Below are 47,946 nucleotides of genomic sequence, written 5' to 3'. Positions count from 1 at the left end.
AAAGGAGATCGTGAGCTGGGTTTAGACCGTCGTGAGACAGGTCGGTTACTATCTGTCAGGGGTGTTCTGCGGTCTGAGGGCAGGCTGGCTTTAGTACGAGAGGAACAAGCCAGCGGCGCCACTGGTCGATCGGTTGTCTGGCAAGGCACCGCCGAGCAGCTACGCGCTAACGGGATAAGGGCTGAAAGCATCTAAGCCCGAAACCCAACCCGAAAAGAGACCGCTCCAAGGGCCCTCGTAAAAGACGAGATCGATAGAGTCGGGGTGTACGCACCAAGGCAACGAGGTGCTCAGCCCGCGACCACTAACCGCCCAAGCAGCCGTCCCGCTGATCTCAGGCGAATTCTGGATCTGTAAAGCGTCATACACAACGCGCCAAGGTGGCGGAGAGGCTACGCAAATGCCTGCAGAACCAAACCAGCGGATAGCATTACCACTCCGGTTCGAATCCGGACCTTGGCTTCCAAATGAGAGCGGCGGCCATAGCGGCGGGGAAACTCCTGAACCCATCCCGAACTCAGAAGATAAGCCCGCCCACGTCCTGCACTGTACTGAGGTGCGCGAGCCCTCGGGAAATGCAGGTCGCTGCCAACTCTCAATAATAACAACATCCTTCATGCTTGTTTTTGCTGTTATTTTCTCTTCGGCACTTTTCTTAATGCGGAAATGTTATCACCCATAAACCCAGATTTATTTTGATGTCCGGCTTTGTGAAATTCGACCCGCGCACAAGACTTGCGCATCTCGAGGAGCATCTGCGGCGCATCCACAGAAACCTCCCCCCGGAGGAGGCCAGAATACAGCTTCTGAGATGCAGGCTTGTTGCCTACAAACTGATCGCAGAGATAGGGGACCACGCATACGATAAACTGTACGTGGACAGGCTCATGTCTGAGATCTACGATAAGCTGAGCGAGCTCTCAGGCGTCCAGCTCACAGATCCATACATCAATCCATGCGAGTCACAGTATCAGATCGTGGAGGAGCTGAAGAGCTACAGGTACAGAGACCCGAATGAGCGCTTCATGAGGTTTGTGAGGGAGGAGTTCAGGGAGATATTCATTCCCACGCTTTTCCTTCTGACCTACCTCTGCAGGTCCGAGAAGAAATACACCTGGGAGGAGGTCAGGTCGCAGCTGGATGTGATCATGCATGATCTGGGCGTTGACGTTCCCTGGGATGAATGCGAGGAGGAGCTGAGAAGGTACGCAAGGAAGGTCTTTCCAGTTCTTGACATCGCAGTAGCAGTGTGATTGGGTACTCACACAATAATTTTCCTGTATGTGGACCAAACTCAATGTAATCTTTATATTATACATGATCTGAATAACACTGGCGATCTGCATGGATGCGGAGATCTCATCGATACTGGGCCTGGAGGTGTACACCGATCGCGGTGTGTTTGTTGGCAAGGTCGAGGATGCCGTTCTGGACGCTGAGGGCGGCACCCTGAGCGGCATCGCGGTCGGATCTCTCAACAGGGAGCTCTTCGATCTCAAGGGCAGAGGGATCATAGTGCCGTTCAGATGGATCACTGCAGTGGGAGATATAGTCATAATGAGGCATACGAAGAGGGTTGCTGCAAAGAAAGAAACCCCTCCCAGAGAGTAGCATGACTGTAAGCGGCTGCAGGAACGGGGCGATATTCTCAGAGCTTCGCGTTCGTTCCCCTTTTTTTGTCCGCGTGGACGGCCGCGGGTTCGGGAGGATGCTCCGGGATTTCAGCAAACCATACGACCTTGGATTTGCGCGATCGTTCGTCTCTGCTGCGAGGGCATTCATGGAGAGCTCCGGCCTGGCTCCGGTATTAGCGTACACATTCTCCGATGAGGTCAACCTTCTCTTCCTGGACGAGCCTTTCCGGGGCAGGCTCGAGAAGCTCGACTCTGTTACAGCATCATACATCGCATCATCGCTCTCCATATCCCTTGGCAGGGCTGTCTCGATGGACGCGAGGGTGATACCTGTCTGCAGGGAGGAGATCATCAGGTATCTCCAGGAATCCCAGGCCGAAGCCTGGCGGAACCACGTATTCTCCTACGGTTTCTACACTCTTGTTGATGAAGGGATGAGCCATTCTGGCGCGATGGAGTCGCTCCGCAACATGAGGGAGAGCGATATACACGAGATGCTCTTTCGGCGCGGCGTGAATCTCGCCAGGACCCCTGCCTGGGAGAGGAGAGGGGTTATGATATACAGATCGAGCTCAGGTGTTGTTGAGGATTGGGATCTCCCGCTCTTCACCACTGAGGATGGCCGCAGACTCGTGGAGGAGATACTGTCTGCAGCGGAGCGATGAACAAAAGCGAATCGCCTTCGGGAAATGTAGAACAAAGTGGGGTTTTCTCGGATATGTAAAATGCCACCCATTGTGGCCTCGAAAGCGGCCGTATCTGTTGGGCAAATCAGTAACCTGAGATCACGATCACTTTCTGTGGCTTTAAAGGGATTGAGTATTCGGTGAAATAGCGGGTTGGATTATGGAGAAGTGATCCAAAGAATAATAATTCGACCTTACTGCTGGATACGCTCAGCCCACTTACCGCACCAATTATCGAGATGACAAGCGCAGCTGAATATACCAATGCATGTAGCTAAATTCGACTTTAAGCATATGATGAAATCATACGTTATTCTTAAATAATAAGATATACAGTTTTAAGTCAATTAAATGATATCCAATAATAGTATAGTAATAACAATGGTGGTCGTGATGTACAGATCAATTGCCCTGATGGCATTGTTGGCTGTTCTTACCGGCATCCCGGCGCTTGCTTTCGATAATATACCAGGAGATCTGAATGGCGACAGGGTAGTCTCAGACGATGAGCTGAAGATCGCAGAGGAGTCATACGCTAAAGGCGAGATCTCATCAGATTCGCTGTCTGAGATAAGACATATCCATGAGAGATACCCTATGAGCGTTGTGGATTCTGCCGGCAGAAACGTAACCCTTTACAGACCCGTGAGGTCCATTGCCTGCACGGTATCCCACCAGCTTGAGACGCTGAGGTCGATCGGGGTGACGCGAGATTTGGTGGTTGCAGCACCTTCTGACATAGAGAAATACTCACTCTTCCAGGAGTATCATGACCTTCCAGAGATAGGCCACTTCTACGAGCCTGATCTCGAGAAGATAATCCAGATACATCCCGACCTTCTGCTCGTGCATCCGGGGCCCGGCCCCACCGGTCAGAACTACCTTCAGACGGTGCTTGACAGGCTCAACAACACAGGTATAACAATCTTCTGCCTGGCATGCAGCCGGCCTGACTCGTATCCAGAGGAGATCGAAAAGCTCGGCAGGCTCCTGGAGAGAGAGAATGAGTCCGCCAGGTTCCGTGCTTTCTACGAGGGCGTTCTGGGATCGGTGATCGGCAGGACGAAAGGAATACCTGAGGAGAACAGACCAAAAGTGTATGTGGAGTACGGGCCGTACAGGGTCTCAAACAACCCAATTCTCGATGCCATGCCGGTTGAGATGGCTGGTGGGAAGAGCATAGTCACTGGCACAACCGGAGGAGAGATCTCTCCAGAGACGGTGATCGCTGCAAATCCGGATGTCATCATAAGGCTTGTCTATGATGAGGATTACGACGGGAGGGATGCGAGCGACATTTCAAAGCTGAAGTCCACAAGGGATGAGATAATGGGGCGTCCTGAGCTGCAGAACGTCACTGCAGTCAGGAACGGGAGGGTCTTTGTCATGGCATCTCCATTCTGGACGTATCTCCCCTACAGTGGATGCAGGCATTTCATAGGCCTTGCGTATCTCGCAAAGATACTCCATCCTGATGTGTTCGCAGATATGGATCCCAGAGCGGTGCATCAGACATACCTCTCAGAGTTCCAGCACCTCGATTACGATCTGAGTAGACGTGGTGCCCTGATCTACCCAGAGCCGTAGGATCGGAGGGCTGTGATGAAGATCACATGCGTATCAACCGTCCACAGCTCTGCTCTGGTGTCTGCAGCCCGTAAGATCAAGGAGGTGTATGCAATCCCACTTGAGCTCAGGGTCTACTACCCTGAGCAGCTTGATTTCTGCGCTGATCCTGAGAGCTTCTCTGACGATCTCATGTCCTCTGATGCAGTGCTTGTCGACATAAGAGGAAGCGGCAGAGCTGAGGAGATCGTTTATGATACCCTGAAGAATGCGGAAAACATTGTTGTTAACCTGGTCAGTCCTGTTGGAAGATTGATGTCAATAACCAGGCTCGGATCTTTTCGCGGATCATCAGTGGCTGAAAGATTGAGGGCAGGAGAGGTGAGAGATCCTGAGGAGCTCTGGGGGAAGATCAAGAGAATCCAGGGCATAGTTGAGACCGCAGGCAGGGTCGCCCCGCTCGGACCTGTGAGGGATGCTGGCAACTACATAAAGATCGCAAAGTACTGGAGGTATGGTGGTCCTGAGAACCTCAAGAATCTTCTCATCCTGCTCCTCAGGGAGTACCTTGGATGCGATCTTCCGCGAGCTGCAGACCCAGTGCCATTTCCTGAGTATGGGATATATCACAGAGGAATATTCCTCGATTCGCAGGAGGCGCTTCTGCCGCATCTGGACCCGGAAAGGGCCAGCATAGGTGTTTTGTTCTATGGAAACATGCACTTCGATCAGTGTCTTCCCGTGCTCGAGGCTCTTAATGAAGTGCTTGGTGATGCGAACATCATACCTGTGTTTTCAGATGGCATCCACAACCTAAGGGCGATCCGGAGCTTCTTCCTGAGAGATGGTCCGGTAATAGATGCGATGATCAACCTCACATGGTTCCGCATCAACGGAGGTCCTCTGGGGGGTGATCCGGAGCTCACAAAAAAGCTTCTGAAGGAGCTAGACGTTCCCGTATTCGCGCCCGTATCGATGTACCAGAGCTGCATCGATGATTGGGAGCGATCTGAAGCAGGGCTGTCCCCGACAGAGTCGATAATGGCTGTGATATGGCCTGAGCTGGATGGATGTGTGGAGCCGATACCATGCTGCGGCATCCGCTCCTTCAAGGTCGATAACATGGAGGTCCGTGAGGTGGCTGCTATCGATGACCGCATCTCCAGAATAGCCTCCAGGATACGCAGCTGGATACGTCTCAGGAGAGAACAGAATGCGAGGAAGCGGATCGCACTGATAATTTACAACTACCCTCCCGGAGAGGAGAACCTCGGCAGAGCATCGTACCTCGATGTTTTCGCCAGCCTGAAGCGGTTGCTGCATGCAATGAGAGATGCGGGATACACTCTGAGCGTACCCGATAGAGAGCTTGACGCTCTTTTTTGTGGGATGGCAGCTGTGAACACAGGGAAATGGCTCCACGCAGAGACCGCTCTGAAAGGATGCCCATCCATGAGCCTTGAGGAATACTTGCAGGTTTTCAAATCTCTTCCGGAAGATCTGCAGAGGGATATCGTGGAGTTCTGGGGAGAGCCGCCGGGCGATGTGATGGTATCTCATGGCAGGATCCTCATACCAGGTCTGGATCTCGGCAACATCTTCATCGGGGTGCAGCCGTCGCGCCCGCCTCTCAGTAACAAAGATCTGCGGGAGGCGGCGCATGATAAAACAAAGCCACCTCATCACCAGTACATAGCATTCTACCACTGGCTCCAGAGGATATGGAGGGCTGATGCGGTCGTCCACGTGGGAACACATGGGCTCGCTGAGTTCATGAAGGGCAAAGAGCTTGCACTGAGCTCAAGGTGCTATCCCGATATGCTTATCGGAGATATGCCAAACCTCTACTTCTACCATGTCGTCAACACCTCTGAGGTCGTCATCGCCAAAAGAAGGCTGTATGCCACAACCATCAGCTACAACTCCCCTCCGTACACTGATGCCGACCTGTACGAGAGCTATGTGGATCTTGAAGGGCTCATAGATGAGCACAGCGAGGCAGTGACATATGATCCTGGCAGAGCGGAACGGCTCAGAGAACGCATCCTCGAGAGTGCAGGGCGGCTGAATATCAGAGCTAAGAGCATCGATGAGATACAGGATGTGCTGTACGAGATGAAGAGGAGGATCATACCCAAAGGCCTTCATGTCCTGGGGGAGCGCTACAGCGATGAGGATCTGAAGAATTTTCTGCAGATGCTTCTAAGATACGACAGAGATGGTGTCAGATCCCTGAACAGCATAGTTGCGGAAGCACTGGGGATGGATTACAGGGAGCTTCTGAAAAATCGGTCTCGTGAGATAAACGAGATTGACAGGATCTGCTCTGAGATCATAAACGCTGCAATGAAAGGTTCCGGGGAAAGATACCCAGTCGAGATCAGGGGACATCTGAACAGCGAGCTGAAAAAGACGCTCAGGTACGGTCTGGAGACGGTCAGGAGATACTCTGAGAACCACACGGAGATCGAGAACTTCCTCAGAGGGCTTGATTGCAGGTTCATCGAGCCATCGGTCGGCGGAGATATCATAAGATCCCCTCATGCTCTGCCCACAGGAAGAAATCTCGTCCAGTTCGATCCGACTCGGGTGCCGACACCTGATGCAATTAAGCGGGGAGAGGAGATCGCGGAGAACACCATCCAGGCCTGCATGGACAGGACTGGATCGTATCCCAACATGGTCGGGGTGATCCTCTGGGGATTTGAGACCACGAAGACGGGAGGGGAGACGATCGGGCAGATTCTGAGCTATCTGGGCGTGCGCCTGGAGCGTGATCCGGGATCGATGGCTTTCAGGCTAGTCCCGTTTACCCTGGATGAGCTCGGAAGGCCCAGGGTGGACTGTCTGGTCAACATCTGCGGCTTCTTCAGGGACATGTTTCCAAACGTGGTGCAGCTTCTCGACAGGGCGTTTGCTCTCGTGAGCTCGCTTGATGAGCCGCTGGATCTGAACTACGTGAGAAAGCACACGCTCGAGAACATGAGCATCCTGCTTCAAAAAGGGATCGATGAGAGGCAGGCACGTGTCCTTGCGAAGGGGAGGATATTCGGCCCGAGGGCTGGTGAATACGGAACAAGGATGCTTCCTCTCATCGAGGACTCTGTCTGGCGCACGGAGGAGGAACTCGCTGAGGTTTATGCGAGCTCGATGAGCCACATATACACAGAAGGAGTGCATGCTCAGCAGCATCCTGACCTCTACAGGAGCAACATATCCAGAGTAGATCTGGTATCTCAAATCAGGGATTCCCACGACTGGGAGTTTGTTGATCTTGACCATTACTTCGAGTTCTTCGGCGGGCTATCGAGCGCTATCAGATCTGTCAGAGGCAGGGAGCCGGTGATGCTCGTTTCAGACACCACCGGAGAGATCATAAGAACCGAAGATATCAGATCCGCTGTGGAGATGGGGGTGCGCACCAGGCTTCTGAATCCCAGATGGATCGATGGGATGCTCGCCCACAGGTTCCACGGGGCTCAGCAGATCGCAGACCGCATAGAGAACATGCTCGGCCTTGCCGCCACAACACACTCTGTCGAGAGCTGGATATGGTCATCGATCGCTGAACGGTACATCTTCGATGAGATCATGCGGAAAAGACTGCTCGAGAACAACCAGTATGCAGCTGTGAAGATCGGTGAGTGGCTGATGGAAGCCTACAGGAGAGGCTACTGGAATGCGAATGACGATGAGATGGAGAGATTGAGAAGGATCTGCCTTGAGATGGAAGGGGAAATAGAGGCTGGAAGTACCACCTCCTAACTCCGGGCTTCCAGTCACTACCTCAGCAGATGGAAAATCTGGACAGCACCCACATTTCGCTCTTATCCATCTGATGACTTGCCCAAAGAGACACCGCTCCTGCTCTGCGCTCCTTCCGGGGGAATGATTGCGTTCAGCAACCTCCAGGCATGACCCACAAGTTGTTGAATGCACAAGAGTGCCCACATCTTTGATATCCACAGCAAATGACCCCGCGGGCTTCATCAAACATACCCCAGGAACCTCAATCCCACGACCAGCATTATAATATTCCGTATAAGTTGATATAATATTGCACACCACATAAAATCATCTATGAAGTATGACACATCCAGTAGCTTTTAAATGGATTTACATGAAGTGGCGCAAAGAACTATAATATCCACGAGTTGCTGGAGATCTGGATTGAAGCGGGTTCCTTGGGCGTGTTGGTTCTTTTTCCGCCAGTCTCTGCGATTCCGCTAATTTAACTGGATGAGACTAAAAAGTTTCTGACGGGAGTGCTGTGTTGAATAGTTGAGACCTAAAGGCCCGATAGCTATCGATTTTTACTATAATTGTAATTTATATGAATTGGGTCTCTGCTATCGGGTCCTCAAATATTATTCAACACAGCAGACGTGAGATTGGTGCACTCACCATGAGCGCGCTCATGGTGAGTAGCTGTCGTAGATGTAGATGTCCCTGTCTCCGCTGCGGCTGTCCTCCCATACTATCTTCCTGCTCCCTATCCGCGGCCTTGTCTGGTCTCCCGGAGCTGTGCATATCGGGATCTCCTTACCTGTGGATAGATCGAACGCGTAGATGTCCCAGTTGCCGTTCCTGTTGTCCTGCCAGACGATCACGCCGCTCTCGATATCCGGATTTGTCTGATCGCCCGGATCAGATGTTATGCGGATCTCCTTGCTCGTATTCGTGTCGAAGGCGTATATGTCCCAGTTGCCGTTCCTGTTGTCCTGGTACACCACGATGTATCCATCAGTCACAGGATTGATCTGATCTGCTGGATCTGTTGTCACAGGAATCTTCTGCTGCCCCTTCCAGATGTAGACGTTCCAGTTCCCGTCCTTGTTGTCCTGGTAGACTGCGATATCTCCAGCGGTTCTCGGGTTCGTTCCGCTCGGGGGTATCGCCTCAACAGGCTCCGTGCCTCCGTATACCAGCTTCTTGTAGAGCCTCCAGCCGGCGAAGGAGAGGTCCTGCCAGACGAGGTACCTGTCTCCGATCGATATTGGGGATGGGGTGAAGAACTCAGCACCCGTGAGCTGTGATCTGTTCGCTGTTATCACATCGAATGTTCTGACCGCCCAGTTGTCGTGCTGCGGGTTCTGGCCGACCCATGCGATCACAGTGCCCCTTATATCAGGATACATGTCGTAGAGCGGGCCTCCAGCCAGAGGGATCTCAACGTTTCTGAAGAGGTCATATACATAGATGTCAGGATTGCCTGTGCGGTTGTCCATCCAGACAACGAAGTTTCCGCTCACCGCTGGCATGCTCTGCTCACCTGGAGCCCTGCACACAACACTTATCTGCCCCCCAAGACTCTCGTATCTCGGCTTGCCCCTCGGCGCGTCCATCCACACCAGCTTCTGATCCATGTCCGGCTTCATCTGTCCTGGCCCTGATGCGATCAGATCGTCCTTCCATGTCGTCACATCCAGCCTCCGCAGGGATCCATCCTCATCGACGTATGCTATGTACTTTCCTGAAACAGCGGGAGATGTCTGCATTCCAGGCCTTGGATATCTCTTGCTCCACTTCTTATCGTAGATGTAATACGCGATGTCGCCGGTGGACCGATCCTCCCAGACGATCGTATTTCCAGATACGTCTGGGAAGACCTGATCCCCATCGCCCGTTAGCTTCGTCTCATTGCCGGTCCTCAGATCGTACACATATATGTCCCAGTTGCCGCTTCTGTCATCCTGCCAGACGATCAGGCTCCCTGAGATCTTCGGGTACATCTGGTTGCCCTGCTTGCGCAGAGGTTCTGTGATGCCGCTGGAGATGTTGTGGAGCACAACATCCCAGTCCCCGGAAGAGTTGTCCATCCAGACGATTTCATCCCCGTATATATCGGCCCACACCTGATCGCCAGGTCCGGTCGCAACTTCTGTGACCTCTCCTGTTGTCAGGTTGATCATGTAGACATCAGAGCTGCCTGACCGGTAATCTGACCAGACAACATTCTGGCCCGAGGCCCTCGGGTACAGCTGATCGCCATCCGCCCTCACTATCGGGATCTCGGATCTCGTGAAGAAATCGAAGCCGTATATGTCCCAGTCGCCACGCCTGTTATCAGACCAGACCATCAGACTGCCATTTGTTGATGGAAAATCTGTGCTCAGCCACAGAAGCGGCTCCCAGAGCGGAGATCTGGCCCTTATCTGCGGCCTTCCAGAGCTGTCGTCCATCCACACGATGTACTTATCGCTCAGTATCCTGCTTGACGCTATGGGCTTCACCCTGTATGGATCGCCCTTCCCGTCGCTAGGCGTCTGATACATCGGTAGAGTGGATACCGGCACCTCTATTCCCTTCTCAAGGTCGTAAAGGTAGATGTCTGCTGCTCCTCCCCTCTCATCGAGCCATGCGACGTATCTGCCATAAACACAGGGAGCTCCCTGGTTGTAGCCGTTTGTGCATATCGGGGTCTCTTTTCCTGTTGTCAGGTTGTATGAGTATATATCCCAGTTCCGGATGCTCGCATTGGGTGCGTTCCTTCCATCAGCCCATACTATCGTATCCCCGTGAATCCAGGGCTGTACCTGGTTCGCGAGATTTGTGCATATCGGGGTCTCCTTTCCGGTCGTCAGATTGTACATGTAGATGTCCCATTTCCCTGATCGTCTATCAGCCCACACGATCCTGTCGCCTGAGATCACTGGCGACATCAGCTGGGCCTGCTGCTGTGTCGTTATCTGCCTCTCTGATCCCTGAAGTATGTCGTAGACGTAGATCTGGTCGCTCCCGGTCCTGTTGTCCATCCACACCACATACCTGCCATCGATCATCGAGTATCTCTGGTCAGATGGGTCCCTGGAGAGCTGCCGCTCCTTCCCGGCCTTGAGATCGTACAGGAAAACATCAAGGTTGCCGTTTCTCATGTCCGTGTATATCACATAATCTTCAGAGATGTCAATGCTGCTGTGGTCGATCTCATCGCTGGTGATCCTGACCTCCTCTCCTGTCGTCAGATTCATCATGTAAACCTGGTAGTGCCCTGTTCTGTCATCCGTCCACACGACTCTGTCGTTGAAGATAGATGGATTTGTGTGATTGAAGTTGTCCTGGGTCACGGGCAGATCCGGCAGTATCGTCCTGTCCCACATGTAGATATCAGGATCCTGTAAACCCTGCCTGTAGTCGGTCCACACCACACCCCTCTCGCCGATTGCCGGCTCCATCACTATTGGACCTCTGATGAGAACTGTCTCCTCGCCGGTGTCTATGTTGTAGAGCACTATCTCGGTCCCATTGTTCTGCCATGTGATGTTTCTTCCCCAGACAGATGGCGCTGTCTGGATGCCAGGCCTCGACAGGACTGCCTCCTTCCCTGATGATAGATCAAAGAAAGCGATATCCATCTCGCCGGATCTGTTATCCGCCCACGCGATGATGTCTCCATCTATCGCTGGAAGCGTCTGGTCGCCGGCTGCGGTGCAGATCGCTCTCTCAGATCCGCTCTTGATGTCATACATGTAGATGTCGAAGTTCCCGTTCCTCTCGTCTGCCCAGACCACGCGGCTCCCGCTCACCTTCGGAGTGATCTGGTCCCTCTGAGCTGATGTCACCCGCTCCTGCTGGTTCGTCGAGAGGTCCTTGAGGTATATGTTCCAGTCGCCATCCCTGTCGTCGCTCCACACAACCACATCGCCGTCGATATCAGGATCTGTCTGGTTGCCGTTATCACCACAGACAATCTGCTCGACCCGATTCTTCACGTCGTAGAGGTATATGTCGGCGTTGCCGCTTCGCATATCCTGCCAGACTATTCTGTAGCCCGATACAGCGGGGTTGATCTGAATGAACGGATCGATGCAGACCCACCGCTCAGCGCCTATCTCAAGATCGTACATGAAGATATCGAAGTTCCCGCTCCTGCCGTCTGCCCACACCACTATGTGTCCGTCGATATCAGGCTGCTCCTGCTCGGATCCCGTATAGACAGCAATCGGGCGATCCTTCCCGGGATCTGCGCCGGATGCCGTGAACACGGTGATGAAAATGATGAGAGCTATCGTTCTGACGATCATCTTTCATTCCTCATTCCACAGGCGATCAGTAATTTTCAGTACACCTACATGAACCTATCTCGACATCTGTCGTTAATCGTTCGGGTATCTGTACCCACATCAGACTTAAATAAGTCCCGCACAGACTCCTGGCCGTGGTAATTCATGTCACTGGAGATCGAGAAGATACATGCGAGAGAGATACTGGACTCTCGCGGCAATCCCACTGTGGAGGTTGATGTCTGGACATGCTGCGGATTCGGGAGAGCAGCTGTCCCGTCAGGAGCATCAACAGGCACATATGAGGCGCTGGAGCTGAGGGATGGTGGCGACAGGTACGATGGGAAGGGCGTGCTGAAGGCTGTCAGGAACGTCAATGAGGTCATCGGCCCCAAGCTCATCGGGATGGATGTGATAGATCAGAGGGGCGTCGATCAGATCATGATAGAGATGGATGGGACGCCGAACAAGTCGAATCTGGGCGCTAATGCGATACTGGGGGTCTCTCTGGCTGTGGCCAAGGCTGCTGCAAGCTCTCTCGGCATGCCGCTGTACAGGTACCTGGGTGGCGTCTCAGCCACCAGGCTGCCGGTGCCGTCCTTGAACGTGCTCAATGGAGGAAAGCACGCAGGAAATGATCTGTCCATACAGGAGTTCATGATAGAGCCATGGGGCGCGGATAGCTTCAGCGAGGCGCTCAGAATGGCGGCCGAGACGTACCACGCCCTGGGGAGGATACTCAGGGGGAAATACGGCAATGTCGCGACCAATGTGGGATTCGAGGGCGGCTACGCGCCTCCCATATCAAAGACCAGAGATGCGCTCGATGCGATAATGGCCGCTCTGGACGTCACAGGATACACAGAGGAGATCAAGCTCGGGCTGGATTCTGCAGCCTCCAGCTTTTACCTGGACGGCGGTTATTCCGTGGATGATAACAGGCTCTCGCCAGGGGAGCTGATCGACTTCTATGTGGAGCTGGTGAAGACGTATCCGATTGTGCTCATAGAGGATCCTTTCGAGGAGAACGCCTTCGAGGAGTTCGCAGAGCTGACAAAAAAGCTTCCAGACACGATAATAGTGGGTGACGACCTCTATGTGACGAATATGGCTAGGATCGAGAAGGGTATAAGGATGAGGTCCACGAACGCGCTCCTGCTCAAGCTGAACCAGATCGGCACGGTCTCTGAGGCGTTTGATGCAGCAACGCTCGCCTACAGGAACAGCTTCAAGGTGATGGTAAGCCACAGATCTGCTGAGACGGAGGACAGCGCCCTCGCGGATGTATCTGTGGCGATAGGCGCTGAGCTCATAAAGACAGGGGCTCCGGCGAGGAGCGAGCGGAACGCGAAGTACAACCAGCTTCTGAGAATCCAGGAGGCGCTCGGCAGCTCTGCCAGCTACGCCGGCAGGAGGAGATGGAGTTGAGATTGCGATTGTGATAGCGCCTGCTTAGAAGATTTTTATACCTCTTTTTCTTAAAATGCCAACGTGAAATAATGACAGAGAGCTGTGTCTTTTGCAGAATCGTCCGTGGAGATGAGCCGGCCCACATCGTAGATGAGGACGAGCTCTCCATGGCGATACTGGACATCAACCCGCTCGCCAGAGGGCACTGTCTTGTGATACCGAAGCGCCATGTCCCGTGGTGGCATGATCTCGACGAGCAGGAGGTCTCAAGCCTCTTCAGGCTCGCACGGTCGGTGTCCGGGAGGATCAAAAGGGCCTTCGGACCGGACTTCGTGGCCATGTATGCCAGGGGCAGGAGGATACCGCACACGCACATATTTCTTGTCCCAACATACAAGGGCGATCCTGTCGACAGGTTCTTCAACGCCCTTGAGGGATTCCAGGAGTCGTCGGCAATCCTTGCATCGCTGAGGAATGAGCTGAAGGAGACAGCAGAGATCCTGAGAAACGTGTGATCGGGAAGCCCGCCCTTCATGGTGGGCAGGAAGTCATCATGGAGATCTGGTGCGGAAGCATATCTGAGAGGAGGGCTTACAGCAAAGAAGAGAGCTTGGAGCGTCTTCTATCCCCAGAGAAGGCATCCCCAGAGCCGCAGATCGATATACGAGCCGCTGCGATTGAGCTGGGCTTTGCAAGTGACGGGATTGATTACAACCGTCGTCTGAGGGACATCGCGATCGATCTCGTCAAGCGGCAGCTAGAGGGCATGTGCACACCACAATCAGATCTAATGCAAATGGTTGAGTCTCTGGACGATCTGAACGTGGCGATAAACCTTATCGAGGAGCGGCTTTACGAGTGGTCCCTCTTTTACGGCATGAGGTGCAGGGGTGAGGAGCTGGCGAGGGCTCTCTCTGGAAGGGAGGGGATCGGCCTCGTGGCGAGATCACTCCTGGAGCTGACCAGGGCCAGAGAAGATCTTGAAGAGCTTCTTGAGACAAGAGCGAGGGAACTCGCGCCGAACCTCTCCGCGATCCTGGGGCCGGTGCTGGCTGCCAGGCTGATCTCGAGGGCTGGCGGCCTTGAGAGACTAGCAATGCTTCCCGCATCCACAATACAGGTCATCGGCGCTGAGAGAGCCCTCTTCCGGCACCTCCGAGGTAAGGCACCATCGCCAAAGCACGGGCTCATATTCCGGCATCCACTGATCCAGTCATCCCCGAAAAGGCTGCGTGGCAGGATTGCGAGAGCACTCGCCTCGAAGCTAGCCATTGCAGCGAGGATTGACCTTTACTCCGGCACCATCGATCCAGAGCTCGCAGAGGCGCTGAACAAGCGGGTGAGCCAGATAAGAGACAGGGCCATGCTGAGTCGGAGAGAGGACAAGTAATATAAAGCATCATGTGAGAAATAGAAGGGAAATGTACACACAGGCAGACAGGAAGATACTGATCAAGACGATCCAGACGATGAACCAGCACCTTCCTCCAAAGAGAAAGACGCTGGCGGAACTCCTGGAGGAGGAGAAGCCGGGGATAAAGGGCAAGGACAACACATTCTATGTGATGGACAGGCCCGAGCTCGAGCTCATCTCCAAATCGATCCCCAGATTCATGTGGTCGCGAATCAGGCTTCCAATTCTCATAGAGATGTCCCCGGAGCTGGGAAGCGGATCCGCAAGGATCCAGGGCGAGGCTGAGATAGAGGCGGTCTCCAAGATACTCAACCTCAAGCGCGGGGATATCGGCAGCAGGAGCATGGTCATATACCTCCCGGACGTGAGGGAGCTGAGGCGGAAGCTGCCCACAACAACGCAGTACGCGTTCGTGACATCTCTGAGAGAGGATTCGCTCTGAGCCAGGATCCAACATGTTTTTTATACTCATTACGCGAATACCCTAATAAGAGGTGACATATGGCTGAGTCTTTCGAGGAGGCCCTCAGGCTCTTCAAGGAGAGCATGGCTCGTGGTGGCTACAAGGAGGCTGCCAGGATCAAGGAGCAGTACTCTCTGCCGAACGATATGCTCCAGGATGCTGTAGAGGCGGCCTTCAGGAAGAACATAGAGCTTGGCGAGTACTCTGTGGCAGCAGAGCTCGGCAAGACGTACGGCCTCGACCCCAGGATCGTCAAGGAGGCTGCAGCGAGATCGTTCCAGAGGAAGATGGACAGCGAGCAGTACAAGGCCGCTGCGAAATGCGCAAAGGAGTTCGATCTGCCGAAGAGCATGGTGCAGGATGCTGCATCCAGGGCGTTCAGAAAGAGCATGGACTTCGGACTGCTGAAGAACGCTGCCAAGATCGCAGAGGAGTTCGATCTCCCGATAACGCTCAGGATGGAGGCTGCGCAGGCAGCTTTCGATATGTACGTGAGCTCGGGGATGTACTCCAAGGCGATAAAGCTCGCCAGGAAGTACGGCCTGCCTGAAGATGTGATACGCGCGGTGGAGAGGAGACGTTAGCCTGACAGATGGAGAGATCTGTTCTCACAGTGGGCGGCTCTGACTCAGGTGGAGGAGCCGGCATCCAGGCCGATCTGAAGACATTTGCAGCGCTGGGAGTCCATGGTTTAAGTGTCATAGCCGCTGTGACCGCCCAGAACACCCTGGGCGTTCGCGGGGTATTTCCTGTACCAGCAGAGATGATCGCCTCCCAGCTGGATGCGGTCGCTGAGGACTTCGATATATCCTGGGCTAAGACAGGGATGCTCTTCTCGCCTGAAGCGATACACGTTGTCGCGGAGAGGCTGCGTGCGCTGCACTGTTCTGTGGTCGTGGATCCTGTAATTGCAGCGGAGGCAGGAGGATCGCTCATCGAAGATTATGCTATTCCTGCACTCATAGAGGAGCTTATACCGGTGGCGTCTGTGGTCACGCCGAACATCTTCGAGGCGGAGGCGATCACAGGCGTGAGGATCTGTGATCTTGAGAGCGCGCGAGAGGCCGCGCGGAGGATCGTGGAGCTGGGCGCCAGGGCTGTTGTGGTGACCGGCGGTCACCTGGAGTGCAGAGCTGCAGGGCTGCAGGCGGATGAGTGTGTGGATCTTCTCGTCACAGAGGACGAATCCGCATGCATATCCGGCAGGAGGAGATCGGGCGGCAACCACGGTGTTGGCTGCACATATTCAGCTGCACTGACAGCATACCTCTCAATGGGAATGGGTCTGCAGGAGGCTGCAAGGCAGGCACATGAGTTCGCAGCCCAGTCCATCGAGAGGAGCATGCCTGTCGGACACGGCGCTGCGCCCGTGGACCAGGCCGCATTCCTGAGGGAGGATGCGGAGAGGTTCCGCGTCATCTCCTCTTTGGATCAGGCGGTATCCATGCTAAAAGAGGAGATGACGTTCGTAGGGCTCATACCTGAGGTCGGATCGAACATCGGAATGGCAATACCTGGAGCCCGCTCAGAGGGTGATGTCGCAGCTGTTGAGGGCAGGATCGTGAGAGCCGGCAGGCGGGCTCACGTCTCTGGATGCATCAGGTTCGGCGCAAGCAGGCACATCGCGCGGGTCGTGCTGGCAGCAATGCGCTTCGATCCCTCGATCAGAGCGGCCATGAATATCAGGCTGGGCGAGGATGTTCTCTCAGAGGCTTCGCGCATGGGTCTCAGGATATCGAGCTTCGACAGGGGCGAGGAGCCGCCTGGCGAGAGCACGATGAGCTGGGGGACGGCAAGGGCGATAGAGCGGCTGGGCGCAGTGCCTGATATCATCTGGGATGCTGGAGGGGTGGGAAAGGAGCCGATGGTACGCATCCTTGGCAGAGATGCCGTCTCTGTGGCCACCGTGGCGATCATGCTCTCGAGAGCGGTCGGAAAACGATAGGAAGATATAAATCGATGCCTCATACTAGGAGAAGACCGCTGTCTGGAGTGAGTTGGATGGGATGCGTAAAGCCGAGCTATATCAAAAACTTTGCGAAAAAACTCATGAGCACATACGAGGGCGAGTTCACCACCGATTTTGAGCAGAACAAGGAGAAGGTCACAGCCTACACGAACGTGCAGAACAAGGCGATAAGGAACAGAATAGCTGGATACATCACCAGGCTGCTGGAGCAGAGGGCGACCCTGAGATCAGAGGTTGAGTCCAATGTTTAGAGGGGTATTTCCCGCGATCATAACCCCCTTCAAGGACGATGGATCTCTGGACGAGGATGGCCTGCGAAGAAACGTCGAGATTCTCTCAAAGACCGGCATCTCCGGCATAGTTCCGTGCGGCACCACCGGCGAATCAGCAACTCTGAGCCACGAGGAGCACAAGAGGGTGGTCGAGATAGTGGTCGACTGCTCCAAGGTGCCGGTAGTGGCGGGGACAGGATCCAACAACACATCAGAGGCGATAGACCTGACAAGGCATGCTGCCGATGCCGGGGCAGATGCTGCTCTTCTCATAACACCCTACTACAACCGTCCGAACGAGCGGGGTCTGGTAGAGCATTTCAAGAAGGTAGCGGAATCCGCTGACATCCCCATAGTTCTTTACAACGTTCCTAAAAGAACAGGTGTCGAGCTCCGCCCCGAGGTTGTGGCCAGGCTCGCTGAGATCAGCAATATCGTTGCTGTAAAAGAGGCGAGCGGGAGCCTGACGCAGGTCTCGAGGATAATAGAGCTAACATCGGGCAAGAACTTCTCGGTGCTCTCAGGAGACGACGATCTCACGCTGCCGATGCTGGCGCTTGGGGCAACCGGTGTTGTCTCTGTGGTCGCAAATGTAGCCCCGCGCGCCACCGTGGAGATGGTCGAGGCCTTCCTGAAAGGAGATATCGCAAAGGCGCGTGAGCTTCACTACAGGCTTGCGCCCCTTGTGCGTGCGATGTTCCTGGAGACGAATCCGATACCGGTGAAGACCGCATACCGCATGATGGGAATGGCAGCAGGCCCTCTTAGGCTTCCGCTGGCTCCGATGTCTGAGGAGAACGAGAGAAAGCTGAGGGATGTGCTCACAAAGATGTCAGACCTGACGGGCGATATGAGATGACGGATGTTGCATTGACCGGGGCGAAGGGGAGGATGGGATCTCTCATAATCGATGAGATCAGGAACTCTCCGGATCTGAAGCTCGTGGCTGCGATCGATATCGTGGGGATCGGAGAGCCTGTGCTCGGAGATGTTCGTGTTTCCGCTGCAGGGGACGTCCGCAGGGTTCTCAGGGAGTCGCATCCCGATGTGCTGATCGACTTCACGGTGCCGTCTGCAGCTCTGGATAACATCCACGCAGCTGCTGATAACGGAGTGGCTCTTGTCGTCGGCACGACAGGTTTCTCTGAGGAGCAGTTCTCCATAATAGAGGATACGATAAAGAGCGCAGGCATCGCTGCTGTCATCTCGCCCAACTTCAGCCTTGGAGTCAACATATTCTGGAAGCTTGTGGAGATGGCAGCCAGATCGCTCAGCGATTACGATGTGGAGGTCATAGAGGCGCACCACCGCAGGAAGAAGGACGCCCCCAGCGGGACTGCGATGAGAACCGCTGAGATACTGAGAAGATGTCTCGGGATAGAGGATATCCGGTACGGCAGAGAGGGGATGTGTGAAAGGGGGCGGGAGATCGGGGTGCATGCTGTCAGGGCTGGAGATATTGTGGGAGACCACACCGTGCTCTTCGCCGGTCCGGGAGAGAGGATAGAGATCAAACACCAGGCGCACAGCAGGTCGGCCTTTGCCGCAGGCGCCCTGAGGGCTGCAAGATGGGTTGTAAGGGCACCGCCTGGAATCCACAGCATGGAAGAGGTGCTGGCTTCAAGTTGATACTCTTCAGAGAACCGGACCTTCTGCTGGATGATACGAAGCTATCGCCGGTATCGAGAGCGCAGAACCGCGTGGGCATCTGCACAGCCTGCGATGGCGATCTGCTGAGCCTGGGGTACTACAGACAGGCAGGCAGATGGATGGTCGCGGCCAGGTGCAGTGCCTGCTCCAGAACTCTGCTCATGGTTTACGGCGATGACTGGTCGTGGATAGAGGACATGCCGCTTGTGGTGGATGAAGCAGAGGAGCGTGCGCCTGCGAGAGCTTCTCTGAGGGTTTCAGAGGTGCCCCAGGAGCGCCTGGAGGTGGTCTTCACCCCAGCTGAGATAAGAGATATGATCGCATTCCAGGAGGGGAGACCCTACGTGCGCCAGAACCTGTACAGAGCGAGGGCAAAGCTCGACAGGTTCGAGCGCCTCTTTGGGGTCAGGATAGAGCTGTGAGGTCGACCAACGCACAATCTCTCATCGCCCAGCAGACTGTGTCTGATGCCAGACCCTGCCATGGAATTTAACGAGGCGCTCCGGTTGCTGTGCCCACCACGACATCAAACAGGAGTCCTCCGGCCACAGATCCCTCCACCTCGCTCGGAGCTGCACATCTCTGTTTCTCGATGTCTCTACCGGGCCCTTCTGAGAACGATCTCAGCGCCCTCTTTTACCTCCGGGAAGATCTCAAGACCCTCAGAGATTCTGCCGATGTGATTCACCGGAGAGTAAGGCTGTGTCCTGCCGAAGAAGATGCATATCGCACGACCTGGCACCCAGTAGGAGAGATCGCCAGGGCTCGAAGATGGAGATGCATTCTCATCATCGCATTCAACAGTCGTCTCGAAGTAGACCTCCTCGCCCCAGAGCATCGCCCTTCCCTCGATCGGCAGCGCATTCCAAACAGCCTCGGCAGTTCTCGGATTCCTCCCATCAAGCTCCGCGATGGCTTTGCCCAAACCCTGTATGTCGATCTCGATTCTCCTCAACCATATCACCCTTTGATGCGTGCTATCTCACGAGACCACAGGCAGCGTGAAGCAGAAGGCGGTCCAGCTGCAGCCATCCGATTCTATCCATATCCTCCCGCCATGGACCTCGATGATTCTCTTGACGATCGTCAACCCAACCCCGGTGCCATCGCTCTTCGGATCGACCTTGTAGAAGAGATCGAAGACCTTCTCCCTCTGGTTCTCCGGTATTCCTATTCCGTTATCTTTGACGCAGAAGGTGCCATCTCTGTGGAATATCTCGATCATGGGCCTCTTATCTTTCCCTGCGTACTTCATGCTGTTGTCGATCAGATTGACCAGAGCCTCGACGAGCCTCTCGCGATCGACACGGACCATCGGCATCCCCTCTGCCGCCCTTATCTCGGCGCCTCTATTTTTGATCTGTTCAGCGTGCTGGTCGACCGCATCGTTTACCAAAAGCTCGAACGGCACATCCTCAGGCGGGTTGATCACCCGGCCTATCCTGGTGAGCTCAAGGATGTCGCTCAGGAGCATGTCCATCCTCTCAACAGATCGGATGATGGTCCTCAGGCTCTCCCTCGTCTTTTCCAAATCCCCTTTCACGAGATCGAGCTCTGCAAGACCCGCAAGCCCGCTTATTGTGATCAGCGGCCTCCGGAGATCGTGGGACACCGTGTACACAAACCGCTCCATCTCCGCGTTCCTCTTCTCCAGCTCTGCCGTCCGCTCCATAACAAGCTGCTCAAGCGAATCCTTGAACCTCCTCAGCTCCTCCTCTGCCTGCCTCCTCTCTGTGATATCGATGAGTGTGCCAATCAATGCCATCTCCCCGCCGAGCTCCAGTGTGCCGGATGCATACTCCACCCATCTGACATCTCCGTTTTTCGTGATTATCCTGAACTCGTATCTCGGTGGCGTCGGCTCTCCGCGGAGCTTCCGCGAGTACATCTTCTTTAGCCATGCTGCATCCTCGGGATGGACCACCATCCATACAGGCGCACCTATCAGCTCGTCCCTGCTGTAGCCACTCATCTCCTCTCCGGCTCTGTTGACATACACAAACCGCTCGTCTCTCATGATCGCTATGCCTGCAGCGGTGCTCTCTGCCAGCACCCTGAACCTGTGCTCGCTCTCCCTCAGCGCATCATCCATGTTCTTCTCAGCTGTGATGTCCTCACCCAGAGACTGGTACTCGATAACCTCGCCATTCTGGCCGAATATCGCTCTGTCGGTCCATCGCTGCCATCGTATCTCTTCTCCTCTCTTAACGCGGTGCGTATACGTCACATACGGCCTCTCCCGGGTCAGGCCTCTGAACCTCTCGAGAACCGCCTCTCTCTCGTCCTCAGGTATCATCTCAAGGAACGATCTGCCAACGATATCCTCTCTTCTGAATCCAAAGTAATTGCAGTAGTTCTCGTTGACAAATGTGAGAACACCATCATGATCAAATCTGCATACGAGAAATGGCATGTCCTCCACGATCGATCTGTACCGCGCCTCGCTCAGCCTCAGAGCGTTCAAACGCTTCACATTCTCTGTGATGTCACGTATCACCTCTATGGCTCCCTCGATCCTGCCTTCTGAATCGTATATTGGCGCGGCCTTGAGCCACAGATGCGAACCCTCTGGCCCGAACGTGGGTATGAAAACCTCCGCGGTGAGCACGTCGCCCTCTCGCTGCAGGTTTCTGTACTCCCTGGAGATGGATTCGTCGTATCCATGGAGCACAAGGTCTGCAAGCACCGGCCTTCTGTAACCATAGAACGGAATCGCACACTCGTAATTACCCTTTCCGAGCATCTCTTCCTTTCTCACGCCGGTGAGTGCCTCCAGTGCCCTGTTCCAGATGATCACCCTCCCATCCATGTCCATGCCGAAGGCGGGATCCGGCATGAACTCCAGGATATCCATGAGCCTGCGCTCGGAGCTTTTAAGCTGTCTCAGAACCGAGTAGTAATCGGTGAGGTCCGTTACCACCACTATGCCACCGACCGGCCGGTTATCAGCAATTCTCGGAGCGCCCGTGATGAGCACCGGCACGATCGAGCCATCCATTCGCAGCAACCTCGCCTCATAGCTGGTTGTGAGACCCTCGAGCCTTTTCGCCCTGCTCTCAATAAGCCTCGGAATGTCACCGGGATGCAGGAACTCCTCAAAAGATCTACCCACTATCTCGCTCACTGGAACTCCAAGCATGTGGGCAAGGGCCGGGTTCGCATATTCGATTATCCACCGTCCATCCACAATCCTCGACGCAGCAACACCCTGGCCGAGCGAGTTCAGTATCTGGAAGGCCAGTTCGCGATCGATCTCTTGATCTGACATGCTCAGCGGGGCTGATGTGCCTGTCATATTATAAAGTTTTGATGTGTTCAGGCATTTTTGAGAAGAGATAACATGCATGAAAGACAGATCCTGCGGAGGTGAGCATACGCAGACATACATGCTTCGCTCTTATGTATTCAGCAACTTGAAGTACATGCATACTGGTTGTTGAATGCACTCATTCGCTCGGAAGGAACGCACAGCTTGACTGGTGCCTCTTCGGGCAAGTTATCAGATGGCTAAGAGCGACATGCTTTACGACCCTTGAAGGGGATACGCGAAAGCCCATTCACTCCCCCAAATCAACACGGCTGAACCGAGACATTTACATTCCCGGATCTCCAGTGTGTAGCGAATCATCAGCGGGTGGGCAGGCTCTCGCAGGTGGCTGCAACGAGCTGCTGCCTCAGGTCGGCAGAGCGCACCGGCTCGCGGAGTCCCGTCCGAGCTCTAATGCGGTCGCATAAACGTCCTGCCATCTGCATGCTGATGAGCGTATGGCGTGATCGAGATGGATCTCTACGTTGTGCCCTGCGCAGCATTTGGCTTCCTGCTTGGAGTGATCAGCGGCCTGATACCGGGGCTTCATGTCAACACCTTCGCCGCGATACTCCTTGGGGCATCGCCTGCGATGATGAAGCTGGGCCTCAGCCCCTACCACGTGGCTGTGATCATCCTGGCTGCCAGCATATCCCAGACGTTCCTGGATGCCATACCGACCGTATTCGTCGGCGCTCCTGATTCTGATACCGTGCTTGCAGTGCTGCCAGGCCACAGGCTCATGCTCAGAGGCAGGGGCATAGAGGCTGTGCGTTTATCTGCTATGGGCTCAGCCGGATCCGTCCTGGTCGCACTGTCGCTAGTACCACTTCTCTCCTGGCTTTTCAGCAGCTACTACGATCTCCTGATGGAGCATATCGGGCTCATCCTTCTGGGCATAGCTGGAATGATGATAATGAAAGAGCGCGACATCGATCCAGGTCTTTATAAGACCATGAAGAGACGGGCGCTCGCGCTCTCGGTCTTCCTGACGAGCGGCCTCCTGGGGATCTTTGCTTTTGAAAACCAGGATCATCTCTCATCTCCCCTGGGACTTGATCCGGATGTGCTTCTCCCCCTGCTCAGTGGAATCTTCGGCGCATCCTCCCTGATCCTCAGCATATTCTCGTCAACCGAGATGGCAGAGCAGCGGGACACGGGGTTCGATCTTCCAGCGGCGCCTCTCGTGAGATCCATTATTATGGGAGGGGCTGCAGGCTCGCTGATCGCCTGGATCCCCGGAGTCTCACCCGCAGTGGCGACGATGCTCACAAGGCTCGTAAGGGGCATCGAGGATGAGGATCAGTCTGCCAGAGAGTTTCTTGTATCCGTATCAGGTGTCAACACCTCATGCGCAGTGCTCTCACTGGTGGCCCTGGTGGTGATAGGCAGGCCGAGAAGCGGAGCTGCTGCAGCAATAAATGAGCTCATCGATCTCGATGCAGGCCAGCTCTATGCCATGATGGTAATAGCGACAGCCATAGCGCTCGTATCATACATGACAACAGTATGGCTCGCCTGCATCGCTGGAACGCTCCTCTCAAAGATCGATTACAGGAACCTCTCGATCTTTGTTCTCGGATCGCTTGCCCTGACAGCATTCATATTCACAGGAGCGTTCGGGATCTTCATATTCCTCATCTCCACACTGATCGGCCTCGTCCCACACCTTGCAGGCATAAGAAAAACGCATGCTATGGGCGTTCTGATGCTGCCACTTATAATCTACTACCTCTCAGGATGACCTGATGCATCCTGATGCTTCGATGCTAAAAACAACTGAATTACCGAGAACATGCTCAATACGTTGAGCTAAATTGCCCTCTCGACGGATCTCTGGATGAACGACTCTGCCATAGCAGCTTCACTTGATCAGTAAATCAAGCACGCTCAACATATTGAGCAAACGCTCTTATCCATCTGATAACTTGGCCCAAAGAGGCACCAGTCACGCTATGCGTTCCTTCCGAGGGTATGAGTGCATTCAGCAACCAGTATGCATGTACTTCAAGTTGCTGAATACATAAGAGCGTGAGCAAATACATTACCGAGATGCAAATCAGCCAGATGTCATGGTTCACTGCCAACAATTATACAAAATGCTGGTCAGATAATATTATTAAAATTCATAAAATTATATCCGCATCATCCATCTAAAACCAGACGGCAAACGCCTTTATGCTGGATACGGGCCAGTCCTCCGCCCCGAATGTGCCACCCCAGCTCCTCTTGAAGATCTGCTTTGTCAGCGGCTCTATCAGTGTCATCTCTATTCCGCCCTCCTCTTCGACCTCCTCAGCGCGCCCCTTCACGCCGGCATCTGATGGAGAGCCCGTGCCGATGCACCAGAGGTTCCCCGCGCCCTCAGCGATGTCATCGAGCATCAGATCCGCCCGCATTATCTCATCCCCAAGCCTGCGGGAGGGAAGAGCGTACGATACATCCTCAAGAGTCACAACCCCCACGATATCCATCGATCTCGGCGAGGAGAGCCTGATGAGAGAGCATGCGCATCTCGGGTTGTACTCCCTGAACATGTACCAGAGCCTCCTCGCACTGATATCTCCGGATGGGTCTGAGCCCTGTGGCTCCGGCCTGAAAGCGCCAAGCACAGCTCTGACAGACCTCATTGGTATAGGAGTATAACTATAATCGTTTGGATATATTGAGCTGCGAGCACCAGTTGCATTGAACACTGCCTTTATCAGCATCTGATAGCTCAGCACTAGATCATCCATGGGCAGAAGTTATTCTTTCCAAATATAAAAATTTTTTCTGCATGATGCTGTGTTGAATGATGTTTGAGAACCTGATGGCAGAAACCCAATTCATACAAATTACAATTATAGTAAAAATCGATAGCGATCGATCTTTTAGTTCTCAATTATTCACCACAGCACTGCATGGGAGTGAGAGGATGATCTCCCTCATGAGTCGAACCGTGCTGAGATCGCGGATCGATCGATGAATAAGGCACATGCCGATACTAATCATAATATACTATGATGATCAATCTGATGCACAGGAGATGCCATGGCACGCTGTTCTTTGTGTGGAGCGACCTCGAGCCTGATTTCCGAGGAGTTGCGGGTTTGCCTGCGCTGCATCAGATCCCGGCCGGAGGATTCTCTCGAGCTGGCGATGATGGCGCACAGGAGATGCAGGGCTGCGTATGGGCTCCCGGAAGAGATCCCCTGCGATCCGGATGGAGTTCTGTGCAGCATATGTGCAAATGAATGCAGAATACCTCCTGGAGGCATGGGCTACTGTGGTCTGCGGATGAATGTTGATGGAGAGCTGCGGGGCGTCACTCCCACACAGGGAAAGCTATCATGGTACCACGATCCGCTCCCGACAAACTGCGTCGGAGACTGGGTCTGCGCGGGCGGGACGGGCGCCGGGTATCCGAAGTACGCACATTCAAATGGCCCAGAGATCGGATACAAGAACCTGGCAGTATTCTTCCACGCATGCACGTTCAACTGCCTCTACTGCCAGAACTGGCAGTTCAGATACGAGACGCTCCGCCCATGGACGACTGATGTACGAGAGCTGGTGGAGAGTGTGGATGAACGAACCTCATGCATCTGCTACTTTGGCGGCGATCCGGCACCGCAGCTGCCGTTCGCTCTGAGAGCATCCAGAATGGCTCTGGACTCGAGAGGTGATATCCTGCGGATCTGCTGGGAGACGAACGGATCGATGAATCGCCATCTTCTCGAAGAGATGCTCGAACTCTCTCTCATCAGTGGCGGATGCATCAAGTTCGACCTCAAGGCGATGGATGATAACCTTCACAGGGCTCTTACAGGGGTCTCAAACAGGAGAACCCTGGAGAACATATCCGCCGCGGCGGAGATGATGGACAGGAGAGGGGTGCCGCCGCTCGTGATCGCGAGCACGCTTCTGGTTCCGGGATACATCGACGAGGAGGAGGTGAGAGCGATAGCGGAGTTCCTGGCATCCCTCAATCCAGGAATCCCGTACTCGCTGCTCGCGTTCCATCCGCAGTTCCACATGAGAGACATGCCGTTCACGCCGAGGTCACTGGCCATGCGGTGCCTGGACACCGCCAGAATAGCGGGGCTTGAAAGGGTGCGCGTAGGGAACATTCACATCCTCGCGCCCGGATGATGCCAGCCATTTCCTCAGGGCTGATCGGAGAAAAGTGTGTTATTTTGGTAACAGCCCACGAAGAAACAGGACCGCACAAAACTATGCTGCAGATGAGGGAACCTCTTCGACCTCGCAGCTTCCGATCTTCTCCGCAAGCTTTGCCAGGACCTCCTTACGCATTCCCCCAACGAACTTGATCGAGCCGACGACCAGGTGACCCCCACCGCTCACGCCTCCATTCGGGATCTCCTCCATCAGCTCTTTGACAATCTGCGGTATGTTCATCTTCACCCCCCTGCTCCTCAGGACCGCGAAGTCTGGACCGTATCCTATGGTGACGACCGGCTTCCCATCATACTTTTTACACATCCTGTCGTGGATCTCCCCAGACGTCTTTCCTGGCGGGGGGAATGTGAATTTGTGTGCATAGTTCTCGACGTCTATGACATTCATTATCGCCCCGTTCGGCAGCTTCGTGCTCTTCACGTTGCCCATGCTTGCCCTGAGCTGATCCTCGATTGCAGCGTTCGCCTGATCGCAGAGCAGATCCACGATCCTGCGGTGCCTGTCCAGCCTCCCCAGGCAGAGGATATCGTTTATCAGGCCGCGCCCCTCATTGAACCTGAGCCAGAAAGCCTCATAATCGAGAGCAAGAGCGATCTTCTTGAGATCCTCCACCCTGAACCTGTCTTCAACGAGCTTGATGTACTTCTCCGCCTCCGGAGCCTCGCTTCGGTCGCCCACTGCAGAGACAGCGGCAAGGTGCTTGATCTTGTTCTCCACATCGGGATTGATCATGCGGGCGATCTCCACCCCCAGCATTCCTGTTGTGATGCCGAAATCACCGCCGGCATGCGCCGGGTTCACGTGGGCGATGAGATACTGATCGACGACATCGTTCGGATGGTGATGATCGACCACGATCATCTCAAGGCCGTAGACCTGGGCGTGCTTCATCGCAGGCACGTCCTCCTCTGTGGATCCATTGTCCATGAGAACTATGAGCGGCATCTTCTGCCCGTACCTGGACTGGTCCTCCAGCGCGTAGCTGAGATCCTTCGTGACATCCTCAAGCTCGTAGAAAGGCGCCTTAGAGGGAGCACGCCTGTAGCTGTAGTACTCTGCATCTGGCCCGCAGACCTCTTTCATCAGAGGGAGTATCGCGGTCTCTATCGCAACCGCAGCTGAGATGCCATCAGCATCGGCATGGTGTCTTATGACTATGGGCTTCGATTTGAATATCGCCCTGCGGATCTCCTTGGCGACCGCCCTCATCCTGGGCCTGAGCCTCTCTAGCACCTCGCTCTCTATGAGCAGTGGCGGGTCAAACGGCTCAGCTCTTCTGTCTATCGCCCGCTCGATCTCCTCCCGTACATTCGTCGCCTCCCCGCCGAAAAGCTGCTTCATCGAGCGGATCTCTATCTGCATCTGGCCGTTCCTCATCGTCGGCTCGCCGATGACCTTGACGACCATATCCCCCTGTATCTCTGGATATGCTCTGACACCTGCCCGCTCGAATGCAGCGCATGATACCGTGCCGCTGTCATCTGCGATTGTGAATATCGTGGGGCCGGCTGTCTGCTTTACCTGGATCACCTCGCCCTTGATGCACACGATTTTTCCGAGGTGTTTCTGCAGATCAGAGGTCTTTGTGAGCGGCAGATCCTTCTCCACAGTAACCACATGGTACTCCTTCAGCTCGACGGGCTCGAGCTCTATGTTGCCGTTAGGAGCGATGTTCTTCACCCGTACGAACAGCTTCTCACCGACCTCAGGCCTGAACCTGAGATACCTGTTGTGCGCAAGGCCGCGCATGTTTTCGTTCAGGTCCACAAAGGCGCCGAAGCTCGCCAGCCCGGACACGCTCCCCTCGTATATGCTGCCGACCACGAGATCTGCTGTATCGCACGCCTTATCCAGGATGTATACGAGAGGGGTGCGTGAGCATCTCTCACATAGATCCGCCTTCGAGTTCAGCCTGGCTCCGCACACAATACATCTGTACTCCCTGCCGAGGCCGCCGCATGCCTCACATGCCTCTGTTATGGGTATCCTGCCTGTCCCGTTGCAGACCGCGCATCTCGCTGATCCCTCCTGGAGCAGGCTTGCTATGTCAGAATCCCTCGCCTCGGTCAGTGTTATCGACTCCGTCTTGCCGGTCCCGTCGCAGTTGGGGCAGGTACGTTCGCCGACGATCATGAAGCCCTGCCCTCTGCATCTCTCGCAGATTTTCATCGCCAAAGTGAAGATTTCTCCAAGATTTATCAATTTTGGGATTGTCTTTGAATTCCGGATATTGCAGACCGAAAGACATCCGTGGCTGGCGCAGGGCTGGGGAGAACTCCAGTCCTCAGACCGGAGTTGTCGACGCGAAGGGACTCACCGCCACGCGCTCCTCCCGGTCGAGCATCAGTATTATCCCTGATCCCATAAGGCACATCATGCTTGTGAAGACGAAGGTTGCAGTGAACCCGAGCATGCTGGCTATGGCCGCACCGACCGCTGCTGTGAACGCTGTCCCGAGCCCTGTTGATGTGGAGTAGAGAGACCACTCAAACCCCTCGTTGCCCTTCTCAACATTTGCGCTCCACAGGGCTATCCACGCCGGATATGCAAGACCGCTTCCGATGCCGTTGATGATCTCCGCAACATACACCTGGTATATGCTGTCAATGAATATGTACATGACAGGCACACATGCCACAATTGATGTGCCTATGAGAAGCCATCTGCTCTTGTTCTTCACTCTGTCGATGTACATTCCGAAAGGCAGCTGGACCAGTGATTTTGTGACCAGGAAGAGCGTGCTCGCTATTCCCGCGGACAGAACGCTGCCACCCGCAACTCCATCGTTTATGAATATCGCCAGTATGGGCTGTATCAGCCCGAGCCCTGTGAGCACGAGGATATCCGATAGCATCAGCAGCTTTGTAGTGCGATTCACAGCCAGTCACCTCCTTGTATTTAATTAATATTATTAATATGAAATTCGATAATTGCATGCAAAGCTGAGTGGGGAGCTCAAAGAAGGGCGCCGCTATATCCTCGGACGTATTCTGGTGTACACATTCACCATTACAGTTGAGGCTAGCGACATAATTGATCGTTTGTCTTTTCGAAGTAATAGTATATATACTTTTCTATCAGCGTGCCCCACTGCTGCTAATAATCTGCAGGATAACTGAATCATTTACATTCAAATGGTTGCTGCTGTCAATGTAAAAAATAAACATTTGGTCTGTACACATCTGACACTCTCAGAGCTCCAGCCGGAGGCACAATCTATCGCAGAGGACATATCATTTCTGGCGGGTGCGCTGGCGGTTGCCAGAAGCACCGCGTACCAGCTGATCCATCCGCTTTCTCCTCCCCGCGATCCTGTAAGCGACGGTTATCCGCAGTGGGTCTGCTCCCTTCCGGGCCTGAACCGGTGCCTGCAGTTAGGGCCAGCGAGCCCGCCCTCCGGCTGACCCCCTGGCCGATGCCGTCCCTACAGAACGGAGAATCATTGTACGCAGATGGGCCGAATACACGGCGCATAAAGTCGCCCACCAGCTTCGTCCCCCGCATATCGGCGATTTCGGGTTACAGGTGACGCCGAACCACCCGGACTAACCCGCCACAATCTATTAAGATATTGGGAGCAATAAAGCTATCGCAGAGGTATGCAGAATGGATGAGCTGATGGGATTCGTTCTGGGAAACAGCCAGAGGGAGCGCGTGATACAGGTTCTTGGATCGAAGGGCCCGATGAGCGCCGAGAAGATCGCAAAGATCGAGAGGATAACGCCGCCTGCTATAAAAAAGGTGCTTCAGGATCTGGGCGAGAGGGGACTGATCGAGGAGTCTGATGGCACTTGGCGCCTTACAGAGAAGGGTGTTGAACTCGAAAGGGAGCTCAGGAGAAGATCATAGCGGAGGCTGTGACATGGATGTGATCGAGGCCATAAGAAAGAGGAGGAGCATAAGGAAGTATCAGGAGAGGCCTGTGGAGGAGGAGAAGCTCAACCGCATACTTGAGGCCGGAAGGCTTGCCCCATCTGCAAAGAACCTCCAGGACTGGAAGTTCATAGTTGTGAGGGATCCGGAGAGGCGGAGGAGGCTTGCTGAAGCCGCCAAGAACCAGTGGTTCATCGCGGAGGCACCTGTGGTCATAGCAGCCTGCGGGACTGAGACAAGGTACGTGATGACATGCGGCCAGCACACCTACACCATAGACGTGTCAATCGCACTCGACCACATGACGCTTGAGGCAACAGAGCTCGGCCTCGGGACGTGCTGGATCGGCGCGTTCTACGAGGACAGGGTCAAGAAGATCCTGGAGGTGCCAGAGAACGTCCGCGTCGTCGCGCTCCTTCCTCTTGGATACCCTGCGGAGGACCCGGCGCCAAGGCCGAGAAAGCCCATCGAGGAGATCGTCTGCTACGAGAGATGGTGCTGATTCAGGCGAGATGTGCGATCTTCTCGAGGAACCTCCAGATCAGAATGAGCTGGGCCATCTCGGCCGCATTGACGTGGCAAGCCTGATCCTCATGTATCCCTTCTGCCACAGAGGGCAGATCTCTGCCTAAAAAGTTGCAGAGCTTCCTCTCCAGATCTCTGATCATGGTAAGGGGAAACTCACCATCGAGGGTCATGACCCCCACCTTCTTCCCGTAGTAGTCGTCCCTCTGGAACTCTATCGAGAACTCGCGCTCTGTGAGCCGCATTATCCTGCTCAGGTCTATCGTCAGATCGACCTCGTCCAAGGGCTGATCGAGAATCTGCTGTATGATCCTCACCGAGTACCTCTCACTGCCAGAGCCCCTCGCAATCTCTGTCCATTCCGGAGGGATCCTAGAGTCCTGGATCTTTATCACCATCTCAGCATAGACCTTCTGGACATCCACGTAGAGCTTGTAGTCTGGCTCTCTCTCCAGGATCTCCCTCATAACATCCTCTGGAGCGTAGCCCCGCTCCCCCACATCCCTCCGGAGCTTCCATCTCCTCTTCACAGCCCTGCTGGGATCGACGAAGATCTTGAAGTCCGAGAGATCCCTGAGCTCTTGTGTGTAGAACGGATGGAGGCCCTCGACAATGATCACAGGTGAGGGCTCGAATACGACCGGTCCCCTTATCTCTCCGGTTGCGTGATCATAAACGGGCTTTTCTATCGCAAGCCCCCTCCGGAGCATCTCCAGATGCTCGGCCAGCAGATCGAGCCTGTTCGCCTCCGGTCTCAGCGGCGTTATCCCCAGAGCCTTTCGCTGCCTGCGATCAAGACTGTGATAGTCATCCATGGAGAATGTGCCGACCATATCCTCGCCAAGCATCCGACGGATGCCCCTGGTGAACGTCGTCTTGCCGGATCCACTATCTCCGGCGACCGCAACAACAAACACCCTTCCAGATTCGCGGATCTTCTCAAGAAGTCTCATGGATTCAGGTTCTTCCGGATATACAATAAAATAGCGCCCAGCACGCTTTATCTTACAGACGATCCTAATAGGCGGAGCTCTCGCGCTTCATCATCAGGAGATCTGCGAAGTCCTTCCTGCTATCGATCTTCTCTATCTCCTTCCGGCCTATGACTGCGGTCCTCTCTATCCTATCTATCCTCGTCTCGCCATCGACTATGAGCGCAGAGTGTGTGAGTGTGACGGATGACAGGCTGCTCATGAGCCTCGCACGCTTGATCATGCTTGTGGTGAGTCTGCTCACACCCGTGAGTACCACCATCTCATCATCTCTCGTTATTGCGTTGAAGGGGGCCTGAGATATAGGAAATACACGAAGCCCGAGCTCCACAAGTCTGCGTAGAATGCTGTCCTTCACCTCTGCGTTGGCCTCCTCCACGAAACGCTGCCTGAAGATATCCACGGCCTGGATCAGCTCCTCATCGAAGATCTCCTCGAGCTTCAGCGCTATATCTATCGATGTATCCATCGACTCGCTCTCGTACTTGCTCACAGTGCGCCTCGAAACGCCGAGCTCTGCTGCCAGCTCGCCGATCGATATCCCGCGCTCCATCCTCAGCTTCCGGAGCATCTCCCCATCGATTTTAACATAAAGACCGCCATGTGCCGCGTAGACGAGAGGGGGGATGCCTCCCAGCAGGTAGTCTGCAAGCGTCGGCAGGCTCACCGTCGGAACCCCATACCTGAAGTAGACCGCACCCCGCTCGAGCATCTGATCTCTGGTCTTCTCACCCACAATCAGCGGCTGCCCTAGCAGATGGCCTGCAAGTCTGGTGATCTCGCGGGCTGTGCGCTCGTTCAGCCCGTCGATGTTCGAGAGTATCTTGAGCAGCAGGAGCAGCTCCTCTCGCCTGGCTGCAAGATCAAAGCTCCTTGGCCTGATGTCGCACATGGACGAGACCAGGAAGCCCGCCTCTCTCAGCACGTTTATCACGCCGCGAGTCAGAAGCTCCTTCTCCATCGCTGTATTAAATCCGAAGAGCAGCTATTTAAATCTTGAGCCGGCCTGTCCTGTGCCCACAGTACGGCTTTTAAACGCATTCAGAGGAGACAGCCCAATCCGGTCACTCATAAAATTGAAATAACTTGTTCCCTTCCGGTTATCAGCATGACAGATAAAGCTGAGGTTGCTCTTGCTTATTCCGGCGGGCTTGACACATCTGTTTGCATTCCGCTTCTGCGTGAGCGTTACGGCATGAGGCGCGTTGTCACGGTTCTTGTTGATGTGGGCCAGCCCCCAGAGGACATCGAACGCGGAAACAGGCGGGCTGAGAAGCTGAGCGACGAACACTATGTCATAGACGCAAAGGATGAGTTCGTCAGAGACTACATTTTCCCGCTCATCAAGGCCAATGGCTCCTACGAGGGATATGTCCTCGGAACCGCCATAGCGAGGCCTCTGATAGCCAGGAAGGTCGTCGATGTTGCAAGAAAGCTGGGAATAAACGCACTGGCACACGGATGCACAGGAAGGGGTAACGACCAGCTCAGGTTCGAGGCAGTCTTCAGGGCCACCGGAATGAGGGTCATTGCGCCCATGAGGGACCTGGACCTCTCAAGGGAGTGGGAGATCGACTATGCGAGGGAGCACGGCATAGACGTCCAGGCATCGAAAGATCGCCCATGGTCCATCGACGAGAACCTGTGGTCGAGATCCATCGAGGGAGGGATGCTCGAGGACCCGCTCTTCGAGCCGCCCGAGGAGATCTACGCCTGGACCAGAACACCAGACGGAAGCGTGCCGCCGGAGATTGTAGAGATCGAGTTCGAGCGCGGCGTGCCTGTGGCGCTCAATGGCGAGCGGCTCGGCGGGGTCGAGCTGATCAGGCGGTTGAATCTCATTGCAGGAAGGCATGGAATAGGACGCACAGACATGATAGAGGATCGCGTGCTGGGGCTCAAGGCCAGAGAGAACTACGAGCATCCTGCTGCGACCGTTCTCCTGAGGGCCCACAGGGATCTTGAGCAGCTTGTGCTCTCCCGAGCAGAGCTCAGGTTCAAGGCCGGCGTCGATGAGGCATGGGCCGAGATGGCCTACATGGGACTGGTGGACGATCCGCTTTTCGCAGACCTGAATGCGTTCATCGACCAGGCCAGCTCCAGGGTCAATGGAGTCGTTCGCATGAAGCTATTCTGTGGCAATGCGATGCCTGTGGGCAGGAGATCCCCCGACGCGCTCTACTCCCAGGAGATGGTATCGTTCGACTCACAGATGCTGAGCCAGCGGGATGCCGAGGGCTTCGCAAAGTATCACGGCTTCCAGGCCAGGCTGCTCAGGAAGAGATCTGGCTGAGTTCTTGTCAAGAAGCACAGGGCAAGCAGCAGGCTGCTGAGTGTGAAATCGCCTCAGCAGCCTGTGAAGCTGCTGCAGCTTCAGGTCACTGTGCTGAGGAAAATATGCCCGCCCAAAAAACATAAAGATACAGAGTGCCACGTTTTCGTATGGGTCATCTTAAATCCGCACCGGCAATCTCCGTGCAGTGTTCCTGTCGGCACCCAGCATCTTTCATAGTTTTGGGACAGTTTCTCAGAGATCTATCTCCTCGATATCATCGTTCTCCAGATCTATGAGGCTGCTTATGCGCTTCGATCCCGTTTGTTTCCTTCTGCCTGGCTGTGGCCTGGTGTATGCATCAGGCTCGCGTGATCCGGTTCCGGCATCTGCATCGTAAGCTGCCTTTCCGCTAACCTGGAGATCCTGAATCTCCTCCAAGCCGCTGGGGGTCCCCGTATCCGCACGCACCTCAGGCACAGCACTCGCCCCGGCGGGCGTGCTCTCTTCAACTTCCTGCTCATTTCTGATGGCCCGCAGGGCTGTGAGTACCATCTGCCTGTACTCCTCAATGTTCGTGGAGTAATGACCCATGGCCTTCCTGCAATCCTCGACCGTCGTTGCCTCCGGATGGTACATGGTTCCGGGCTGGAAGTCTGTGCTCTGAGGCACATCTATGCTGCGCATGAGCTCCAGCCTTTCGAGTGTCCTGCGCGCCGCTTCTATGATCCACTTGTTACGGGTATCGAGATCCACCTTCTGTATAGCCTCCGCCCTTATCGACGTTATCTTCTTCCCATCCTCAGTCTCATAAACAGATGGCTTGCCGACGACCGCAACGAATGCCGGGATCTCGATCTCAGCAAGCGCTCTGGATGCCTCGGGCTGGTACTGTCCAGCGTATATCAGAATGCTGCCTGTCGGGTCCGCCAGCCTCCCACGCCAGTATTCGACCTCCTCGCCGATGTCGTCCCTCTCTATCAGCGTCCCGACAACAAAAACCCGGTTGCATCTGGCGCCTGTTGGTGTCAGGAGATACTGTGGAGCATACTGCGAGTCATCTCCCTCCCGGAAGGAGAGATCCGACCTTTTAAGTTCAGCCAGAAACACCCTCCTTGCGACCTCTCTGGAGTACATCATAGTCCCTCCGCCCTGCTCACAAGCTGGGACATCTCTTCCTCACTGAAAGCCATCTCCTTTATGCTGTCCACCAGAAGGTACCTGTCCCTCACCGGCCCGGTGACCTCGAAGTACTTTCCTATCAGCTTCTCCTCGATGAGCGCTAGGACAACCTCATGATCAAGCGCCTCCATGGCCATCTCCTTCGCCTGCTCCATTGTGAGGCCGATGAGCTCCTCAACACGCTCGCGGTTTATCAGGATGTCCTGGACCATGAGCCCGTCATCTATTGCAGCCTTGACCCTGAGATCGTAAACACCCTCGACCTTTCCGTGCTCTGCGCATATGCCCTTCGAGAGGGGGCGCCTACATGTAGGGCATCTCTTGATGAGACCGGAGCCCTTCTGTATATCGACTATGGCGCCTGAGATCCTTCTGTTCAGCGATACCTCGATCGGCTCTTCGGTCTCCTCTATGACAGTGCTTCTGTTTATCTTGACGCTGAACCTGCCCTGGAACTCGTCTGTAACAAGATTCCTAAGAAGATAGCTCCTTCCCTCGACGAGATCGGGCTGCCCGGACTTCGCCCACTTGACAAACCTCACGACTCCGGTCTCATCTCCGAGAAGACCCTGCTGCTGGATAGAGTCGCTTGAGGGCTCCCAGAGCTGGACGACCTTGGCCCTGAGGTTGATCCACTGCCCCGGCCCGCTGATGTCCACGACCCTGTAATCTGCAGAGCTCTGTGGAAGCACAGCAGATTCTATATCCCTCTCGAGCTCTGTGATCTCAGTGTTTCTGTTTATCTTGACGCTGAACCTGCCCTGGAACTCGTCTGTAACAAGATTCCTAAGAAGATAGCTCCTTCCCTCGACGAGATCGGGCTGCCCAGACTTCGCCCACTTGACAAACCGTATGTTTCCCGTATCGTCACCAAGGATCCCTGCCTGGGATATCGCCGGACTGGGGGAATCAAACAGGCTCAGGACCTTCGCCTCCAGGTCCACCCACCTTCCAGGCTCGCGGATCTGGTTTATCTTCACCTGCTCGCTCTTTCTGGAGGGGAGCGCGATGCCCTTCTCCTTCAGGTAGTAGTTGAGAACACTTCTCTGCGCCTCCCGGGGAGGGACCTGAAACTTATCGACAAGAAGGCGGTATCTCTTCTCCACATCCCCGGTGCTGACATCGATCCCAAGCTCGCTGAGCCTGGATACGATCTGTTCAATATCTTTCATTCAACCAGCCTCTGGTTTTCTTTGAGAGGTGGTATGAAATGAGACCGCATCATAAATAAACTCATGCCATCCACGGCGAAAGTAATATCCAGATAGGGCGTAAAGCGTTTTGCAGATGACAAAAAGTCATGAGCGTAAAGCAATGCGGAAAGATTATAACGTCATACCACCACTCACTCTAAGATGCCCAGATGCAGGAGGCTACTGGCGATAGCTCTGATGCTGATGGTTCTCGGTATCGCAGAGTCGCAGCCGATGATTCGTATAGGATCCAAGACTGATCCCGAGGCTCATCTCTTCACCTACGATCAGAAGTTCAGGGAGAGCACGCGCTTTATGAACTACAATCTGAGCATGGTCGGTGAGAAGGAGTTCGAGGACTGCAGCAGGCTTTCATCGCGCATGGATCTCAGGATGTTTCCCAGCTGGACCGAGCTGGTCATAAACGCGAACTTCAGCGGCATAGGCAGGATGGGCTATGTTGTGTACGATGAGGAGCGCGAGCAGCCAAGGGAGGAGCAGTCGACGATCACCCACATGTTCATAGGAAACTTCAGCATGGACGAGCGGCTGCTGGTTGCGAAGAACCACGCTGTTGAGTCCGGATACCTGCCTCCTGTGTAGATCTGAGAGAGCGTGGTGAACACCGGAGGTAATCATGAACCACACGCCCGCATTCAAGCGCTCCGGTTCCTATTAAGCTGCTCCCCAACGATTCTGTCAATTATCGAGAGAAACTCATCCCTGCTCTGTGGTGGTATCGTTGCGCCGGCTGCGATGGTGTGGCCTCCTCCGACGCCGCCAACCTCACCGGCTGATGCAGATACCGCACGCGAGAGATCCAGGCCCGCTCTCACAAGATCCTGCGTCCCCCGCGCCGAGACCTTGAGCATGCCATCAGGAGCAGATGCAAATGCCAGAATGGGCTTTGATCTGTCTGCCATCTGAAATACCATCCCAGCCACGATTCCCACTATGGTATCGAGTATATCCTCACCCGCATCGAAGTACTGTATGTTCGATAGCTGTATCAGACCGCGCTCCTTCACCAGCTTTATGCCGTTCAGAAGGTTCTGCCTGTGCTGGCTCAGAAGAAGCCTAGCATCCTCCAGCGCCCCATCCCTGTCGCCAAGGCAGACATCCAGGCCGGTCCGCGAGTGGCCGTACCTCGCTGTTGCGTTCAGGAGCGTGGAGAACTCGCTCGCATCCCTGAGCTCCGTGCCCTCCCTCTCCCTTGTGAGCGTGTAGACCTCTCCGACGAGACGCTCAAGCCTGAAGCCTGGAATTCCAGAACGCAGACCATGACGGATCAGTGCAGACACAATTCTGGCGCGCTCATCCTGGTCCAGATCTATCCACCTTCTCCATCGCTCTCCTCCGAGCCGTATGCCGATCTCTTTTAGGAAGGAGATGCACGCCTCCTCATCTCCTGAGAGCCCTGGAATGTACGGATCTGTTGAATACTCAAGCATCTTGAAGACAGGACGTGTCTGTTTGCCGAAGAGTTTGATATCAGGGCCGAAGGAGAGTACGCCCGCCCTCGATCCGGTCTCTATTATCCTGCGGTTGAGGCCAACGAGCCTGCCCGATGAAAGGTCCTGGAGATCGCCGACAGCGCCGACGACCGCGAGCGCAGAGAGGTCCTCATTCTTCCCAAGGGCATTCGCGAGAAGGAATGCAGTCCCGCTGCCGCTTATCTGGGTCGCGCCATCCCCACCAACCAGATGCGGATTGATGTGGACTATCCCCCCGCAGCGTTCAGTGCTGCCGGGGCGGTGGTGGTCCGCGATAACAGCTTTGATGCCGAGAGCTGAGATCTCCCGGATCATGCCGCTTCCCAGGTCTGTAAATACCACCAGATCTGAGCCCACATCTGCGATGCTCTCAAGTTCGTTTTTGGTAAGCTGCTTGAAGAAGAGTGGCGTGTGATCTATGCCCCTTCTTGAGAGGGCTGTGCATATCACTCCAGCTGCTGTCAGACCATCAGCATCGATATGCGATACAACCAGGACATCACCTGATCTGGAGATTGCCTCCGCACCATACTCAGCCAGCTTCTTCAGAGATGCACAGATGTTCTCTATGTTCACCGACCCCTTTCGAGAGATGATCACACAACTTTTAAGCCTTCTGCGAGAGGGGGAGCCGTGCTCCTGAATGAGCGTGCGTATCAGACTCGAATTGTATACCTGCACAACTGATGTCAGCAGCGGAACATGCTCAATACGTTGAGGTAAATTGCCCTATGGGAGATTTCTGGATGAACGATTATTGCTCCATAACAAAATGTTTTAACCATTGCGTTGATCTATCCAGACTATGGGTAGAAAGAGAGTTCATGAAGTGAGTTTGAAAGAAGGCGAACGAGATGAGCTTGAGAGTTTCATCAGGAAGGGTAAAGCCTCAGCGAGGAGTCTGACGCGTGCGAGGATACTGCTTCTTGCGGATGAGGGCAGGAGTGACAAAGAGATAGTAGATGTGCTGAAGGTTTGCAGGGGTACGGTGCGTAATACACGTGACAGGTACTGGAAGGGTGGTCTTGATTGCGCGCTGAATGAGCAGCCGCGGAGTGGAGCACCACCCAAGATAGATGGGCGGGTTGAAGCTGAGCTGACGCTTCTTGCGTGCTCCGATCCACCAGACGGCAGATCGAGATGGACTGTCATGCTTCTCAGAGATAAGCTTGTTGAGATGGGCGTTGTGGATTCGATATCTCATATGACAGTGTACAGGACATTGAAAAAAAAGAGCTCAAGCCGTGGCTCGAGAAGAGGTGGTGTATAGGTAACATCACGGGCGACTTCATATGGCATATGGAGGACGTGCTGGATGTTTACGAGCAGCCCTATGACCCGAAGCGTCCTGTGATCTGTTTTGACGAAAGACCATGTCAGCTGTTAGGCGATACGATAGTCCCGATACCCATGAAGCCAGGCAGCCCGAGGAAGGAACATTACGAGTACGAGCGCAACGGCACTTGCTGCGTATTCATGGCGTTTGAACCTCTTGCTGGCAGAAGGATTGTCTCTGTCAGGGAACGTCGAACAAAGATCGATTATGCAGAGTTCATGGTGGATCTCGCGAATCAGTATCCGGATGCAGAGAAGATCATCGTCGTCCAGGACAACCTCAATACTCACACCATGGGCTCATTCTATGATGCAATGCCTCCAGATGACGCTTTCAAGCTCGCAAAACAGTTTGAGTTCCATTACACTCCAAAAAAGGGTAGCTGGCTCAACATGGCTGAGATAGAGCTCTCGGCATTATCAAAACAGTGCCTCGACCGGAGAATACCTGACATCAACAAACTGAGAGACGAAATCAATATCTGGCAACAGGAACGAAATGCAATCCGCGCAACTGTACGGTGGAAGTTCAGCAAAGATAACGCCAGAGCAAAACTCAAACGACACTACAATACAGTTGAAAATTAATGTTACTGAGCACAATGACCGATGATAGCGACTTCACTTCACCAGTAACTCAAGTACGCTCAAGATATTGAGCAAATACATCTACACCGAGTCTCACTATGCCGAGCGACTTTACATTCTCTTGTAATCCGGGGACTCCTTGAATCGTGTGATCCAGTAATGCACACTTGAGTTACCCACACCAAGAACCGCTGCCGTTCTCCTAACTCTGGATGAGACCACGCAGGTCGCTATCGCGAAAAGCTTAACTTCTAAAGGTACCTTATTTCTGCTGAAGAGAGGTTAGCTGGATAACGCAGAAATCAGAGTGCTTGATGTCATCTGGCATCACCCCTCTAAATTTCAGCGAACCAATTTTATGATCAGTTCTGGTTTTTATCTTATTCAGACAGGTCCTTCGATACGGCCGTTAATAATATATATTATCAACTGAAAGCATATACTAAATCATGCAAAGATTTGCATGATTATGAAGCTGAGCGTGGGAAAATGCATAAAAAGCTGTTTTTGTCGATTTGCCTGTGTATGCTTCTTTTGTTATCAACTGCTTTCGGGGCAGATGTTAAGGTAACGCAGGCAAAAGAGGTAATAAAGCCGTCTGACACTGCTATATTTCAGGCACAGAAACCGGATCTTGTGGTGAAGTCTGTAAGGGTAACAAGCGATCCAGTGATATTCTACGGTGGTAAAATAGTGCTTATACCGCTGGAGATAACCATTGCCAATCTTGGTGCCGCTACCAACCAGGATTTCAATGTGGGAGCTGAGGGATGGGCTCTGGATGGAAACGTATACGGCTTTGATTTCGCAGCGCCCGGAACCGAGACCATGCCAGAGCGTGGAGGAGTCCTGGTTCATGGCATGCAAAGCGGCACAAGAGTCAGTGCAGAAAGAAGCTACACAGGGTTGTTGTTGCTCGGGCCCAATCCAATCAACGCGTCTCCACAGCCCGGGACGCGCTGGAGGATTAAGGCCATGGTGGACTACAATCTGGATCCAGATGCTTTCGGTTACGAGTGGGGCGTGAACGAGGCAAATGAGACAAACAATGAAATGGAGATAATCTATCCCCCCACGCCCTCGATCGCTACTGTGACGCAAGGTGGAATGTCTGTTATCGGCATGCTGAATAAAACATAATGAAATTTTAATTTTTATTTGAAATATACTTCTTTTCTATTGACATGTACGAACATGGCTCAAGTTTCTCCACATCCAAAGGCTGTGAGCCCAGACTTCTGGCTTCAGCCCTTAGTCCGAACAGGTCCCTCTGAGACACCACCAGATTTTAATAGCAAATCCTACGGATATACATTGGATTTTATGGAGGTACCTGCAAAAAGATGAGCTCAGAGATGTGCACGGTCTGCGGTCTTCCCAAGGAGCTCTGCATATGTGAAGAGGTGGCCAAGGAGCAGCAGAGGATCGTCGTCAAAATCCATAAAAGAAGATACGGCAAGGAGGTCACAGCCATTCAGGGCATAGATCCACATGAGATCGATCTGCAGGATCTCTGCACCTATCTCAAGTCAAAGCTTGCCTGTGGTGGGACTGTGAAGGACGGCGTCATCGAGCTCCAGGGCAATCACATCAGCAGGATCAAAGACCTGCTAATTAAAAAAGGGTTCAGCGCCAGTCAGATAAGCCTTTGAGAGCGATTCGGCGAAGCCTGCATTCGACGCCTAGCTTTGCATGCAGATCTTTGCGGTCTGATGCACGGCATCTCTTTTTGGTTACGGACTGAGAATGCGCCCGCATCCCCCTGATCCGGGGGTCTCAAACCCGAGTTCCCCATTTTTCAGGCATATAGAGTCAGAACATGGCGATTCGTGATGCCCATCAGGCTTCGATCAATTTCGGGTTAAACCTGGAATGGTAGCCCAGTTTTAGACGTCTCAATGCCCGAATGATGAAGCTATGGCTCAAACCACAAGTGCAGCAGATTTGAGCTCTCAGCGCTGACGCTCATGGTTCAGCCCGCCCGACTATTGTAAACCGAAATTGAGATAAATGTTTACAATACGTCTGTATGTATGCGCGAGAGCTACCTGGTTCTGATTCCCCTATTTCTGTATCTCCTGGCAACTGCATCCCTGGGGCATATTGTCAGAAGCGGTCGATCCTGGAACGATTTCTTCCTTGCAGGCAGAAGTCTGGGCACGCTTCAACTCACAGGATCGCTGGTTGCAACGATACTGGGAGCATCATCCACGATCGGCCTTGTCGGCCTGGGTTACTCCAGGGGCCTTCCCGGGGCATGGTGGCTGCTCTCCGGCGCTGTGGGGCTTCTCATTCTCTCAAAGATTGCTCACGCGGTGCGAGGAACCGGAGCGCGCACGCTGCCCGACCTGATAGGAAATTTTTATGGCCCCTCTGCTAAAAAATCTGCCTCCGCCCTCATCCTGATCGCCTGGCTGGGAGTGATCGCCGCCCAGATCGTCGCTGCCGGGAGAATCATGGGCGCGCTGTTCGGATACGACTGGGCATGGATGTCAGCCACAGCGTTCGTGCTGGTGGCGTACACGGCGCACGGCGGACAGCGTGCGGTGGTGAGAACAGACCTGCTGCAGCTCTGCATGATAGTTGCAGGATTGATACTGATGCTGGCGATCTGCCTGGGATCCGTGCCTGAAGCTCTGAACGACCTGGATTTTCCGACATCTGAGCAGATGGGCCTGCAGGATGTGGTATCCATGGTTGTTGTGGTTGGATCGATGTACCTCATCGGTCCCGATGTGTACTCGAGAGTCCTCTCTGCAAGGAACCCCGAGTCTGCCAGGGTCTCAGCGATGCTCTCAGCGATTATCATCATACCGCTTGCATTCGCCATCACATCGATCGGGATCTTCGCGCGGCATCTTCTCCCAGAGATAAGACCGGAGGATGCGCTGCCACTGCTCATGACCGATGTAATTCCCAACTGGGCCGCTGGAGTGACTGCGGCTGCGTTTCTGGCGGCTGCGATGTCATCCGCCGACACATCTCTACTCACCGCGTCCTCCATACTCACCCTTGATCTCGGCCTGGGATCGGGAGTCAGAGCGCGTGGGATGGCTGCGCTCTTTGTAGGCTCATGCTCCCTGATGCTGGCGATAAGCAGGCCCGGCATCATCTCAACGCTGATGCTTGCCTACACTGTATTCACAGGCGCCTTTCTGGTTCCGGTGCTCGCAGGTTTCCACAGGGAGAGGCTCGGACTGACCCAAAACTCTGCAACCGTGGGCATACTGTGTGGTGGAATCACATCGCTGATGCTCGGAGGGGTTTTCCCCCTCTCCGGAATATGCGCATCCGCTTTTGCAATGGTGATCGTCAGCGCTGTCGAGAAAAGGAGGATCAGATAGGCAGCAGCCGAATCTCCGATCGACTTCAAGCGACCTCGTCTCATACGGATCCATTCGAGACCTGCTGCCTGGAAGGCGAGTTCAAATTGAGACGGATCTGGATCCTAAAACAGCTCCTCATCCTGCGTGTAGCTCTTTCCGAGTCTAAGCGCTATCTCGGCCTTCTCGAGCTCCCTGCCGAGGTACGCAGCATGATCCAGTCTGCTCACCAGGTTGAGATCAATCGCTGTGTCCAGTATCTCCCTGGCCGTCCTGCCCTTTATCACCACGCGATCATGCACGGCCACAATCTCATCTCCGCACAGCCCTATCCTGAAGGAGCCAGCAGGATCGACAACGAATGTCCTGCTCTGCCTTGCCATCCTCGCCTCCAGATTGGCTGGAGGCACAAACTCTGGCCGCGGACGCTTCTCCTTCAGGATGAGAAGATCCCTCCCCAGATCCTTTGGGGGGCTCCGTCTCTCGCGAGCAAGCGCCATCATCTCCGCAGCCCTCCTGAGCTCCCTGACGCTACCTCGCGCCTTCCGGCTGTACTCAGGGGTGAATAGAATGGATGCGCCTATCTCCTCTCCGATGGCTGCCAGTATCGCGTTAGCTCCGTGACTGTCAGCATCTATGAGCTCTGTCACATTCCCCACACCCAGAAAGAGAGGCATGTCCGGGTGAGCTCTTCTGAAATCAATGTATCTCGCTATCGAGTCCGCGAGGCCGCCAAGCGGTGGCGAGAGCACAGGATCTGCGATCACAGTGAGCCCGAGCTTGAGCGCAGCGCTGATGTTGCTCTCCAGCGTCGTCTCAGGACCGGGTATCACGACAGCCGGAACATCCTTCTCCAGAAGGGCATCAGCCACAGCGTGCATGTTGCTGCCATTGATGCTCAGAACCAGATCTGCTCCAGCATCAACCCCTGCCAGTATCAGATCCGGACGGAGCGTGTCTATGCTAACGGGCATCTCCGAAACTCTCCTCGCTATTCTCACCGCCCTCCTCACATCATCTGGAAGTGCATCGAGGGGTAGGCCGAGATCGATCATGTCCGCGCCCTGTGACTCATAGTATTTGATCCTGCCCTCCAGAGATCCATTCTCCAGTCGGGTTGCATCCACGATCTCCGCAAGGACCTTCATCCTGCTCCCGCCGCCTATCCCGATGCCGCGAACAACGATGGGTGGGCGTGCGTTCCGCTCGATTCTATTGAGTGTCTCCTCCACATTTTTGGCAAGATGTTCCGCTATGAGCGTACAGGCCGGCGTTCTGCTCGAGAGCTCTATCTCCTCCATGTGATCCAGAATATAGGCTATATCGGCAGCATGCTTCGGGCCGAGCCTGATCTTTGTGCCGAGCTCCTGCTCCACCTCACTGAAATCTGATGTCACAAGGCCTGGAATCATGATGAGGTCGTAGCCGATTGGGGCCGCTCTTCTTACATGCTCCGGGGTTATGAACGCAGCTATATCCAGATCCAAGACGAGAACATCAGCATGCACCCTGGCGGAATCTGCCGCACTTCTCACATCATGCTCTGCCAGCCTGCCCGTCAGAAGCAGCACCTTCATAAATTGACCTCTCATCCACAGCGCTTTCTGCGATCCTCAGGGTGGAGCAGCTGACGGTCTGGGGCCTATGCACGGATCCGAGCGAGCTGCTTACCATGGAAGACCCCGATCACATCATGAGTTCAAAGCCCATTTGGTAGAACCGCCGGATAGGCAAACTCCGGCATTCGAACCGATGCCAACCTGCGACACATCTTTATGCGAGATCACCGATCCGCCGAATCATCGGGATATGCCTTTTTACAAATCGCTGCCCCCACCATCCTATCAGGGATTACTTCCATCCTTTTGGCACGTCTTTTATTAAATGCGCCTTTTTCAGCAGCGCCTCTTTAGATACCACCAGATCTCCTGGCAACGGCGGTTTGTGGCCCGGATCACCTGTATGAGCTTCATCTCGCTATGTATCTCGGCATCTCGTCGACCTCTATGACGAACGGCTCGTAGGGCTCTATTGTGTTTATCCTCCTGACCCTGCCGATGCCGAGGAACTGGAGCTGGGCTCTCGCAGCCTGCGACTCGATCTCCTCGTAGAAGAAGTCGTTCGACTGGATCATCCTGTGAGTCATTATCTGGATCTCGTTGACCCTTGCTATCACCCCGGGCGTGCCGTTTACGATATCCTTCAGGCTGGCCTCTGTCACGAAGATCCTGTCTCCCGGGTTAACACCTCTCAGGGAGAAGAAGTTCAGCGGCGATCTGATCTCGACCGTACGTACGCGATTATTAACCAGGTCCTTTATTACGTTCCTGGAGATTCCGGTTAGCGCTACACAGATCATCAGCATCACCCGTACATCGGGAACTCCTTTGCTGTGGCCTCTTCGGCACTGGTCTTAACCTGTGCTGCAAGCTGCTGCATCTGCATCTCTATCTCTGCGGCTCTCTCGAGCAGCTTTGCCGTGCTGACGTTCAACCCGTATATCCTGTTGAGCGCATCTATGGTTGCTGCAGCCGATCTCGGGTCAGGTTCATCGCTCATGGTCTCCCCAAGCAGGCAGATCGCGGGTATACCCTTCAGTCTGCACTCGTTCATTATGGATCCGGAGATGCCTGCTATCGTCCCGAGCTCGAATATCTCCGTCACCCCTTTGAGCTTATCGAGCAGCTCAGCATGCGATACCGCGCCGAAGACGCGCCTCTGATCCGTCATCAGCGTTATCCCGGCGAGGCACACGATCTCCCGCGTCTTTATGGAGGCTGCCCATCTCACAATCTCCCTGCTCATATCATATGAGGCGAGGGGATGTATCGGTATGTCGGATGTGAGCAGTATCAGATCCAGATCTTCCCGCTCGTAAATCCGGACAGGCATGTTCACGACGCCTCCAAGCAGCACTGCAAGTGGCGGGAAATATCTTGAGGTCATGGCTCCGAGATAGTTCATCTTCAGCTCGTGGATCATGTACTGGCTGGCTATGTTGCCGACCAGCCCGATCCCAGGAAATCCCTCTATCAGAAGCGGGTTCCTGCAGCGCGGTTCCCTCTCCAAGATAACCTGCACGGGATCGTGGTACATGCGTGTATTTGTTGCTCTGATATGAGATAAAATCTTCTGATCCCGGAAGATATGACAGCAGTTATCTGTTACCGAGAGGACCCTCCTATCTTGCTGCCGGTCAATCAGGCCTTCGATCTTGTCTGGAGTTCAGGAAAGCCGATTGCTGGATGCCTCTTTCGGAGCACATGTTACCCATCTCTGAATCGTACTCATGCGTCATCAGTTAAGATCGACATGTGTAGAATTGGACTTAATAGTCATATCTCGCCTCAGTACTGCTATCAGGACTCGAGTCCACAGGCGGTCGATTTTGAATCAAATTCTCCACTATGGGGAGATCTCAATTTGTCAAATTTCATGGTCAATATATTTACATAAAATCCTTAACCGATAACAAATGGAATCGTACTGCTGAACGATTTCATCCATGATAACCTGCCAATAGAAGACAGGTGCTGCTATTCATTCTTGGTGGGTGAATAGGTGCGTTCAGCAACCACTTGCACGGCACACAAGTTGCCAAACACATAGGAGTGAATCCTGATGCCAGCCGGGCTATTTCATGGTAAGCGTTTGAGATGCGGGTCGACTTCGTCCAAGCGAGGCGTCGCAGGATGTTAACCCATCATGTCATGCTTTCATGTGAAAAAGTTGACCTCACCCGTGCAGTTACGGATGAGGGCACCAGGGCACTCATGAATAGAGGCAACACAAGCATATGTACAGCAGAAACATGGACATGCCCAGGATCATGGCTGCGCCGATAATGGCGATCTTCATCACAATCACCTTTTACATGATGCAGTTTTCCAGAGAAACCATTCAGATCAGTCAGCCATGCAGAGCAGAACCCCCACCTGGCCTCCAGCCAATGATTCAGCCTGGACGAAAACAGCTCGAGCTGCCCAATACAAATGCATCCGCTGCATAAGGCATCCGCTGAGAGAAGATTCCATAACCGTTTGCCTCCTTATGTATATCCCCATTCAGAGCTCTCATACAGGAAATCGCATATTCGAGATCCTGCCTGGAGCAAGGTATCTTTTGTAAATTTTTGTGGATAAAGGAGTACGAATCTCAGGTAAGTAATGGCAATAATTATAATAAATAAGGTTCCATGTTATTCATCCTAAACTCCGGCGAATTTATAGTTCGCTCTTATCCGTATGTTAAGTTGCCCAATAGAAGCACTGGGAGAAGCACTGGGCTTGCTATGCATTCCATGTAAATGAATAAGTGCGTTCAGCAACCATATTGCACGATCCGCAAGTTGCCAAACACATAAGAGCGCTACCTTTTTCGGCCACATCTCCTTATTATCTGTCTGACTGAGAGTATCGCAATCACTCCAGCCAGAACCGGTGGGAACGGGCTGCTCCTGCTCGAGGCGCTCTCATTCTGTTCTCTCCTGATGACAGGCTCTGCCTCTATCACACTCTCCCGGAGATCCACCACGGCCCCGCTGCTGTTGAGGAGCAGCACCCTTAGATGGTAGATGCCCGGATCAAGCGTTCTGTTCCAGGAGATCTCCACGGT

39 protein-coding genes, 1 tRNA gene, 2 rRNA genes, 1 other RNA gene and 1 pseudogene (1 of these 44 cut by a window edge) are annotated in these 47,946 nt (G+C 54.1%); 28 read left to right on the top strand and 16 right to left on the bottom strand.

Translation table 11 applies throughout. From position 1 onward, the window contains the following. The 8 genes from QHG98_06290 to bchH form a co-directional block, all read left to right on the top strand. Nucleotides 1-328, top strand: a 23S ribosomal RNA gene (locus QHG98_06290); the annotation flags it as partial. A gap of 46 nt (nucleotides 329-374) precedes the next feature. Beyond that, nucleotides 375-462, top strand: a tRNA-Cys gene (locus QHG98_06285). A 10-nt stretch (nucleotides 463-472) separates the two neighbouring features. Beyond that, nucleotides 473-594: ribosomal RNA gene (rrf, locus tag QHG98_06280) — 5S ribosomal RNA — on the top strand. Nucleotides 595-698: 104 nt separating this feature from the next. Then, nucleotides 699-1,253 carry a hypothetical protein gene (locus tag QHG98_06275; protein ID MDH7597327.1) on the top strand — a complete coding sequence of 185 codons (555 nt, stop codon included), beginning with the start codon at nucleotides 699-701 and terminating at the stop codon, nucleotides 1,251-1,253. A 91-nt stretch (nucleotides 1,254-1,344) separates the two neighbouring features. Further along, nucleotides 1,345-1,611: a PRC-barrel domain-containing protein gene (locus QHG98_06270; GenBank protein ID MDH7597326.1), complete on the top strand. Its 267-nt coding sequence runs from the start codon at nucleotides 1,345-1,347 to the stop codon at nucleotides 1,609-1,611. 1 nt (nucleotide 1,612) lies between these two features. Next, nucleotides 1,613-2,299, top strand: a complete 687-nt coding sequence (locus tag QHG98_06265) for a tRNA(His) guanylyltransferase Thg1 family protein (GenBank protein ID MDH7597325.1) — start codon at nucleotides 1,613-1,615, stop codon at nucleotides 2,297-2,299. Nucleotides 2,300-2,713: 414 nt separating this feature from the next. Then, nucleotides 2,714-3,907, top strand: coding sequence for an ABC transporter substrate-binding protein (locus QHG98_06260; GenBank protein MDH7597324.1), 1,194 nt, complete (start codon nucleotides 2,714-2,716; stop codon nucleotides 3,905-3,907). 15 nt (nucleotides 3,908-3,922) lie between these two features. Continuing rightward, a complete protein-coding gene (gene bchH / locus QHG98_06255; protein MDH7597323.1) occupies nucleotides 3,923-7,651 on the top strand; it encodes a magnesium chelatase subunit H in 3,729 nt (1,242 codons plus the stop codon). A gap of 650 nt (nucleotides 7,652-8,301) precedes the next feature. Here bchH and QHG98_06250 read toward each other — a convergent pair. Next, nucleotides 8,302-11,910 (bottom strand): biopolymer transporter Tol, encoded by a 3,609-nt coding sequence (locus tag QHG98_06250; GenBank protein MDH7597322.1) that lies wholly within the window; start codon nucleotides 11,908-11,910, stop codon nucleotides 8,302-8,304. Between the two features lie 144 nt (nucleotides 11,911-12,054). Between QHG98_06250 and eno the strand changes: the two genes are divergently transcribed. From eno to QHG98_06200, 10 genes are all read left to right on the top strand, one after another. Next, the gene (gene eno, locus QHG98_06245; GenBank protein ID MDH7597321.1) at nucleotides 12,055-13,317 is read left to right on the top strand and encodes a phosphopyruvate hydratase; all 1,263 of its coding nucleotides are present in this window, start codon (nucleotides 12,055-12,057) and stop codon (nucleotides 13,315-13,317) included. A 71-nt stretch (nucleotides 13,318-13,388) separates the two neighbouring features. After that, a complete protein-coding gene (locus QHG98_06240; protein ID MDH7597320.1) occupies nucleotides 13,389-13,814 on the top strand; it encodes an HIT family protein in 426 nt (141 codons plus the stop codon). Between the two features lie 38 nt (nucleotides 13,815-13,852). Beyond that, nucleotides 13,853-14,689, top strand: a complete 837-nt coding sequence (locus tag QHG98_06235) for an ATP-binding protein (GenBank protein MDH7597319.1) — start codon at nucleotides 13,853-13,855, stop codon at nucleotides 14,687-14,689. A 31-nt stretch (nucleotides 14,690-14,720) separates the two neighbouring features. Further along, entirely contained in the window at nucleotides 14,721-15,155 is a 435-nt protein-coding gene (locus QHG98_06230) for a DUF61 family protein (GenBank protein ID MDH7597318.1), read from the top strand. 59 nt (nucleotides 15,156-15,214) lie between these two features. After that, nucleotides 15,215-15,760 (top strand): hypothetical protein, encoded by a 546-nt coding sequence (locus QHG98_06225; GenBank protein MDH7597317.1) that lies wholly within the window; start codon nucleotides 15,215-15,217, stop codon nucleotides 15,758-15,760. A gap of 8 nt (nucleotides 15,761-15,768) precedes the next feature. Then, nucleotides 15,769-17,121: a bifunctional hydroxymethylpyrimidine kinase/phosphomethylpyrimidine kinase gene (gene thiD / locus QHG98_06220; GenBank protein MDH7597316.1), complete on the top strand. Its 1,353-nt coding sequence runs from the start codon at nucleotides 15,769-15,771 to the stop codon at nucleotides 17,119-17,121. A gap of 56 nt (nucleotides 17,122-17,177) precedes the next feature. Next, nucleotides 17,178-17,396 carry a 30S ribosomal protein S17e gene (locus QHG98_06215; GenBank protein MDH7597315.1) on the top strand — a complete coding sequence of 73 codons (219 nt, stop codon included), beginning with the start codon at nucleotides 17,178-17,180 and terminating at the stop codon, nucleotides 17,394-17,396. Beyond that, nucleotides 17,389-18,276: a 4-hydroxy-tetrahydrodipicolinate synthase gene (dapA, locus tag QHG98_06210; GenBank protein ID MDH7597314.1), complete on the top strand. Its 888-nt coding sequence runs from the start codon at nucleotides 17,389-17,391 to the stop codon at nucleotides 18,274-18,276. Before QHG98_06215 ends, dapA begins: the two co-directional genes overlap by 8 nt. Continuing rightward, complete coding sequence (dapB, locus tag QHG98_06205) at nucleotides 18,273-19,046, top strand: 4-hydroxy-tetrahydrodipicolinate reductase (GenBank protein MDH7597313.1); 774 nt, start codon at nucleotides 18,273-18,275, stop codon at nucleotides 19,044-19,046. Before dapA ends, dapB begins: the two co-directional genes overlap by 4 nt. Beyond that, nucleotides 19,043-19,489 (top strand): hypothetical protein, encoded by a 447-nt coding sequence (locus QHG98_06200; protein MDH7597312.1) that lies wholly within the window; start codon nucleotides 19,043-19,045, stop codon nucleotides 19,487-19,489. The genes dapB and QHG98_06200 overlap by 4 nt, the downstream gene beginning before the upstream one ends. A 176-nt stretch (nucleotides 19,490-19,665) precedes the next feature. Here QHG98_06200 and QHG98_06195 read toward each other — a convergent pair whose 3' ends face one another. Together QHG98_06195 and QHG98_06190 are read right to left on the bottom strand one after the other, a co-directional pair. Then, nucleotides 19,666-20,022 carry a cyclophilin-like fold protein gene (locus tag QHG98_06195; protein ID MDH7597311.1) on the bottom strand — a complete coding sequence of 119 codons (357 nt, stop codon included), beginning with the start codon at nucleotides 20,020-20,022 and terminating at the stop codon, nucleotides 19,666-19,668. A gap of 27 nt (nucleotides 20,023-20,049) precedes the next feature. Beyond that, nucleotides 20,050-22,335: a PAS domain S-box protein gene (locus tag QHG98_06190; protein MDH7597310.1), complete on the bottom strand. Its 2,286-nt coding sequence runs from the start codon at nucleotides 22,333-22,335 to the stop codon at nucleotides 20,050-20,052. A 511-nt stretch (nucleotides 22,336-22,846) separates the two neighbouring features. On the opposite strand from QHG98_06190, the gene QHG98_06185 reads away from it, so the two are divergent. Continuing rightward, complete coding sequence (locus QHG98_06185) at nucleotides 22,847-24,118, top strand: tripartite tricarboxylate transporter permease (protein ID MDH7597309.1); 1,272 nt, start codon at nucleotides 22,847-22,849, stop codon at nucleotides 24,116-24,118. Between the two features lie 409 nt (nucleotides 24,119-24,527). Here QHG98_06185 and QHG98_06180 read toward each other — a convergent pair whose 3' ends face one another. Then, complete coding sequence (locus QHG98_06180) at nucleotides 24,528-25,004, bottom strand: hypothetical protein (protein MDH7597308.1); 477 nt, start codon at nucleotides 25,002-25,004, stop codon at nucleotides 24,528-24,530. A 454-nt stretch (nucleotides 25,005-25,458) separates the two neighbouring features. Here QHG98_06180 and QHG98_06175 point away from each other — a divergent pair, with 454 nt between their 5' ends. Further along, nucleotides 25,459-26,508 (top strand): radical SAM protein, encoded by a 1,050-nt coding sequence (locus QHG98_06175; protein ID MDH7597307.1) that lies wholly within the window; start codon nucleotides 25,459-25,461, stop codon nucleotides 26,506-26,508. An 81-nt stretch (nucleotides 26,509-26,589) separates the two neighbouring features. Here the strand turns inward: QHG98_06175 and QHG98_06170 are convergent, their stop codons facing one another. From QHG98_06170 to ffs, 3 genes are all read right to left on the bottom strand, one after another. Beyond that, nucleotides 26,590-28,725 (bottom strand): DHH family phosphoesterase, encoded by a 2,136-nt coding sequence (locus QHG98_06170; protein MDH7597306.1) that lies wholly within the window; start codon nucleotides 28,723-28,725, stop codon nucleotides 26,590-26,592. 115 nt (nucleotides 28,726-28,840) lie between these two features. Further along, complete coding sequence (locus QHG98_06165; GenBank protein ID MDH7597305.1) at nucleotides 28,841-29,434, bottom strand: MFS transporter; 594 nt, start codon at nucleotides 29,432-29,434, stop codon at nucleotides 28,841-28,843. A 362-nt stretch (nucleotides 29,435-29,796) separates the two neighbouring features. Further along, an RNA gene (gene ffs, locus QHG98_06160) (signal recognition particle sRNA) lies at nucleotides 29,797-30,112 on the bottom strand. A gap of 50 nt (nucleotides 30,113-30,162) precedes the next feature. Between ffs and QHG98_06155 the strand changes: the two genes are divergently transcribed. Beyond that, the gene (locus tag QHG98_06155; GenBank protein MDH7597304.1) at nucleotides 30,163-30,405 is read left to right on the top strand and encodes a winged helix-turn-helix domain-containing protein; all 243 of its coding nucleotides are present in this window, start codon (nucleotides 30,163-30,165) and stop codon (nucleotides 30,403-30,405) included. A 13-nt stretch (nucleotides 30,406-30,418) separates the two neighbouring features. After that, entirely contained in the window at nucleotides 30,419-30,931 is a 513-nt protein-coding gene (locus QHG98_06150) for a nitroreductase family protein (GenBank protein ID MDH7597303.1), read from the top strand. A gap of 1 nt (nucleotide 30,932) precedes the next feature. Here QHG98_06150 and QHG98_06145 read toward each other — a convergent pair whose 3' ends face one another. Both QHG98_06145 and QHG98_06140 read right to left on the bottom strand, forming a co-directional pair. Then, the gene (locus tag QHG98_06145) at nucleotides 30,933-31,907 is read right to left on the bottom strand and encodes a phosphoribulokinase (protein ID MDH7597302.1); all 975 of its coding nucleotides are present in this window, start codon (nucleotides 31,905-31,907) and stop codon (nucleotides 30,933-30,935) included. 64 nt (nucleotides 31,908-31,971) lie between these two features. Next, nucleotides 31,972-32,907 carry a transcriptional regulator gene (locus QHG98_06140; protein ID MDH7597301.1) on the bottom strand — a complete coding sequence of 312 codons (936 nt, stop codon included), beginning with the start codon at nucleotides 32,905-32,907 and terminating at the stop codon, nucleotides 31,972-31,974. A 147-nt stretch (nucleotides 32,908-33,054) separates the two neighbouring features. Between QHG98_06140 and QHG98_06135 the strand changes: the two genes are divergently transcribed. After that, a complete protein-coding gene (locus QHG98_06135; protein ID MDH7597300.1) occupies nucleotides 33,055-34,239 on the top strand; it encodes an argininosuccinate synthase in 1,185 nt (394 codons plus the stop codon). A 234-nt stretch (nucleotides 34,240-34,473) separates the two neighbouring features. Here the strand turns inward: QHG98_06135 and QHG98_06130 are convergent, their stop codons facing one another. Together QHG98_06130 and QHG98_06125 are read right to left on the bottom strand one after the other, a co-directional pair. After that, nucleotides 34,474-35,355, bottom strand: a complete 882-nt coding sequence (locus QHG98_06130) for a hypothetical protein (protein ID MDH7597299.1) — start codon at nucleotides 35,353-35,355, stop codon at nucleotides 34,474-34,476. Beyond that, nucleotides 35,355-36,572 (bottom strand): replication protein A, encoded by a 1,218-nt coding sequence (locus QHG98_06125; GenBank protein MDH7597298.1) that lies wholly within the window; start codon nucleotides 36,570-36,572, stop codon nucleotides 35,355-35,357. The genes QHG98_06130 and QHG98_06125 overlap by 1 nt, the downstream gene beginning before the upstream one ends. 183 nt (nucleotides 36,573-36,755) lie before the next feature. Between QHG98_06125 and QHG98_06120 the strand changes: the two genes are divergently transcribed. Then, complete coding sequence (locus QHG98_06120) at nucleotides 36,756-37,196, top strand: hypothetical protein (GenBank protein MDH7597297.1); 441 nt, start codon at nucleotides 36,756-36,758, stop codon at nucleotides 37,194-37,196. A gap of 53 nt (nucleotides 37,197-37,249) precedes the next feature. Here QHG98_06120 and QHG98_06115 read toward each other — a convergent pair whose 3' ends face one another. After that, nucleotides 37,250-38,686, bottom strand: coding sequence for a DHH family phosphoesterase (locus QHG98_06115; protein MDH7597296.1), 1,437 nt, complete (start codon nucleotides 38,684-38,686; stop codon nucleotides 37,250-37,252). A gap of 205 nt (nucleotides 38,687-38,891) precedes the next feature. On the opposite strand from QHG98_06115, the pseudogene QHG98_06110 reads away from it, so the two are divergent. The 4 genes and pseudogenes from QHG98_06110 (at nucleotide 38,892) to QHG98_06095 (ending at nucleotide 43,353) form a co-directional block, all read left to right on the top strand. Beyond that, nucleotides 38,892-40,009, top strand: a pseudogene (locus tag QHG98_06110) (IS630 family transposase). A 525-nt stretch (nucleotides 40,010-40,534) separates the two neighbouring features. Next, nucleotides 40,535-41,149, top strand: a complete 615-nt coding sequence (locus tag QHG98_06105) for a hypothetical protein (GenBank protein ID MDH7597295.1) — start codon at nucleotides 40,535-40,537, stop codon at nucleotides 41,147-41,149. Nucleotides 41,150-41,352: 203 nt separating this feature from the next. Then, entirely contained in the window at nucleotides 41,353-41,661 is a 309-nt protein-coding gene (yciH, locus tag QHG98_06100) for a stress response translation initiation inhibitor YciH (protein ID MDH7597294.1), read from the top strand. Nucleotides 41,662-42,042: 381 nt separating this feature from the next. Further along, nucleotides 42,043-43,353 carry a sodium:solute symporter family protein gene (locus tag QHG98_06095; GenBank protein MDH7597293.1) on the top strand — a complete coding sequence of 437 codons (1,311 nt, stop codon included), beginning with the start codon at nucleotides 42,043-42,045 and terminating at the stop codon, nucleotides 43,351-43,353. A gap of 104 nt (nucleotides 43,354-43,457) precedes the next feature. Here QHG98_06095 and QHG98_06090 read toward each other — a convergent pair whose 3' ends face one another. The 4 genes from QHG98_06090 to QHG98_06075 form a co-directional block, all read right to left on the bottom strand. Beyond that, complete coding sequence (locus tag QHG98_06090) at nucleotides 43,458-44,909, bottom strand: dihydropteroate synthase-like protein (protein MDH7597292.1); 1,452 nt, start codon at nucleotides 44,907-44,909, stop codon at nucleotides 43,458-43,460. Nucleotides 44,910-45,301: 392 nt separating this feature from the next. Beyond that, complete coding sequence (locus QHG98_06085; GenBank protein ID MDH7597291.1) at nucleotides 45,302-45,691, bottom strand: DUF473 domain-containing protein; 390 nt, start codon at nucleotides 45,689-45,691, stop codon at nucleotides 45,302-45,304. A 5-nt stretch (nucleotides 45,692-45,696) separates the two neighbouring features. Continuing rightward, nucleotides 45,697-46,401 carry a proteasome assembly chaperone family protein gene (locus QHG98_06080; protein ID MDH7597290.1) on the bottom strand — a complete coding sequence of 235 codons (705 nt, stop codon included), beginning with the start codon at nucleotides 46,399-46,401 and terminating at the stop codon, nucleotides 45,697-45,699. A 1,299-nt stretch (nucleotides 46,402-47,700) separates the two neighbouring features. Further along, nucleotides 47,701-47,946 carry the 3' end of a hypothetical protein gene (locus tag QHG98_06075; GenBank protein MDH7597289.1) on the bottom strand. The gene runs 798 nt beyond the window's last position, so the window shows 246 of its 1,044 coding nt (coding positions 799-1,044); the start codon falls outside the window, past its right edge — the gene reads right to left on this strand; its stop codon occupies nucleotides 47,701-47,703.

Source organism: Methanothrix sp., from assembly GCA_029907715.1.
Lineage (GTDB): Archaea > Halobacteriota > Methanosarcinia > Methanotrichales > Methanotrichaceae > Methanothrix_B.
The sequence above is the reverse complement of the archived record's forward strand: the minus strand, read 5'-3'. Positions and strand labels throughout refer to the sequence as shown.

What these genes read in the sequence shown, in the direction of transcription:
- QHG98_06275 (MDH7597327.1), top strand. Translation starts at nt 699, where the DNA reads ATGTCCGGCTTTGTGAAATTCGACCCGCGCACAAGACTTGCGCATCTC.
- QHG98_06270 (MDH7597326.1), top strand. Translation starts at nt 1,345, where the DNA reads ATGGATGCGGAGATCTCATCGATACTGGGCCTGGAGGTGTACACCGAT.
- QHG98_06265 (MDH7597325.1), top strand. Translation starts at nt 1,613, where the DNA reads ATGACTGTAAGCGGCTGCAGGAACGGGGCGATATTCTCAGAGCTTCGC.
- QHG98_06260 (MDH7597324.1), top strand. Translation starts at nt 2,714, where the DNA reads ATGTACAGATCAATTGCCCTGATGGCATTGTTGGCTGTTCTTACCGGC.
- bchH (MDH7597323.1), top strand. Translation starts at nt 3,923, where the DNA reads ATGAAGATCACATGCGTATCAACCGTCCACAGCTCTGCTCTGGTGTCT.
- QHG98_06250 (MDH7597322.1), bottom strand. Translation starts at nt 11,910, where the DNA reads ATGATCGTCAGAACGATAGCTCTCATCATTTTCATCACCGTGTTCACG.
- eno (MDH7597321.1), top strand. Translation starts at nt 12,055, where the DNA reads ATGTCACTGGAGATCGAGAAGATACATGCGAGAGAGATACTGGACTCT.
- QHG98_06240 (MDH7597320.1), top strand. Translation starts at nt 13,389, where the DNA reads ATGACAGAGAGCTGTGTCTTTTGCAGAATCGTCCGTGGAGATGAGCCG.
- QHG98_06235 (MDH7597319.1), top strand. Translation starts at nt 13,853, where the DNA reads ATGGAGATCTGGTGCGGAAGCATATCTGAGAGGAGGGCTTACAGCAAA.
- QHG98_06230 (MDH7597318.1), top strand. Translation starts at nt 14,721, where the DNA reads ATGTACACACAGGCAGACAGGAAGATACTGATCAAGACGATCCAGACG.
- QHG98_06225 (MDH7597317.1), top strand. Translation starts at nt 15,215, where the DNA reads ATGGCTGAGTCTTTCGAGGAGGCCCTCAGGCTCTTCAAGGAGAGCATG.
- thiD (MDH7597316.1), top strand. Translation starts at nt 15,769, where the DNA reads ATGGAGAGATCTGTTCTCACAGTGGGCGGCTCTGACTCAGGTGGAGGA.
- QHG98_06215 (MDH7597315.1), top strand. Translation starts at nt 17,178, where the DNA reads ATGGGATGCGTAAAGCCGAGCTATATCAAAAACTTTGCGAAAAAACTC.
- dapA (MDH7597314.1), top strand. Translation starts at nt 17,389, where the DNA reads ATGTTTAGAGGGGTATTTCCCGCGATCATAACCCCCTTCAAGGACGAT.
- dapB (MDH7597313.1), top strand. Translation starts at nt 18,273, where the DNA reads ATGACGGATGTTGCATTGACCGGGGCGAAGGGGAGGATGGGATCTCTC.
- QHG98_06190 (MDH7597310.1), bottom strand. Translation starts at nt 22,335, where the DNA reads ATGTCAGATCAAGAGATCGATCGCGAACTGGCCTTCCAGATACTGAAC.
- QHG98_06185 (MDH7597309.1), top strand. Translation starts at nt 22,847, where the DNA reads ATGGATCTCTACGTTGTGCCCTGCGCAGCATTTGGCTTCCTGCTTGGA.
- QHG98_06180 (MDH7597308.1), bottom strand. Translation starts at nt 25,004, where the DNA reads ATGAGGTCTGTCAGAGCTGTGCTTGGCGCTTTCAGGCCGGAGCCACAG.
- QHG98_06170 (MDH7597306.1), bottom strand. Translation starts at nt 28,725, where the DNA reads ATGAAAATCTGCGAGAGATGCAGAGGGCAGGGCTTCATGATCGTCGGC.
- QHG98_06155 (MDH7597304.1), top strand. Translation starts at nt 30,163, where the DNA reads ATGGATGAGCTGATGGGATTCGTTCTGGGAAACAGCCAGAGGGAGCGC.
- QHG98_06150 (MDH7597303.1), top strand. Translation starts at nt 30,419, where the DNA reads ATGGATGTGATCGAGGCCATAAGAAAGAGGAGGAGCATAAGGAAGTAT.
- QHG98_06145 (MDH7597302.1), bottom strand. Translation starts at nt 31,907, where the DNA reads ATGAGACTTCTTGAGAAGATCCGCGAATCTGGAAGGGTGTTTGTTGTT.
- QHG98_06140 (MDH7597301.1), bottom strand. Translation starts at nt 32,907, where the DNA reads ATGGAGAAGGAGCTTCTGACTCGCGGCGTGATAAACGTGCTGAGAGAG.
- QHG98_06135 (MDH7597300.1), top strand. Translation starts at nt 33,055, where the DNA reads ATGACAGATAAAGCTGAGGTTGCTCTTGCTTATTCCGGCGGGCTTGAC.
- QHG98_06130 (MDH7597299.1), bottom strand. Translation starts at nt 35,355, where the DNA reads ATGTACTCCAGAGAGGTCGCAAGGAGGGTGTTTCTGGCTGAACTTAAA.
- QHG98_06125 (MDH7597298.1), bottom strand. Translation starts at nt 36,572, where the DNA reads ATGAAAGATATTGAACAGATCGTATCCAGGCTCAGCGAGCTTGGGATC.
- QHG98_06120 (MDH7597297.1), top strand. Translation starts at nt 36,756, where the DNA reads ATGCCCAGATGCAGGAGGCTACTGGCGATAGCTCTGATGCTGATGGTT.
- QHG98_06105 (MDH7597295.1), top strand. Translation starts at nt 40,535, where the DNA reads ATGCTTCTTTTGTTATCAACTGCTTTCGGGGCAGATGTTAAGGTAACG.
- yciH (MDH7597294.1), top strand. Translation starts at nt 41,353, where the DNA reads ATGAGCTCAGAGATGTGCACGGTCTGCGGTCTTCCCAAGGAGCTCTGC.
- QHG98_06095 (MDH7597293.1), top strand. Translation starts at nt 42,043, where the DNA reads ATGCGCGAGAGCTACCTGGTTCTGATTCCCCTATTTCTGTATCTCCTG.
- QHG98_06090 (MDH7597292.1), bottom strand. Translation starts at nt 44,909, where the DNA reads ATGAAGGTGCTGCTTCTGACGGGCAGGCTGGCAGAGCATGATGTGAGA.
- QHG98_06085 (MDH7597291.1), bottom strand. Translation starts at nt 45,691, where the DNA reads ATGATCTGTGTAGCGCTAACCGGAATCTCCAGGAACGTAATAAAGGAC.